Below are 56,251 nucleotides of genomic sequence, written 5' to 3'. Positions count from 1 at the left end.
TGCTCGCGGAGGGCGGCGCCGACCTGATCGCGCTCGGCCGGGGCTTCCTGGCCAACCCCGACTTCGTGGAGCGGCTGCGTACAAGTGCTCCGCTCAACCCGATCCGGCCGGAGTTCCTGATGTACGTACAGGGGGAGGAGGGCTACACCGACTACCCGGTCCTGGAGGCCGTGCCGGAGCCGGCCCTCAGTGCGGTGTGACCCCCCGTCCCCGACGGCACGCTAGGCCTGCCGGACCCCCGGCTGCCGGACCCCGGCAGCCGCCCGGCGGCCGATGGCATCCAGGGCCGCGTCCCAGGGGAACGGCCCCGGATCGTCGGTCCCCGGCGGCCCCGGCACGTAACCGGTCTCGCCGTGCAGCACCTCCACCCCCGCGCCGCGCAGCACCGCCAGGCTCTGCTCGAACTGCGGGTGCCGGGCCAGGGCTTCGTTCGCGCACGGCATCGTGACGGCCGGGATGCCCTTCCCGAGCGCCTCGGCGGCGACACCGACGACGAACCGGTCGGTGAGGCCGAGGGCCCACGCGTTGACCGAGTTGAAGGTGGCCGGGGCGAACAGCAGCGCGTCGGCGGCCGGCCACACGTCGGGATCGCCGGGGAACTTGTACTGCCAGCGGACGGGATGGCCGGTCAGCGCCGCCAGACCGTCGAGACTGCCGGCCAGCCAGTGCGCAGCCGTCGGCGTCAGGCCGAGACAGACGTCCCAGCCACGGGCCTGGGCGTCCTCGATCACCCGGGCCACGTCGAAGACGGGCGGGGCGGCGGAGCAGAACAAATACAGGGTTCGCGTCATATCAGCATGTGATCTTAGGGGGTTGACCTCAATAGGGGTTCAGGTTGCACCATGATCCACATGACCACCACATCGAACACGGCATCCGACGGCACGAACGCGACCCCGCTCGCCGACATCGAAGCGATCAAGCAGGTCGTCGCCGACGTCCAGGCGTCCCAGCGGGCCAAGGACCCCGAAGCCTTCCTCGCGCTCTTCCACCCCGACGCGCTGTGGACCACGGCTCACGGCAAGGTCCTCATCGGCCGGGACGCCATAGCCGACTTCACCCGCGCGGTGCTCCCGAACGCGTCCTGGGACGGCCAGGTCACCTACGAGGTCACCCACGTGCAGTTCCTGCGCCCCGACGTGGCCGCGGTCAAGGTCAGCCAGGTCTACCACCCGACGGAGGGCGAAGGCGACGAGGGCGTGCCGCTCTACGTGCTGACGAAGGACGGGAACGGCCCCTGGCTGCTCACGGCCTGCCAGAACACGGGCGTGCACAAGGGCTGAGCCCGACGGCTCGTCGGCCTGCCGGGGTGTCGGCTCGTCGGCTCGTCGGTTCGTCCGCTCGTCGGGTTCGTCGGGGTGGAGGACTCGCACGGGCTGTCTCCCCCGTACGGGGGAGACAGGTCGGTCCCCGCGGCCGACTCGCCCCTGCAGGCGGTTCGGGCAGTGTTTTCCCCGACGGGGCGCGGTGGATGCGTCGACGGCGAACGAGACCTCGGGGGAAGACATGGCGACCGTTACGACCGCACCCACGTACACCGCGTCGACCGCTACCGCGACCGCGACGAGCACCGGAACCGCGGCCGCGACCGCGACCGCGACCGCGACCGGGACCGGCACCAAGACCGGGACCAAGACCGGGACCGCGGCGGCGGTACGGCACCGGTGGCGCCAGGCCTGGCCGGGCTACGCGGCGGCCGGGGCGGCGCTGGCCTACGCGGCACCCCACTTCTGGTGGGGCGCCGGAATCGGTGCGACCTTCCCCGGAGACTTCGCCACCGCACCCCACGGCACCTGGGAGGCCGCGATCGGCTACTGGGTGATGGGTGCGGTCGCGGTCTTCGGTGCCGTCGTCGCGCTCGCCCTGGTCCGGCCCTGGGGCCGCCGGCTCACGCGCCGTACGCTCTGCGCCGTGTCCCTGACCGCCTCGGTCGGCATGACCCTCTGGGGCTTCACCTACTTCGCGCTGCAGTACCTGCTCGCCGCCGGCCGTGTCGTCTCCGCCCCCGACTTCGCCGCCAAGGACGCCCATCCGCAGGCCGCCTGGGGTCTCTTCTGGTACGGCCTCTTCGTCCTGTGGGGCCTCATGCTCGGCCTGGCCGCCCGCAACCGGCTGCGCAGGTCCGCCTGATCCAGCGGTCCGGGAGCCGGTGGTCATCCGCCCGAAGGGGTCCGCTGCCCGAGGAACCGTGCGGCGGCCAGTACGCCGGCCAGCACCAGCCCGGCGTTGACCAGGACCGCGGTCGTGATCCCGTCCATCACGTCCGCCCGCGACGCGGCGACCGCGCTCATGATCGGCGTGCCCAGGGTGATGCCCACCTGCTGGGTCATGGTCGCCAGGCCGGTGGCCAGGCCCTGTTCACGGTCGGGCAGTCCGGTCGTCGCCGTGACCATGAAGCCCACGATCACCAGCATGTTGCCGACACCGCCCGCGAACGTGGCGACCGGCAACAGCCACAGCGACGTCAGCGACGCCCCGTCCGTACCCAGCCCGACCAGGGCGAGAGTGGCAGCGGCCTGGAGCGTCCCGCCCGCGACCAGGGTCCGCCGGGTGGAGCCGGCGGCGATCACCCTCGGCGCCAGCACGCCGCCGAGGACCGTGCCCAGACCCAGCACGGAGAAGCTGAGCCCGGTGGCGAGCGGGGAACGGCCGAGGACCTCCTGCAGGTAGACGGTCATCAGGAAGACCAGGGAGGTCTCCGTCAGGAAGGCGATGAGCCCGATGGCGTTGCCCCAGGCCACGGTCCGCCGCCTCAGCACCGAGAGCGGTACCAGCGGCGAGGAGGCCCGGGACTCGACCGCACGGAAGACGGCCAGCAGGACCACACCGGCGCCGAGCCAGAGCAGGGCCGGAGCGTGGCCCCAGCCGTGTTCGCCCGCGAGCGTCATCCCGTAGACGAGGGCGAGCAGTCCCAGGGTCACGCTCACCGCGCCGGGCAGGTCCAGCCGCGGTCGGACGGGCGGGCGGGACTCGGTGATGACGGCGGGGGCGACGAGCAGTACGGCCAGGGCCACCGGGACGTTGACGAAGAACGCCCAGCGCCAGGACAGCAGGTCCGTCAGGAGCCCGCCCAGGACGGCTCCGGTGGTGAAACCGGCCGACATCAGCGCGCCGTTCAGGCCGAGCGCCTTCTGCCGCAGGGGGCCCTCCGGGAAGGAGGTCGTCAGCAGGGAGAGCCCGGCCGGGGTGACGGCGGCGGTGGCGAGGCCCTGCAGGACGCGGGCGGTCAGCAGCACTTCCGGGGTGGTGGCGAGACCGCCCGCGAGGGAGGACAGGCCGAGGACGGCGAGTCCGCCGAGGAAGAGGCGGCGGCGTCCGAAGAGGTCGGCGACGCGGCCGAAGAGGAGCGTGAAGCCGGCGGCGGCCAGGGCGAAGGACGTCGCGATCCACTGGATGCCGGAGAGGGAGAAGCCGAGCCCCTCGCCGATGACCGGCAGGGCGACGTTCAGGATGGAGAAGTCCACCGCCAGCATGAACTGCGCGACCAGCAGCACCACCAGGACCAGGCGCATCCGCCCGTCCAGGCGGGGCGGTGTGGGCGTGGTCCGTTCTTCCGTCATTGCCATGTCCGGCACCTTCCGTTCCGACGAACCGTTCCGATGAACGGTTCTTTCCGTATCGGTGAGCCGAGGGGCTCGGGAACGACAGTGGCCCGGTCCGGCGGGGTTACCCAGAAGCCTGTCGGTGCTGGTGATGCGGAAGGTGGCACTCGCAGGGCCACCCTCCGGCCCTCCGAACGGCGGTCAGCCGACGCACACTTGCACCCATGGCCCGCATCGACGAAGCAGCGTTCGACAGAGCAGCGCTCGGCAAGGCAGCGCTCGGCAAGGCAGCGCTCGGCAAGGCAGCGTCCGGCAGAGCAGCGTCCGGCAGAGCAGCATCCGACGGCGCAGCAGCCCCTGCCGCCCCCGGCCCGGGCTCATCCCCATCCCCATCCCCCGGCTCGACGACGGCGCTGGGGGCCTTCCTCCGCTCGCGCCGCGACCGGATCCGCCCGGAGGACGTGGGCCTGCCCGTCCACGGCACCCGGCGGCGGGTCCCCGGCCTGCGCCGTGAGGAGCTGGCCCTGCTGGCCGGCGTGAGCATCACCTACTACACCCACCTCGAACAGGGCCAGAGCAGCAACGCCTCCGACGCCGTACTCGACGCACTCGCACGGGCGTTACGGCTGACCCCCGACGAGCACGGCCACCTCCGCGACCTGGCCCGCCCGCAGCGCGCGCAGCGCGAGCGCGCCCCGCGGCCGGAGTACGTGCGGCCCGCGACCCGGCAGCTGCTCGTGGCCATGGACGGCGTACCGGCGGTGGTGCTGGACCGCCGCAACCACGTCCTGGCCTGGAACCCGCTCGGCCACGCGCTCCTCGCCGGGCACCTCGCAGCGGACGGCCCCGACCGGCCCGCCGACCGACCCAACCTCACCCGGATGCTGTTCCTCGACCCCCACACCCGCGAGCTGTACGCCGACTGGCGGACCGAGGCCCGGACCGCCCTGGCCGCGCTCCGGCTGGTGGCCGGCCGGCACCCGCAGGACCGGGCGCTGGCCGAGCTGATCGGTTCGCTGATGCTGCAGAGCCCGGAGTTCGCGGAGCTGTGGTCCAGGCAGCCGGTACGGGAGTGCACGGTCGGGGTGAAGACCATGCACCACCCGGTGGTCGGGCCGCTCTCGCTGGACTTCGAGACCCTGAACCTCGGCGACGGCACCGGCCACCGGATGCTGATGTACAGCGCGGCCCCGGACTCGCCCTCGGCGGCGGCCCTGACCCTCCTGGGCGTGACCGCGAGGCAGCCCGCAGGATGTGACGGATGAACGGAGACGTGAACGAGAGGGACGACGACCGGGCCGACGACCTCCTCGCGGAGCGGTTCGAGCAGCACCGCCCCCACCTCCGCGCGGTCGCCTACCGGATGCTCGGCTCGCTCGGCGAGGCCGAGGACGCCGTACAGGAGGCGTGGTTCAAACTCGGCCGTGCCGACGCCGACGAGGTCAGGAACCTGGGCGGCTGGCTGACCACCGTCGTCGGCCGGGTCTGCCTGGACATGCTGCGTTCGCGCGCATCCCGCCGCGAGGACCCGCTGGAATGGCCGGACGGGCAGGTGCGCATCCCCGATCCGGTGATCAGCCGCGCGGACACCGTCGATCCCGAACACGAGGTCCTGCTCGCCGACTCGGTCGGCATCGCCCTGCTGGTGGTCCTGGAGACGCTGACCCCGGCCGAGCGGCTGGCGTTCGTCCTGCACGACCTGTTCGCCGTGCCCTTCGAGGAGGTCGCCCCGGTGCTCGGCCGGACTCCGGCCGCCACCCGGCAGCTCGCCAGCCGCGCCCGGCGCCGCGTCCAGGCCACGCCCACCGCACCCGACCCGGACCTCGCGTTGCAACGGGAGGTGGTCAGCGCCTTCCTCAGCGCCGCGCGCGGCGGCGACTTCGACGCCCTGGTGTCCGTCCTGGACCCGGACGTGGTGGCCCGTGCCGACGGCGGCGCACTGCGGCCGGGACGCCTGATGCGCGGCGCCGACACCGTGGCCTCGCAGGCGATCACCTTCGCGGCCTTCGCGCAGACGGCGGTGCCGGTCCTGGTCAACGGAGCCGCCGGCTTCGTGGCGTTCGCGGACGGCAGGCCGGTCACCCTGATGGCCTTCACCGTCCAGGGCGGAAGGATCGTCGCCATCGACATCCTCAACGACCCGGACCGCCTGGCGGCCCTGAACCTCCAGGCGTAACCCCGCAACAACCCGACCACCCGACCACCCGACCACCCGACCACCCGACCACCCGACCACCCGACCACCCGACCACCCGACCACCCGACCACCCGGCCACCCGGCCACCCGGCCATCCGACCACCCGGCCATCCGGCCATCCGCTCACCCACCCACCCGAACATTGGACGCTCGCGTATGCAGTTGAGCTTTGGGGCTATGTTCCGTCTCACCGCCCCGAGCTTGACTGTAGCCATGAAGAACACGGAGCAGCACGCAGCCAACGCAGACAACGCAGCCAACGCCCAGACCGCCAAGGAGACGGACATGACCACGGACATGACCACGGAGACGACCACGGACCCGACCACGGACACGGCCACCCTGGTCATCGGCGGAACCGGCAAGACGGGACGCCGCGTCGCCGAGAAGCTCATCGCGCAGGGCCGCGACGTCCGTATCGGCTCCCGTCACACCATCCCCGCCTTCGACTGGCACGAGCCCGCCACCTGGGCCCCGGCCCTGGAGGGCGTCGACCGGGTGTACATCACCTACTACCCCGACCTGGCCTTCCCGGGCGCCGCCGACCAGATCGGCGCCTTCGCCGAGCTGGCCGTCGCCTCGGGCGCCCGGCGCCTGGTGCTCCTCTCCGGGCGGGGCGAGGAGGCCGCCGCGGCCGCCGAGGCCCGGCTGCAGGCGTCCGGCGCCGACTGGACCGTCGTCCGCGCCAGCTGGTTCAACCAGAACTTCGACGAGAGCTTCTTCCTGGAGCCCGTCCTCGCCGGCGAGATCGCCCTGCCGACGGCGGACGCGGTCGAGGCGTTCGTCGACGCCGACGACATCGCCGACGTGGTCGTGGCCGCGCTGACCGACGACCGCCACATCGGCAAGATCTACGAACTCTCCGGCCCGCGCCTGCTCAGCTTCGACGACGTCGCCGCGGAACTCTCCAAGGCCACCGGCCGCAAGATCGCGTACGTCTCCGTCACCAACGAGCAGTACCGTGCCGTACTGCGCGAGAACGGGCTCCCGGAGGAGTTCGCCGACCTGTTCACGATGATCCTCGACGGCCGCAACGCCCACCTCGTGCACGGCGTCGAGCAGGCCCTCGGCCGACCGCCGAAGGACTTCGCCGACTACGCCCGCGAGGCCGCCGCCACCGGCGTCTGGGACGTGGCCTGAAAGGACCTGCGCGGGGCGGCGGTCTCGGGCGACCGGGTCCGCCCCGTCACGGCCGTCCGCCATGCTGCGGGCATGGACGAGAACGCCTTCTGGGACCTGCTGGAAGACTGCCGCCCTGCCGGGCCCGACCCGGACGCCGACCTCCTCGCGGCGGCGCTGACGGTGGCCCTCTCCACGGGCCCGTTGCACCGGGTGGTCGCCTTCGCCGAGTGGCTGTCCTGGCTGCTGTACCGGCTCGACCGGCGCGAGTACGGCCGCGGCCTCCCGGGGGACGTGTTCCTCCACATCCGGTGCGCGGTGGTGGCGGCCGGCCGCGCGGCCTACGAGTCCGTACTGGCCGATCCGGCCGAGTTCGCCCCGTACGCCGAAGGCCCGGCCCGGGCCGAAGACCTCCTCTACGTCCCGGACCAGGCGTACGAACACCTCACCGGCGAACAGTGGCCCCGCGCCACCCGCTACTCCTACGAGTCCTTCACCAACCGCGAAGGCTGGTCGGGCGCCTGGCTCGGCGGCACCTGACGGATGCCGGGCGCCGCCGAACCCCGGGGATCACTTCGCCGGGCCGAAGCCCTTGACCGACGGGTGCGGGGTCGCGGTGCCGGTACCGGGGAACGTACGGAACTTCCCGGCGGAATCCACCGCCCACAGGTCCGGGATCCGGTCGCCGGTCAGGTCGCCGTCGGAGCCCACGCGCGGGTATGCGGCGGCCGGCACAGTGGTCAGGACCGTGCCCTTGGCGGGGTCGAGGAAGGCTGAGAAGTCGGGCGCCTCCGGCGTGCCCTTCACCGTGAACGCCCGGACCGAGCCGTCGGCCTGCGAACGCGCCCACAGGGTCGGGCGGTCGGTGCCCTGCGCGCGGCCGGGGGTCATCAGGTCGTAGCCGCCCCAGCGGGTGTTCGTGCCGGACAGCAGGATGGCACTGTCCAGCTGATGGATGCCTCCGGAGGGGGCGAGCCACAGGCGGCCGTTCTCGACGAAGAGCAGCGAGGTCTGCTGGAGCGCGCCGCCCGAGGCGGCATCACGGGACGGCGAACCGAAGGCCGCGATCCGGGTGACCTTGGACCAGTCGGAGCCATGGCCGAACTGCGCGCAGGAGATGGCCTTGAAGGCCGGGTCCACGCAGGCCGTCGGCTTGCCGACGAGGACTGCGTCCCCGCTGCTGAAGTACCCCGCGCCGTCGTTGAGGTGGGCGTAGAGGTTCTTGTTGCCGGGGGCGTGCGAGATCAGGTCGTCGATGTTCTTGTAGCCGAGGCTGCCGCGGTGGGTGTACTGCACCTTGGCCCAGCTGCCCGTTTCGCCCGGGGCTGCCGAGGCGGCGGCATTGGCCTTGGCCTTCGGGTCGGCACCCTGCTTGCGGAGGTGGCCGCCCGCGTCGGGCAGCAGCACGTCCGCCTTGCCGTCGCCGTCGATGTCGCCGTACGTGGGCGTGATCTGAGCGGGCGGCACGTAGAACGAGTAGACGATCGGCTGGGAGACGTTCCCGGCGTTGTCCCTGGTCTGGAGGTACAACGAGTGGGTGCCCCAGGTGCCTGGCTTGACCCTGATCTTCACCGAGCCGTTGGTCAGCCGGACGACGTGGGAGTCGGTCGCCGAGTCGGCGCACTTCCAGCCGACCGGGGGGACCTCGCCCGGAGTGGGGCCGCCCCAGCGGGCGCAGGCGATCCCTGACCCGAGGTCGGTGCCGCGGAGGGTGAACGTGCCCTCCTGGCCGGCCGTCTTGGTGGGCGTGCCACCGCTCCCGGACTCGGGGAAGTCGGTGGAGGAGATGGCGGCCGTGGGCGGGGTGCGGTCCACGCGGAAGTGGCACCACGGGGTGTAGGGGCTGGTGAGGGTCGAGTCCGTGGCACGGGCCCGCCAGGCGTACCGCTTGCCCTCGGCCAGCTGGTCCGGCTTGTAGGTGACGCGGACGTCACCGGAGGTGGCCGGGGCCGACGTGCGGTTCGTGCGCTTGCCCCCGGGCGTGGTGTCCCAGAGCTGGAACGTGGTCTTCAGTGGCTTCCCACCGGGCGATCCGACGGCCACGGTGGCGCGTACGTCGCCCATGCCGACCCAGCCGGGCGCGGTGTCCGGGCTGGTCCAGCAGGCGGAATAGCGGCCGTCGCCGGCGAAGCCGGGCGTGGGACTGGTCCGGGGCTTGGTGACCTTGGGTGTGGCGGGATCCGGCGCCGCGTACGCGGACGGAGCGGACAGCAGGCCGAAGCCGAGTGCGAGCACGCCGGCGGCTGCGGCGGCCGTCCGTACTGCTGTGGTGGATCTGGGCATGGCAGGAGCCATGTGAGAGGTCCCCCCTCTTCCGACAGAACTGGTCAGAGCACCACGGTGCGTGATGCGTGTGGCGTAATGTGCCAGAAATTGCGGGAGAGGGCAGCGGCAATCCAGGCCGAGGGGTCAGAGGCCGGATTCCGTCGCGGTGTCCAGGGCCGTGGTGAGGCGGTCCAGGCGGGACTGGAGGTCGCGGATCTCGGCGAGCCGGAAGCCGGTCGCGGTGGCGATGCGGCGGGGGACCTCGGCGGCGCGGGTGCGGAGGGCGGTGCCGGCATCCGTGAGGTGCGCGTGGACCGAGCGTTCGTCCTCGGTGCTGCGCTCGCGGCGGATCAGCCCGGTCGCCTCCAGGCGCTTGAGGAGGGGGGAGAGGGTCCCGGAGTCGAGCCGCAGGTGCCGGCCGAGCTCCTTGACCGGCATCTCGCCGTGCTCCCACAGGACCAGCATCACCAGGTACTGGGGGTAGGTGAGGCCGAGGTCCTTCAGGACGATCCGGTAGAGGCCGCCGAAGGCGCGGGTCGCCGCGTTCAGGGAGAAGCAGATCTGGCCGTCGAGGCGGAGGAAGTCCTGGTCGGCGGGGGTGCCGGTGGGGGTGGCTCCGGGGGCGGCGGTCGGCTGCTCGGTCATGGGGACCAGTGTAGCGCGGAGAGAGCTGCGGGCGATTGAGTTGTGCACAACTGAATTGTGTGCCATCTTTGTGGTCGTGCCGGTCCGGTCCCGAAAGCGGAACCGGACCGACCACGAACCCAGTGATCTCAGAGAGGAACCCTCCGATGGACGCGCTGTACACCGCTGTCGCCACCGCCAACGGCCGCGAAGGCCGTGCCGTCAGCTCCGACGGTCAGATCGACCTCGCGCTGGCGATGCCGCCGGCGCTCGGCGGCAGCGGCCAGGGCACCAACCCCGAGCAGCTGTTCTCCGCCGGATACGCCGCCTGCTTCGCCAGCGCGCTCGGCCTCGTCGGCCGTCAGGCCAAGGTCGACACCAGCGAGGTCTCCGTGACCGCCGAGACCTCCATCGGCAAGGAGGCGGACGGCGGCTTCGGCCTCGCCGTCACGCTGCGCGTCGAGCTGCCGGAGGAGCTGGCCGGGGAGACGGGCGCCCTGCTGGTGAAGAAGGCGCACGAGGTGTGCCCGTACTCCCGTGCCACCCGCGGCAACATCCCCGTCGAGCTCGTCGTCGAGTAAGCCGAGCTCGTCGTGGGGTAAGTCGAGCTCGTCGTCGGTAACGGGCCGACGGGCTCAACGGGGGAGGGGCGTCATCGTGGGGCGTCCGTACGGTCGGGGAGGCGGGGCAGGCGTACGCCGAACAGCTCGTGGTACGAGGCCAGCAGTTCTGCGTCGTCCTCGATGACCCGCACCGTACGTTCCCCGTCGGCCGTCGGCGTCGTGATGAGCCGGCGGCCGCTGATGGTGGCCCGCCCGCCCGACTCGGTGACCCGCGAGCAGAGCGGGGCGCGGGTGAAGGGGGAGTCGGGCGAGGTGCCGGTCCACCAGGCGGCGGCGGTGAACTCGTCCATGGCACGCGGCCGGGTGTCGATGCGGTAGACGGGCTTGCCGTCGTTGAGCACGACCAGGTCGCCGCCGGCGGGGTGGTCCGGGGCGTCCTCCGCCGTGCCCGTGCCGGAGCCCGCCGCCGTTCCCGCGCCCTCGCCGTCCTCCGCCGGGACGATGCGGAACACGCCGGCCGGGTCCCGCTGGTCGCCGCGCTCGTCGAAGGCGATCGGGTGGTGGAAGTGGTCGCCGAACCCGACATCGGCCAGCAGCCGCTGCCCGTCCGACGTCTCCACCAGGAGCGCGAGATGGCCGTACGGGATGCCGGCCGCGCCGTCCTCCATGTACACGCGGGCCGACAGGAAGCGCACGCGGTAGCCGAGCGCGCGCAGCAGGGCGCCGAAGGAACCGTTCAACTCGTAGCAGACACCGCCGCGTTCCCCGTCCAGCAGCTTGGCCAGCAGGTCCTTCTCGGCGAGGGAGATCTGCTGCCCGCCCAGGTGCAGGTCGAGGTTCTCGAACGGGATCGTGTGCAGGTGCCGGATGTGCAGGTCGCCGAGGGCGGCGGCCGTGGGTGCGGCCGGGCGCTCGGCTCCGATGCGGCGCAGGTAGGCGCCGAGGGTCGTCTCGTCCATGATCCTCAGTCTCGGTGGCCGGTACGCCCGTCCGCCATCCTCCGCTGGACCCAGGCTGATTCCCGGTGATCTCCGCCCGTCGGCTGATGTGATGTGCTTCGCGGGCCCGCATGGGGCGGGTCGCAGCATCGTGGGGTCGTGGGGGTCGGGGCCTTGTGGGTTCCGGGCCTCGCGGGTTTGTGGGCTTGTGGGCTCGCGGGCTTGTGGGCTCGCGGTCTCCTGGGTTCGTGGGTTCGCAGTTCGGGGCCCGATGGCCGCCCTGTCGCTACTTCTGCGCCGCCCGGCACGCCTGGGTCGCGAGGTCCCTGGTGGCCCCGGCCTTCTCGAGCGCGGCGTCGCAGCTGCTCTCGCCGCTGCCCGAGGGGCTGTTCTGACCCTGGTAGCACGCCTTCTGGACGGCGTCGGTGACCTGGACGTTCTGATTCGCGACCATCTGCACGCAGTCCTGGACGTCCGCGTGCGCGGCCGGAGCGGCGAAGACCGCGCCGCCGACGGCGAGGGCCAGGCCGGCGAGGATGCTGGGGATACGGGCCGACGAACGCATACGGACACACCTGCTCTCTCGGTCGGTCACGCGGTCCGGGACATGTGATGCGCGGTGCGCGGTGCGCAGGGCGTGATGCGCGGTGCGCCGGACCACGGGCGGGGGCGGCACGGAGCAGGCTGTCCGAGGGGCGACCGGCTCGGCGCATCGGTCACCCTCGCCCTTCCGACGCTAGAACACCCCACCCGCGCACGCACTTCAGGCCGGTCGGCCCATCCGCGGCGGCGGTCCGGCCCGTGACCTGCTAGGTTGACGGCTCTTTTGGCGTTCCGGGTCGGGTTGCCGGTGACTGCGAGGATTCCCGGATTCCCGGGATTCCGCGGATCTCGGGGATTCCGGGGAATCCGGTGTTTTCGGGTGGGGGAGTACGGGCTATGCGGCGTGGGGCGGTACGGGCGGCTGTGGGCGCGATCGGGGCGGCTGTCCTGGTGGCGGGACTGACGGCCTGCGGCACATCGCAGCCGGACGGGGCCAAGGCCGGCGGGGGAGCCCAGGACCCGAAGCCGGCCGCCACCGGCACGGCGAGCCCCACCGCGGGTACTGCGGGTGCAGCGGGTACCGGCGAGGGCGCCAAGGCCGCCGGATCCGTAGGCGGCGACGGCAGCGAGTGCCGCCTGCCCGTCTCCTTCGCCCTCGCCAAGGACTGGAAGCCGAAGCCGGTCAAGGTCGAGGCGGACGACCAGTTCGCCGCGCTCTTCAAGCAGGGCGGAATGACCCTCGCCTGCGAGATCGACGCCAAGCCCGCCGGCAACATCGGCTTCCTGCGCGTCTGGGTCGCCGACAAGCCCGCCGCGCCCGGGGACGCCCGCAAGGTGTTGGAGGGGTTCATGAGCGGCGAGAAGGCCAAGGGCGCGCCCGTCTACACCGACCTGAAGGCCGGCACCGGCGCTTCCGCGCTGCCCGCCGTACAGGCCGCGTACGAGACGGCTCCGCTCGACGAGGCCAAGAAGGAGAGCGCCTTCGCCGTGGTCACCCCGGCAGGCGCGGCCGTCGTCGTACACCTCGGCGGGCTGGACAGCGTCGAACACGACCAGATGCTCCCCGCCTACCGCCTGGCCCAGCAGTCCCTCAAGCCGAGCGACGCCCGGTAGGACGTCCCGTGGGCACGGGCCGGGAGGGATCCCGAGCCATCCGAGCCACCCGAGCCACCCGAGCCATCCGAGCCACCGCGCTCACTGGCGCGGCATACGGTGCGACTCCCGCCCGTACTTCTCGCCCGTGCCCGCGTCCTGGGTGAACCGGAACCACTTCCCGCCCTGCCGCGACACCCGGATCGTGCAGGGCCGGAAGCCGTCCCCCGCCGGGCGGAAGGCGATGTCCGCGCCGTTGGACCACGTCCAGCGGCCGGTCCCGGACACCCGGCGCTCCGGGCTGAGGCCGCTGCCCGGGGCGTCGCACGCGGGCGCGAGGCTGATGTTGTACGCGGTGAAGTCGCCGTTCGGCGCGAAGAGCAGCTCCCCGCCCTCTGCGCTGCCCCACCGGCCGCGCAGATCGGAGCGGTCGAAGCGGAGGCCGAACCCGGAGCGGAGGTCGTCGGACAGCACGTAGCCGCCGACCCCGCCGCCCGCGAGCACCACGGCGGCCGCCACGGCCCATCCCACGATCCTGCCGCGTCTGCTTCGACCGCCCTGCGTGCCTTGGCTGTCCTGCGCGGCCTGCTCGTCCTGTCCGGCCTGCTCGTCCCGTCCGTCCTGCTCGCCCTGCCGTGCCACTTCGCCCCCGGTCCCGTGTGTCCGCGCCGTCCGTGCCGTAGCCGCCGTACGCGCCGTACTCGCCGTCCGTGCACTCCGTGCCGTCCGTACGCCCCCGCCCGTAGGACCGGATTCCGGGCGACCCCGTTGCTCCGACCTCGAAGAATCACGGAATCTGATCGCGATTCAGCACGGCGAGGCCAATACTCGATTCACGCCGAGTACTTGTTTCACGCCAGACGGCGACTGACAGGACACCGACAGGACACCGACAGGTAGGGAGTCTGACCATGACGACCGCGACCGCACCCGCGACCGCTCCGGCCCCCGCCCCCGCCCCGCCGACCACGACCACCATCCGTACGAACGGCGTCGGCACCAGCAGCGTTGGCACCAACGGCATCGGCAGCAACGGCATCGGCACTGACGGCATCGGCACGGCCGCCATCCGCAGGACCGGCGCCCCCAACCCCGGCGTGCGCGAGCTGCTCGCCCAGGGCCGCCGCTCGTTCTCCTTCGAACTCCGCCCGTCCCGAAGCGAGGCGGGGGAGCGCGCGCTGTGGGACACCGTCCGCCGGATCGAGTCCCTCGCCCCCTCCTTCGTCTCCGTCAGCTACGGCGCCGGCGGATCCTCCCGCGCCCGCACCGTCGAACTCACCGAGCGGATAGCCTCCGACACCACCCTCCGCCCGGTCGCCCACCTCACCGCGAGCGGCCACTCCCTCGCCGAACTGCGCCACGTCATCGGCCGGTACGCGGACGCCGGCATCCGCGACGTCCTGGCGCTCCGCGGCGATCCGAAGGGCGACCCCCGGGGCGAGTGGACCGCCCACCCCGAAGGCCTCACCTACGCCCACGAACTGGTCTCGCTCGTCCGGAGCCTCGGCGACTTCACGGTGGGCGTGGCGGCCTTCCCCGAACGACACCCCGGTTCCGCCTCCTGGACCGAGGACATCCGGCACTTCGCCGACAAGTGCCGGGCCGGCGCCGACTACGCCGTCACCCAGATGTTCTTCCACGTGGAGGACTACCTGAGGTTCCGCGACCGGCTCGCCTCCGTCGGCTGTCTGACCCCGGTCATCCCGGCGATCATGCCCGCCACCGACCACGCCCGGATCGCCCGCTTCGCCGAGCTGAGCAACGCCCGCTTCCCGCAGCACCTCGCCGCCCGCCTGGAGGCCGCCCGCAACCACCCCCAGGTCGGCCACCGCATCGGCGTCGAGTACGCCACCGCCATGGCCGAGCGCCTCCTCGCCGAAGGCGCCCCGGGCCTGCACTACCTCAGCCTCAACCGCTCCACGGCCGGCGCCACCCTGGAGATCCACCGCAACCTGGGCGTACGCAGCTGAGGCGGGGGGCGGAGTGACGTAGGGGGTGGAGTGAGACAGGGGGCGGAGTGAGGCAGGGGGTGGAGTGAGGCAGGTCCGGGGGTGAGACGCACGCGCATGCACCCGACCGCCGGGACCATGGCCCTGCCCCACCCCCCTCGGCGACGATGACCGCATGGACACTCTCACCGGCCTGCTGGAGGGCCCCAAGGCACGCGGCGCGTTCCTCCTGAAGTCCGTCCTCAACCCGCCGTGGTCCCTGCGGATCGAGGACCGCGCCCCGCTCTCGGTCGTGACGATGGTGCACGGTGAGGCATGGCTGGTCCCCGACGGCGGGGCGGACCCGGTGCGGATCGCGCCCGGCGACGTGGCCGTCGTACGAGGACCCGACCCCTACACGGTCGCGGACGCCCCGGACACGCCCGTCCAGATCACGGTCGGCCCGGACCAGCGCTGCAGCACCGGCACCGGCGAGGACGTCACCGACACCATGGCGCTCGGCGTCCGCACCTGGGGAGACGGGCTCCAGGACGTCGGCGCCTCGGTCATGCTGAGCGGCACGTACCAGGCCCCGAGCGAAATCGGCCGCCGCCTCCTGGGCGCTCTGCCGCCGATCCTGGTCACCCCGGCCCAGGACACCACGTACGACGTCCTGATCCGCCTCCTCACGGAGGAGATGAGCAAGGACGAGCCCGGCCAGGAGATCGTCCTGGACCGGCTCCTCGACCTCCTCCTCATCGGCGTCCTGCGCGCCTGGCTGGCCGCCCCCGACTCCGGCGCCCCGGCCTGGTACCGCGCCCAGGGCGACCCGGTGGTCGGCCCGGCCCTGCGCATGCTCCACGAGAACCCGGCCCACGCCTGGACCGTCGAGGAACTCGCCCTCAAGTCCGGTGTCTCGCGCGCCTCCCTGGCCCGCCGCTTCACCGCCCTGGTCGGCGAACCCCCGATGGCCTACCTCACCGGCTGGCGTCTCGCCCTCGCCGCCGACCTCCTCCGCGAACCCGACGCCACGGTCGCCACCGTGGCCCACCGCGTCGGCTACAGCAGCGCCTTCGCCCTCTCCACGGCCTTCAAACGAGTCCGCGGCATGAGCCCCCAGGAGTACCGCACCTCCCTCTGACCCCCTGGTTCCATGCACCTCTGATCAGAGAAGGGACCCGGTCCGGAATTTGGAATTCCGGACCGGGTGCCCGATCACCGCGCCTGCGCGGCGTCAGCCGATGGACTTGAAGGTGTTCCAGCCGTCGGCGTCCGCGTCACCCACGGGGCCGGCGAGAGTGGATTCCTTCCCGGCGTACAGGTACTGCTTGCCGTCGTTGCGGACGGCCCAGATGTCCGGGATGCCGTCGCCGGTGGCGTCGGGTGTGCCGAGGAGCATCGGGACGGCGGCACGGTTCCAACCCGTGGTGGCGTAGGTGTGGTCCTTGCCCTCCGCCGCCGAGGCGGCATAGGCCAGTGAGTTCAGCTCGACCCCGCCGTTCGGGCCGGGCTTGCCCTTGCGGAGGGCGAGGCCGCGGTCGGGCATCGAGTCGTCGCGGAAGACCAGGTCGGGGACCTTGTCTCCGGAGACGTCCCGTACGCCGACCAGGTCCCGCTCGGCCCAGCCGGTGGCCAACTGCCTGGCCTCGGCGAAGGTGGCGCCGCTGTAGCCGGTGAAGGCCCAGAAGGTGTCGCCGGCCAGGGCGAAGGCATCGGGAAGTCCGTCCCCGGTGACGTCCTCGACGGCCACGATCTGGGTGAGGGCGGCGGGGTCGGGGGCGCCGGGGGGCAGCAGTACCTCGATCCGGCGCCCGACGTCGAAGCGGCCGAGGCCGTCGCCGGGGTACACGTACAGGTTGCCGTCGGGCATCCGGACCAGCAGGTCCGTGAGGCCGTCGCCCGGGAACCAGTCGGTGGAGTGGGCGATGAGCGCCTTCTTGCCGTCCACCTCCTTCCAGTGGCCCTTCGGGGCCGGCTTGCCGTCGGCGATACCGCCGGGGAGGGAACCGTCGGTGCCGCCCTTGCTGTCGCCGGCGTACGTGCGCAGGTTGCCGGAACCGTCGACGGCGAGGAGGTCGGGCATGCCGTCACCCGTGACGTCGCCGGGTTTGTCCAGGCCGGGCCTGGGGCTCACGTAGAAGAGGTACTTGGCGTACTGCTTCGTGGTGTTGCCGGCCTTGTCCACGGTGCGCAGGTAGAGGACGTTGGGTCCTGCCGAGGCCGGGTTGACGTACGCGGCCGCGACGTCCCCGTCGTAGGGCCACGCCTTCTGGTCGAAGGTGGTGCTGTTGAGGCTCCACTCGTAGTGGTCGATCTCCTCCGCCTTGGCTCCGTTGCCGAGGAACCTGATCCATCCCTTCTCGCCGTACGGCTTCTTGCTCCACTCGTTGCCGTCAGGGCCGGGGGCGGGGAAGTCCTCGGACCAGAAGGCCGGGGTCGGTGGGGCCAGATGGTCGACGGTGAACGTGCAGAAGCCATCGCTGCCGGCTGGCCCGCCGACGGACCACGCCTCTGACATGTCGACGGACCAGGCGGTCCACATGTAGGTCGCGCCGTGCGTGAACCTGTCCTGCGGCACGGTCGTCCAGGCCTGGCCCGTGAGGGGATCGGGTTTGACGCCGGTGTCGACGACCACCGAACCGTTGTCCGCGCGCCAGACCTTGATCTGGACCTTGGCGAGGTCCTTGACCCCGTCCCCGTCGGCTCCGGTGGCGTTGAAGGTCACGTCGCGCTTGGGGACGGCCGTGATGGGTGCCGTGGTCTTGCAGCCGCCGCCCGGATCGGTCCACATGGAAGCCAGCGAGGGCTCGATGGGCGGCTTGTTGTACTCGACGTCGATGTACGGGGCGGTCTCGCCGTTGGCCAGGAACTTCTTCCAGTAGGACTCGTCGGATTCGTTTGCGGCGCGCAGGCCGAGGGACAGCGTTGACCAGCTGTACTTCGCGGCGTTGACCGCGGCAGGTTTCATGTCGATCCCCACCCAGGCGTCAGGGCAGGTACCGGATTTGTATCCGTGCGTGCTCTCGGATTTGTTCAGCCATTGTGACCAGAAATTGCCGTTGTCGGTGTTCCTCCATGTGCTCGAACTCGACACCCACCCGGTCTGGTAAAGGTGGTAGGCGCGGGCGGCGCATCCCCATGAGTAGGTCTGCAATGCCCTGAACGTGGCCTTGGTGATGGTCGCGCCGTGCGCTCTGGTGTCAAACTCGAAGTTGAATGCGGACCGGGATGTTCCGCCGCTGTCCGCTTCGTATCCGACGCGCGCTTCGTTCGTACCGCCTGCGTTGAAGTTCTGCCCGTTGTAGAAGCTGGAGTCCGGTGCCGATTTGTAGAGGAGCGACCAACTGCGTTTGCGGCCCTTGAACTGCGGGTCGATGAAGACGGGGTAGGTCGTTTCCGGGCCGGTCAGGAGACGGGCATCGGGAGTGACGGAGAGGGTGTTGTCCGCGGCGAGAGAGGCCGTGGCCACCGTGGCGCGTGCGCCCTCCGCCCCGTTGATCCCGGGCAGCGACAGCCCCGCGTGCTGCTTGGCCACGTCGCTGAGCTCGGGTTCCGGATCGCCCTCGGTCCGGGCGATCTTTCCGCTGGAGTCCCACATGTAGGGGGTGGGCGTGCCGGCGATCTCCTCACCGGCGCTGTTGCGCGCGCTGACGGAGTCGGAGGTGTCGTCCAGGTGGAAGGTCAGGTCGGGGGAGCTGAGGCGGTAGTCGAGCCGGGCGAGGATCGGGTCCGCCGCGGCTTCCCTGGTGTGCACGATCAGCAGGTGGGAGTAGCCGTCGTCCTGTGCGGTCATCAGCAGGTCGATGCCGGGCCGGACGCCTTCGTAGAGGGCGCGGGGTCCGTCGATGACGGGCTGGGGCAGTGGGCCGGGCCATTGGACGACGAGCTGGTGCCCCTCGGGCGAGAAGGTGACCAGGTCGGACCACTGTGGCTCTGTCTCGGTGACGGCCTGGACACCGCCTGCCACGAACGTCCGGGCGGTGGTGAGGCCGGTGCGTGCCGCGTCACGTGAGGCGCGCTGTGTCTCGATACCGGCCTTGGCGCCCTTCGCGCTGCTGCTGCCGCTGCCACTTCCGAACCGGACCGGAGTGTTGACGGCCTTTGGCGCGTACCCGCCCTTGACCGGCTGGAGCGAGGTGTCGACGGGCTTCCACTCATCCCCGACCTTGGCCCGGACGGCACTGCTGTGCATCCGGGTCCGGAACTGCCCGTCGGGCAGCGCCCAGGTGGTGTTGGTGGCGGTCCGCTCGGCCGTGACCTCGACTTCCTTGCCCGTCTGCTTCGCCTGCAGACGGGCGGCTGCCGAGCCCAGCGGCTTGCCGGCATCGTCGGACGGGGTCCGCCGGGGGCTGCCCTGCCCCGTGAGGTGTAGACCGAGCGGGACCGCGAGAGCGGCCGCGGCGAGGCATGCGGAAATGGCCGTAATTCGCCTGCGTCGCCGCCCGTGCTTTACTGGCTGATATCTTTCGTCCGGCTGACGGGATTCGGATTCCTCGTCCACCGGTGGCTGTAAATCGACCACGGTTTTCCTCTCCCCCCTCGGGCGTGCGAAAACTGCCACCCTCGGTACTGGCGGTCATTCGGCCTATGGCCGGGAAGGGAAGGTTTGCTCCCCACGCGCCTTCCCTGCGCCAAAGCGCGAGCCGAGCATGAACCATCACGAGTGTTTCGTCACCCCTGTGAAACGCGGCCACTCAGGATCGGGTGTCCCTTTTGTCGTGAATGATCAATCATGCCACTTCGGTGAGTGATTGACGCCACACCGGTTCTGAGGGTGTGGATTTCTCGGTCCGGTCGCCCGCACAATCGGCGGGCTATTTGTCAATTTCCCTGCCGTCCGTGTCCGTTGGCGCGTCCGGCAGTGGCGTGGGGGGGTCCACAATGTCGCCGTTCACGGCGAACAATTTCCGCATGCCCGGGACCGGAAGAGCCCGAGCGGTCCGTGCCCGGTTAGCCGGCCGCACTGCAGCCGGGCTGTCGGTCCTGCTCATGGCGACGCTACTGCCGGTCCAGGCATGGGCGGCGCCACCCGGCGGGCGCACCGGCTTCGACCTGCCGAAGCTGCAGGCCGACGAGCCGGCGGCACCGGATGAGGAGAGGGCGGCCGCGATGGCCGGCTGGGTGGGCGGGCCCACGCCCTCCCCGGTCGAGTTCGATCCGTCCAAGGTGAGCCCGCCCGCGGGCGACTCCGAGCCCGTCACCCTGAAGCCGACCGACACGCAACTGGTCCAGGCGGGCGCACTGCCGGTGAAGATCGGAAAGACGGCCACGCCGACCGCCCCGGACACGCCCGTTCCCTCGGGCACCTGGTCGGTCGCGGTCAAGTCCCGCGCGGACACCGAAGCGGCGGGCGTGGACGGCGCGATCATCAAGGTCACGCCGCCCGCCCAGGGCTCCGCCCCCGTCGACGTGGAACTGAACTACGGGCAGTTCAAGGACCTCTTCGGTACCGAATGGTCCACCCGGCTGGAGTTCAGGCAGTTCCCCGCCTGCTTCTTCGACACTCCGGACCTGCCGGAGTGCGCCACCGCCACCCCCATTCCGTCCGCCAACAACCCGGACACCAAGACGGTTCGCGCCACCATCGACCCTGCGGGTGCTGCGGGTGCTGCCGGTGGCGCCGGTGCCGCCGCACAGGGCACGGCCGCGACGGCGAGCGCCGGCCCGGTGGTGATGGTGGCGTCCGACAGCACCAAGGGCCCCGCCAACTCGTACAAGGCATCGCCCCTCTCACCCTCCGGGACATGGACGGCGGGCGGCAGCGGCGGAGGCTTCTCCTGGACCTATCCGCTGACGGTTCCGGCCCCGCCGGCCGGCCCCGCACCGAAGATCGCCTTCTCGTACTCCTCCCAGGCGGTGGACGGCAAGACCTCGGTCACCAACGGCCAGGCCTCCTGGGTCGGCGACGGCTGGGACTACGCGCCGGGCTTCATCGAGCGCCGCTACCGTTCCTGCTCGGAAGACCGCGAGCCCCTGGTCAAGGATGGCCCCGCGCCGAACAACGACAACGCCACGGACAAGAAGAAGGGCGACCTGTGCTGGGCGGGCGACAACCTGGTGATGTCGCTGGGCGGCAGTACCACCGAGCTCGTCCCCGACGCCGCCAACCCCGGCACGTGGGTCCCCTCAGCAGATGACGGCTCGCGCGTCGAGCGCGTCACCGTCACCGACCCGGACGCCCCCCGCAACGAGGCCAAGGACGGCGAGTACTGGGTCGTCACCACGCGCGACGGCACCCGCTACCACTTCGGCCGGCACAACGTCGGCGCCCACGGGGACGGCTCCACCAAGCCGACCGTCACCAACTCGGTGTTCTACACCCCGGTCTTCGGCAACCACCCCGGCGAACCCTGCAACACCTCCACCTACGCCGCGTCCTCCTGCCGGCAGGGCTGGCGCTGGAACCTCGACTACGTCGAGGACGTCCACGGCAACGCCATGGTCATCGACTGGGCCCGCGAAGAGAACCGCTACGCCAGGAACGAGAAGTTCCAGGAGACCGCCAAGGACAAGGTCGGCTACATCCGTGGCGGCCACCCCACCCGGATCCTCTACGGCCTGCGGGCCGCCGACCTGGACGGCACACCTGCCGCGAAGGTCGAGTTCGGGGTCACGGAGCGCTGCGAGCAAGAGGTCCGGGCCAAGTGCGACCCGGCGAAGTTCGACTCCAAGAACTATGAGGACAAGCAGGTCTGGTGGGACACCCCTGCCACGCTGAACTGCAGGTTCACCGACAAGAACTGCTACGTCGGCTCCCCGAGCTTCTGGTCGCGCAAGCGCCTGGTGAACGTCAAGACCTTCGCCCAGCGCACCGAGGGCTCCACGGCCCTGTCCCAGGTCGACCAGTGGGACCTCAAGCAGTTCTTCCCCACGCAGAGCACGGACACCCATCCCCCGCTGTGGCTGAGCGCGATCACCCGCTACGGCTACGGCACCCTCAAGGACGAGGACGGCGACGTACGCACCGACCTGCCCGAGGTCTCCTTCCTGCCCAACGACGAAAAGACCCCCATGCCCAACCGGGTCCAGACCGGCAGCAAGGACGAAACACCGGGCTTCGGCCGACAGCGCGTGCAGACCATCCGCACCGAGACCGGCGGTGAGATATACGTCGACTATTCATCGCCCTGCGCGTTCGGCAGCAGGCCCGACCCGGTCAAGAACGACACCCGCTGCTACCCGGTCCACTGGTCCCCGGACCCCACCCTCGAAAACCCTCCGCTGGAGTACTTCAACAAGTACGTCGTCGACAGCGTCACAGAGCGGGACCGGGTCTCCCGCCAGCCCGGCGTCGTCACCAGGTACGTCTACGAGGGCGGCACGGCCTGGGCGAAGGACACCGACGAGTTCACCAAGCCCAGGCTGCGCACGTACAACCAATGGCGCGGCTACGCCAGTGTGCTGGTCCAGAAGGGCGCGACCGCACGCACCGGCGAGGCCGACGCCACCGTCCAGTCCCAGACCCGCACCCGCTACTTCCGCGGCATGTCCGGCGACGCAGGCCGCGCGAAGTTCCAGGTCAAGGACTCGACCGGCACCGAACTCGCCGAGGACCTGCTCCAGTACCAGGGCATGCCCGCAGAAACGATCACCTACGACCGGGCCCCCGACCCGCAGAAGGTGAAGGAGCTCGGGCGCGCCGAGGCGGAGAAGGACATCAAGGTCCTCTCACGGGAGGTGAACTGGCCGGAGAGCCACAACACCGGGTCACGCCCGCGCAAGGACAACACCACCCTGGAGGCCTACCGCACCCGGACCGTGCGGACGGACGCCGTCGAGACGGTGACCGGCGGCACCCGGACGGTCCGCACCCGGTCCACCTACGACGACGAAGAATACGGACTGCTCAAGACCGTCCAGAAGGAAGCGGTCACCCCTTCCGGGACGTCGGACCAGACCTGCGCGGCCACCGGCTACGTCCACAACGAGCGCACGTACCTGATCGGCCTGCCCCACGAGGTCCGTACGACCGCGGGCACCTGCGCCCAGCGGAGCACCGGCACCCTGCTGTCCGCCGTCCGCACCTCCTACGACGCCCTCAACGCCTTCGGGAAGGTCCCGACCAAGGGCCTGGCCCGGCAGGTCGACACCAACGACGCCGCCGGAACGGGCTGGATCACCACGGCCCGCTCCGAGTACGACGCGCTGGGCCGCGTGACCAAGATCTACGACGCGGCGGGCAACGCCACCTCGACCTCGTTCTCCCCGGCGACCGGCTCCGCCTTCACCACCACCGTCACCAACCCCCTCGGCCACACCACCACCACGAAGACCGACCCGGGCCGCGGCAGCGCCCTGGAGACCACGGACGCCAACGGCCACAAGGTCACCATGCAGTACGACCACCTCGGCCGCACGACCAAGGTCTGGACCCCGTCCCGGAAGCCGGCGAGCGACAAGCCGGCGTACACCTTCGGCTACCGGATCGCCGCCCAGGAGCCGCCGGCCGTCACCACCCGCGTGCTGCGCGACAACGGCACGTACGAGGTCTCGACCGCGATCCACGACGGCCTGCTGCGCCCCGTCCAGACCCAGAAGGAAGCCCTGGGCGGCGGCCGGATCATCACCGACACCTACTACAACCAGCACGGCGCCGTCCGCCGGACCGACAACGAGTACCACGCCGAGGGCGAGCCCACCGAGCAGATCTTCTACCCGAGGTCCGACTTCTCGGTCGCCAACTCGACCCAGACGGCCTACGACGGCGCGGGCCGCCCGGTCCGCGCCACCACCTTCCACAAGGGCGACAAGAAGTACTCCGGCACGACCCAGTACGGGGGCGACTGGACGCTCGCCCGCACCGGAATGTCCGCCGACGGGGTGACGCCCCTGAGCGGCAGCCGTGCGGTGAAGAGCTGGACGGACGTCCTTGGCCGCACGTCGAAGATCCAGCACTTCACGTCCACCGACCTCGCTACCGCGAACGACACCACGTACACCTACGACCTGCGCGGCAAGCTCACGCAGGTCTCCGACGCGGCAGGCAACGACTGGACGTACACCTACGACGGCCGCGGCCGGAAGAAGACGTCCGACGACCCGGACATGGGACGGGCCGAGTTCGTCTACAACGACCTGGACCAGGTCACCTGGACCCGTGACGCGACCGGGCGCGCCCAGCACCACAAGTACGACGTACTGGGCCGCAAGGTCGCCCTGCGCGACGACGCCTGGGACGGCAAGCTCGTCGCCGCCTGGACCTTCGACACGCTGCCGGGGGCGAAGGGCCAACCGGTCGCCTCCATCGCCTACGACGACAACGGCAAGGCGTTCACCAGCGAGGTCACCGGCTACGACGCCGAGTACCGGCCCACGGGCAGCAAACTGACCATCCCGGACACCGCGGACACCAAGGGCCTGGCCGGCACCTACGCCTACGGCACGACGTACACGCCCACCGGCAAGGTCCAGTCCACCACCGTCCCTGCCACCCCGGGCGGTCTCGCGGCCGAACGCCTGGTCACCCGCTACAACGCCGAGGGCGCACCCACCACCTTCTCCGGCCTGTCCTGGTACACGGCCGACACCGTCTACAGCCCCTACGGCGAAGTGCTGCGCACGGCTTCCGGCCCGGCTCCGGAACGCGTCTGGACGACGAACTTCTACGACGTCAGCACGGGCCGCGTGACGGAGTCCCTGGCCGACCGCGAAACCGGTCCCCAGCACCGGATCGCGGAACTGAAGTACGCCTACGACACGGTCGGCAACATCACCTCCGTCGCCGACAAGCAACCCGCCGGCACCGACCGCCAGTGCTACCGCTACGACCCGCTGGGCCAGCTGGTGGAGGCGTGGACCTCGGACAACGACAAGTGCCGGGCGGCGGCGGAGACGGAACTCACCGATGTCACGCCGGGCCCGGACGGTGACGGCTACTGGCAGCAGTACGAGTTCGACAGGATCGGCAACCGCACCAAGCTGATCGACAAGGACCTAACGAACGGCGCCCTGGACGACAAGTACACCTACGAGTACGGCGTCACGGTCACCAACAACGGCACCCAGCCCACCACCAAGACCCAGCCGCACGCCCTCACCAAGGTGACGGCGGAGACCAGAGACCCGGGCTCGACCATCACCTCGGTGTCCACCTACGGCTACGACAGTGCGGGCAACACCACGCGCCGCACGATCAACGGCGACACCCAGACCCTGACCTGGGACCGCCGCAACAAGCTGACCTCTGCGGACAGCCCGGGCATCGGAGCCTTCCCGGTGCTCGGTCTGGCGGGCAAGTGCCTGGACGTCCAGTCCGCGGCCACGGTCGACGGCACTCCGATCCAGCTCTACAGCTGCAACGACACCAAGGCGCAGCAGTGGCGCCTGAGCAAGCAGACCCTCCAGGCCTTCGGCAAGTGCGCCACCTCCACGGGCGGCGCGGTCACCCTGGCCACGTGCAACGGCGGCACGAACCAGAAGTTCGTCTACCGGGCCACCGACAAGACCCTTCACCACCCCGCCACGAACAAATGCGTGGAGGTCCCCGGCGCCAACTCGACCAACGGCACCGACCTCACCCTGGCCCCCTGCTCGGCCGGCGCCGCGCACCAGCAGTGGAGCTTCACCGACACCACCACGTACCTCTACGACGCCGACGGCAACCGCCTGATAGAGAACACCGGCGCCACCCGCACCCTGTACCTCGCCGACGCCGAGATCACGGTCGACTCGGCCGGCAAGGCCCTCGACGCCCAGCGCTACTACGCGAGCCCGGGCGGTCCGACCACGGTCCGCCACACCTTCGGCAAGACCATCGGCCACAACCTCAACCAGCTCCTGTCGGACCACCACAACACGGCCACCACCTCGATCGACCAGGACCCGGGCCAGGCCGTCTCCCGCCGCAAGTCCGACCCGTACGGCAACCCCCGCGGCACCCAGCCCACCGGCTGGCCCGGCAATCGCACGTTCCTGGGCGTCGGCATCGACGACACCACCACGGGCCTGACGCACATCGGCGCCCGCGAATACGACCCCACCACGGGCCGCTTCATCTCGGTCGACCCGATCATCGACAACACCGACCCGCTCCAGATGAACGGCTACACCTACGCCAACGGCAACCCGCTCACGAACTGGGACCCGACGGGCCTGCAACTAGCCGACATGGGCGGCTCCACCAGACCCGCCAGGGGCTTCGTGGACGAGATCACGGTGGACGATTCCGTATCCGATTCGGGCGGCGCCAGCGCCGGCAGCTCGAGCAAGAAGGGCAAGGGCTGCGGCTGGAACGCGTGGTGCCACGCCAAGAAGAAGGGCAAGGCCACCGGCCACTGGATCAACAAACACAAGGTCACGATCGTTTCGATCACCACTGAAGTCGTCGTCGGCGCCGGTTGCGTTGCCGGTGCCGGCGCTGCGGGCTTGGCAACGGGCGGCGCGGGGTTCGGCCTCGTGGTGGGCTGTGGCGCGGTCGCGGGTGCTGCCGGCGCGGCGGTCACCAACGCGATGACACCAGGTGCGGACCACAGTGTCATGGGCCTGCTCAAGGACGTGGGCATCGGGGCCGGAGTCGGCGCTGCAGGCGCGGCGCTGGGCTTCGGAGCCGGAAAGGTGATCGCCAAGACTGCCGCGAAGTTCCGCGGCGGGGGTGCAGCAGCCAGAGGCGGAAGTTGCACCGGAAACAGCTTCACTGTCGGAACGTCCGTCGCCCTGGCGAACGGCACCACCAAGGCCATCGAGGACATCAAGCCTGGTGACCTGGTCCTCGCCACTGACCCGGAGACGGGGCGGACAGTGCCCAAGGAGGTAACGGCGACCATCGCCGGCGAGGGCGTGAAGAAGCTCGTCGACATCATGGTCACGTCGGACAGTTCTGCCGGCGACGTCATCACCGCCACCGACGGCCACCCGTTCTGGATCCCCGAGCTGAACAAGTGGCTCGAAGCCAAGGACCTGCAGCCCGGCCAGTGGCTCCAGACCAGCTCAGGCACCTACGTCCAGATCTCCGCAATCCAACGCCGGACTTCCCTCCAGGAAACAGTCCACAACCTCACCGTCACCGACCTCCACACGTACTATGTGCTGGCTGGGGCCACGCCAGTCCTTGTCCACAACTGCACGGCGAGCACTCCGCAGGATGGTTCCGGGCTCTCGGACGAGGACCTTCTGACAGCGGCGCAAGGCGAAAGGGATCGCTTTGCCAGGGAAATCGGAGCAATGCCTACCAATAAGCGACCTGCGGTAGTCACGGCTGGGTACAACACGGAGACAAGGCAGTTTGCCGCCGCTGCCAACGCCTTTAATGGGGCATGTGCCGAGGCGTGCGTCGTGAGCGCGCTCGGGGGCGATCCGGGCAAGATAGTGTTCACTTCTGCGGTGCGCCCAAGGAAGGCTCCGACGGAACTCAAGCAGGTGAAAATCTGCTCCTCGTGTGAATCTAGGTACGGGCGTGGCGCATTCCCGGCAGCCGGGACGGTATTCAGTACTGATGTCCTTAGGCTCTTTGACTAAGCGGAGGGCTGGCATGAAGGTCGAGATCGACAGGCATGATTGGAGTTCGCTGCGGAGCCTTTGGGCTGAAGATTCACTGATCTTGCGCGGCGCGCTCATCGACCTGTGTGAAGCAGTATCCGACGATGACGTGGATCTGGCAGTTCAGCGGATCGAAGACGAGAGCGTGTCGCCGGGAACCCTGTCGGAGTCCTCCGCCGCAGCAGCTCGATGTCTTGTCCACGGGGTTTACAGCTTCAAAGGTCACACCCTGGTCAGAGCTCTGGAAGCGCTGGCTGTCATTGCCTCGGAAGGACATAAGCAACTTCAACCACAGGCGGGAGAGATCGCCCAGGAATGCTTGACGGGCATCCTCCTCGGATTTCCTGCTTATTGCGAGATCTTGGAGATGTCCAAGAATATCGACTGTAGGAGTTCGGCAATCGATCTCCTCCTGATTTGTGGATTGAATGATCCCGATGCGAGACCGGCGGCCAAGTTTGCACTCGAATCGGCAAGGAATTCCGACGACTTGGTCGAACTGAGTGACCTGATCTCCACTTCGCTCGCGGAGCTGGATCAGGTGTAGCTCAAAGGGTCAGGTTTGAGGCCCCGTCCGCTCCGGACAGGGCCTCAACTCGTTGGGGTAGCCAAGCCCCGCCAGGTACCGCCTTGTGGGGTCTCTTCGTGGGGTGACGGCAGTAGTTGACGGCAACGTCAACGGCCGAGAGCAGGCTGGCGGTTCCTCGCCGTCGAACCTGGCCGCCTCGGGACCTGTCGGGCCGCCGAGGGCCGTGTTGAGAGTGCCACGCGTCGCGCTGGAACCGGAGTCGGACGGTGAGCTGTTCAGAGTTTCTTTACTTGATCAAGGCGGCCCGCTGACGCGGGCCGCGCGCTCCGGCCCTGCGGGGCCGCCGCCCGCTCTTATCCCCGCCCCGCTTGCCGGCGGCCCCGCCGGTCCGGGCGCGCAACTGCCAGCAGCGGGGAGTTGTTCTGGGGCTCTGCCCCAGGCCCCGACGCCCCCCCCGGGGCCGCCAAGTCCGAGCGCAGCGCCACGGTGTGAGCCACCCGGCACGCCGACCCATCGGGCCACGCCACACCTCCCTCACTGCCGGGGTGGATCGACCGGCGCGGCACGCCGCTGGTGTTCCGCAGCCGGGGCAGAGCCGTCTACGACGTTCGCTGGTGCTGTTCGGCGTGCGAGCGTCCCGGGGTCGGTGAACCACCGGAAGGCGGTGTCTGCCGGGACTGCCGCGAGGAGTGGTGCCGGGAGCTGTCCCGGGCGCGGTCCCGGTGGGTCGGCCCCCGGGGATTCCCGGGGGCGGTCCGTGTCGCGCTGCTGCGGTAGATGCTCCGTGCGGTGCTCTGGAAGCCTGTTTTTCCCCAAGTTTTTGCCGACGAGGGCTGCTGGGACGGGCCGGGAGATGTCAGCATCCCCAGGCGGCAGGAACTCAGGGGGGCTGAGTGGCCCCAGAGGATCTGGACTGGGATGGGGGAGTTGTGGTGTCTGAGTTTGGTGTGGCGTCCAGGGGTGCCGATGCGGCGTTCGGGAGTGGTGGGGGCGGGAAGGTCGTCGGGTGGTTGGTCGGGGTGTCGACCGTGTTCGTGGGGTTGATGGCCGGGTTGTTCTTCGCCTACGACATCTCGGTGATGCCGGGGCTGGCGAAGACCGACGACCGGACGTACGTGGCTGCCATGCAGGAGTTCAACGCGGCCATCGACGGGAACGGGCTGTTCGTGCTCGTGTTCCTGCTTGCGCTGGTGCTGCCGGTGGTGGCTGCTGTTCTTGAGTTCCGGAAGGGCAGGCGGGCGACCGCGGTGTGGGTCGGTGTGGCTGCCCTGGCCTATCTGGTGGCGCTGGTCATCACGTTCGCCGTGAACATTCCGCTCAACAACGAGCTGGCCGACCTCGGGAACGCGGCGAAGGTGACCGACTTCTCCGTCGTGGAGCGGTTCAAGTCCACCTGGGTGACGACGAACATCCTCCGGACCGTGCTGTGCACCGCCGCCCTGGGGTGCCTTGTCCGGGCCTGCATGCTCCTCGGGCGGCGGTGACAGCGACCGGTTCGTTTGGGTGAGGGTTGCTGCCGGGGTCAGCAGGATTCCAGCAGCGCCCACGCCAGGAAGCCCAGGGACGCCGTGCAGAGGACCGCGCGCCAGGCGTTGGCGCGGACCCAGGGGCGTTCGAAGGACTGGCGGACGGTCGTGGCGGTGGCGTCGGACATGCGGTCCGGCGCCCCTGCCGCTTCCAGGGCGTTGTTCAGCGGGATGTTCACCCGGGCGGTGAGGATCATGGCGGCGGCGTACGTGACGAACGCGCCGATCAGCGGGACGAGAGCGGGCCGGCCGTCGGAGGGGACCGACAGGCCCAGGGCGATGCCCGTGAAGACGAGCGCGCCCAGGTAGCCGAGCAGGAACCAGCCGTTGAGGATGGCCACGTTGATGCGCTGCATGGTTTCGATCACCGTGCGGTCGGCGGCGCGCGCCAGACCGGGCATGACGGAGACCGAGAAGCCGTAGAACAGGCCGCTCATCCAGCCGGTGGTGATCGTCGCGGCGATGAGCAGTGCGAGTCTTGCCGTTTCCATCCGAGTCCCCCTGATGAGTCTGATGACCGCGGGCTGATGGACCGCGGGCTGCCCGCTGCCGGTCGCCGGCCGTGGGCCGCTGGCCGTGGGCCTCCGACCGTCGATTGTCGGCCAGGAGGTGAGGCGGTGCCGAGAGCGCGGCGATCTTATTCGAACGCCCCCTTTGTCACAGCCGTAACGGCACAATCGTGCAGTGAGCGTGACCGGACGGAGGCGGGGCGGCGCCGGATCTTCCCTGTTCCGTCACCGGCAATCCACCGGGGTTTGGCAGGATGCTGCCAATGCGTGGCAGTGAAATGCCATCGGACAGCGGTCCGTTGGGTTCCCCTGGCGCGATAACCTCCGCGTCGAACGTTTGTGATGAACGCGCGCGACGTGTACGTGCGTGTGCTGTGTATGTGCCTACGCGCACGCGCAAGCGTGTGCGTACGTACATACCTGCGTACTTGCGCACGTGTGTGCGGACGTTGCGTACGTGTGCGCGTGAGTCGCGCGTGTGTACGTGTGTACGTGTGTGGGACGTACCGGATCAACACCTCTGGGAAGGACCGCCTTGAAGGACACGAAGGACCCGCAGGCCCGGCTCGACGCGCTGCGCGCCGACACCGAGCGCCGCAACCCCGCCCAGCCCGAGTTCCACCAGGCCGTACGGGAAGTCCTCGACAGCCTCGCTCCCGTCTTCGCCGTGCGCCCCGAGCTCGCCGACCCCTCCCTCGGCCTCCTCGAGCGCATCGTCGAGCCCGAGCGGCAGATCCTGTTCCGCGTGCCCTGGCAGGACGACCACGGCCGGATCCACGTCAACCGCGGCTACCGCGTGGAGTTCAACAGCGCGCTCGGCCCGTACAAGGGCGGCCTGCGCTTCCACCCGTCCGTGGACATCGGCGTGGTGAAGTTCCTCGGCTTCGAGCAGATCTTCAAGAACGCCCTCACCGGCCTCGGCATCGGCGGCGGCAAGGGCGGCAGCGACTTCGACCCGCACGGCAAGTCGGACGCCGAGGTCATGCGCTTCTGCCAGTCCTTCATGACCGAGCTGTACCGGCACATCGGCGAGCACACCGACGTCCCCGCCGGCGACATCGGCGTCGGCGGCCGTGAGATCGGCTACCTCTTCGGCCAGTACCGCCGCATCACCAACCGCTGGGAGGCCGGCGTCCTCACCGGCAAGGGCCAGGGCTGGGGCGGTTCCGCGATCCGTCCCGAGGCCACCGGCTACGGCAGCGTGCTGTTCGCCGCCGAGATGCTCGCCGTGCGCGGCCTGGGCCTGAGCGGTCAGACGGCCGTCGTGTCCGGCTCCGGCAACGTCGCGATCTACACGATCGAGAAGCTGCAGCAGCTCGGTGCCAACCCGGTCACCGCCTCCGACTCGCAGGGCTACGTGGTCGACGAGAAGGGCATCGACCTCGCGCTGCTCCGCCAGATCAAGGAGGTCGAGCGCGGCCGGGTGTCCGAGTACGCCGCCCGCCGCGGCCCGTCCGCCAAGTACGTCGCGGGCGGCAGCGTGTGGGACGTCGCCGCGGACGTCGCTTTCCCCTCCGCCACGCAGAACGAACTCGGCGAGGAGGCCGCCCGTACGCTCATCCGCAACGGGGTCAAGGCGGTGTCGGAGGGCGCCAACATGCCCACCACCCCCGAGGCGGTCCGGCTGTTCCAGGAGGCCGGCGTCGCGTTCGGCCCGGGCAAGGCCGCGAACGCGGGCGGCGTCGCCGTCAGCGCGCTGGAGATGGCGCAGAACGCGTCCCGTTCGGCCTGGACCCCGGCGCGGGTCGAGGAGGAGCTGGCCGAGATCATGCGCTCGATCCACGCGGTGTCGTACGAGACGGCGGAGCGGTACGGGGCGCCCGGTGACTACGTCACCGGAGCCAACATCGCCGGCTTCGAGCGGGTCGCCGACGCGATGCTGGTGCAGGGGCTGATCTGACCCCGCCTGTGTTGTGGGTTGATTGCTGACTGGTGACCGCTGAGTGGTGAGTGATGATTGCCGACCGCTCAGTGGTGACCGCTGACTGCTGACCGCCGCGGGCCGATGGCTTACGCCTTACGGCCGGCGGCGGTCAGAGGTCGTGATGGTGGCCGCGAGCGCGATGGCCGCGGCCGCCGTCACACCGGCGGCCATGAAGGCCCGGTCCGACCGCCAGGACAGGACCGACCAGCGGGACTGGGCCGACAGTACGGAACCCAGGCTCAGCCAGGAGCCGGCCGAGAGGGCGGACAGCGCCGACCCCATCGAACCGAACGACAGGGTGCTGCCGACCGAACCCACGGACAGCACCGACCCGACGGACCCGATCGACAGCACGGAACCCACCGAGCCGATCGACAGGACGGAGTCCCGGGACCAGAGGGACAGGTACGAACGTGAACCTGTCGCACCTGTCATACCTGTCGCACCTGTCATACCTGTCGCCGTCGTGCCTGGCGACCACGTGCCGGTGTCCTTCTTCCACATGGGGTGATCGTAAGCCGCTGCTCCCCGTGTCGGGAGTGTCGGCGGCGGGGCGGTGCATGCAACGAGTCGGTCCGTGCGGCGGCGTAGGCTGATCGTGTCCGGTCATGTCCAGGCAGTGATCACAGGGGAGTTGCCGTGCTCGGGGACCTGCTCACCGCGCTCGATGGGACCTTCGGCGACCGACCCGACGCCCTGCGCGTGGCGGGCCGGCCCGCTTCGTACGAGGACCTGCTCGGCGCCGCGGGTGCCGTGGCCGCCGACATCGCGGGCGCGCCGGCCGTTGCCGTGAACGCGACCGCCTCCCTGGAGACCGTCGCCGCGGTGGTCGGGGGACTGCTCGCCGGGGTGCCCGTCGTACCGGTGCCGCCGGATGCCGGTACCGCCGAACGCGACCACATCCTGCGGGACTCGGGTGCGGTCGAGATCGCCGTGGACTGGTCGCGGCGGTCGGCTGCCCCCGTCCGCCTCGCCGGGGCGTCCGTGCCCTCGTCCCCGGAGCCCGGCGCTGCGCCGGCGCTGATCCTCTATACCTCCGGCACCACCGGCCCGCCCAAGGGCGTGGTGCTCACCGCCGCCGCCATCGCCGCCGACCTCGACGCCCTCGCCACCGCCTGGCAGTGGACCGCCGAGGACACCCTCGTGCACGGACTGCCGCTGTTCCACGTGCACGGGCTCGTGCTCGGTGTGCTCGGCGCGCTCCGCACCGGCAGCCGCCTCGTCCACACCGGGCGTCCGACCCCCGAGGCGTACGCCGCTGCCGGCGGAAGCCTCTACTTCGGGGTGCCGACCGTCTGGTCGCGGATCGCCGCGGACCCGGGCGAGGCAGCCGCACTCAGGTCCGCCCGGCTGCTCGTCTCCGGCAGCGCCGCGCTGCCCGCGCCCGTCTCCCGGGCCCTCGAAGGGCTCACCGGACACCGGCCGGTGGAGCGGTACGGCATGACGGAGACGCTGATCACGGTCAGCGGCCGGGCGGGCACCGTGCCCCGCCCCGGCACCGTGGGCACGCCGCTGCCGGGGATCCGTACGCGCATCGTCGTCGAGGCGGGGGCGGGGGCGGGGGCGGGATTGGGATCCGGGGCCGGAGCAGGCGGCGGGGACGGGGCCGAGATCGGCGAGCTCCAGCTGACCGGGCCGACCCTGTTCGCCGGCTATCTGAACAACCCGGAGGCCACGGCGGCCGCGTACACCGCCGACGGCTGGTTCCGTACGGGGGACATCGCGGCCATCGACCCCGAGGACGGGGTCCACCGGATCGTCGGCCGTGCGTCCGTCGACCTCATCAAGTCCGGCGGCTACCGGATCGGAGCGGGCGAGGTCGAGAACGCCCTGCTGGACCACCCGCGGGTGCGGGAGGCCGCGGTGGTCGGCGTGCCCGATGCCGACCTCGGGCAGCGGATCGTGGCGTTCGTCGTGGCGGAGGGCGTCACCGGGAACGAGCTCACCGACTTCGTCGCCGACCGGCTGGCCGTGCACAAGCGGCCGCGCGAGGTCCGCTTCCTGGCCGAGCTGCCCCGCAACGCCATGGGGAAGCCGCAGAAGAAGCTGCTGCTCGGGGGAGGGTGAGCCGGCGGGCCCGTGGCCGTAGCCGTGGCGGCGGGCGTGGCCCCGGGTCCGAGTTTTGGATCAGGCTCAAGCTCAAGTGCAGGGTGAGGATCGGGCCGTGGCTCAGGCCAGGGTCTGGGTCAGTTCGCTGCGCTCGGGGGTGTGGACCACCCGGCCCAGGGCTCCGTTCACGATCGGGAGGTACGGGGCCACGTGCCCGCACTCGACGTCCGCGATGATCGGTACGCCGAGCCCGCCCAGGGCGTCCATGACGGCCTCGTCCTGGGTGAGGGAGGGGGAGTCGGGGGCCGGGGTGCGGCCCACGAGCACGGCGTTGGCGGTGTCGAAGAAGCCGGCCAGGCGCATGCCGTGGAGGTCGCGGCAGATGCGCAGGGCGCTGTCCTCGCACGCTTCGACGTACACGATCAGGCCCTCGGGGGCGTGGCGGCGGGCGAAGGCGGTCATGTCGGCGTAGGGGGAGCCCGTGACGTTGCACAGCGTTTCGATGCAGCCGCCTATGAGGCGGCCTTCGGCCACGACGTCGCCGGTGGTGTCGAGGCGGCGCCAGGGGGCGGCCGTGTCCAGGCTCAGGTCGGTGATGCCGGGGAAGGCGGCCCAGTCGTCCCAGCCGGTGCTCCGGTGCCGGCCCGGCGGGACCTGCGTGACACGGCTGCCCGGCTCCAGCGCCACCAGATCGAGCCAGGAGGCCAGTCCGTCGGGGGTTCGGTACGGGGTGTCCATGAGGTTGTTGCCATGTACCGTCGCCCAGCCGGTCAGCAGGGTGAGCGGAGTCATCAGCGTCGACATGTCCGAGTACCCGACCACCCAGGTCGGCTCCGCGTCCCGCAGCCGGTCCCAGTCCAGCAGCGGCAGCAGGTCGATCGCGGTCTCGCCGCCCCACGGGGGGACCACGGCGCGGATGGAGGGGTCGGTCAGCATCCGCATCAGCTCGTCGGCCCGCTCGGCGGCGGACGCGCTGACGTGGCCGGCGTCGCCGTCCATGCACCGGCCGATCTCGACCTCGTAGCCGCGCGCCTCGACCGTCTTGACGGCGAAGTCGAGGCGGCCGCGGAGGGACTCGGCAACTCCGCTGGAGGGGGAGGTGACACCGATACGGTCACCTGGGCGCAGGGGGCGCGGGTAACGGATGGTCATTCGGACACTCTCACACACGACCTTGCGGAAGGCGTATGGCGTTTTCCACAGTTGGCACCATGAGTGCTTCCACGCCTTCACCCACGTCGTCCCACACTCCTGCGCGCACCCCCGCCGAACTGCTTCGGGCCTTCGCCCGGGCCCGCGCCTCCCTTGACGGGAGGGAGGTCACCTATCACTGGACCGGCGACGTCTACTCCTGGGGGCCGGGGGAGCCCTACCAGCGGATCTTCGGATTCGAAGGGGTCAACGTGGCCCGGCTGGTGGAGGTGTCGGAGGGTGATGGTGGTGGCTTTCAGTTGCTCTCCCGGGAGGCGGCCTTCTATCTGGATCCCGGCACCCGGGAGATCCTTGAGACGTGGCAGGGCCACGAGGTCGTGCACATCTGGAACGACCCGGCGAACCTGCGGCTGCGGCCTTTCCCCGTCCCCGTGACCGACCTCGGGGATCGGGTCTGCTTCAGCGTGGAGATTCCCCTTTCCTATCCGTCGCCGCTTCCGGTCGCGGACTTCCCCGCGCATTCCGCGGACGACACGTACCGGGCCCTGGAGTTGTTCCAGTTCTTCGCGCCTGCCGATGTCCTCACCACCGACGAGGCCGGTGTGCCGGCCGACGTGTCCTGGGTCCGGATGTCCCCCTGGTTGCCGTGGATGGAGCAGGGGCAGCGGCCCGGAGGGCTCGTGTTCCACTGCCGCGGGCGCAAGCTGCCCTCGTACGCCGACGTACCCGAGCGGACCCGGGCGTACATCGCGGGGCACCACCCGGAGTTCGCGCACGCGCCGGAGGCGTGGAGCGAGCCCAACGAGACGAGCTGGACGTACTTCAGGAAGCTTGCGGGGGGCTGAGGCTGGGCTGGGTGGGCCTGGGGCTGGGCTTGGCGCCGGCCTTCGTTGGATCTGGTAAAGGTCTGACGATGAATCAGCATATTGCTGGTAGCGGATGATCGCGCTGTTTAACATAAAGGACACTCTCTTTTTATTTGTCTTGCCGAATAGGCGGGGGAAACGTCTCATGGCAGAACCGAAGCAGGACAGGGCGCGACGCACCCGGCAAGTGCTCCTGCGGGCCGCGGCCGAGGTGTTCGACGAGAACGGCTTCTGTGGCGCCAGCATCAACAAGATCCGTGAACGGGCCGGGGTCACGGCGGGCGCCGTGTACTTCCATTTCCAGTCCAAGGAGGGCCTCGCCCGCGCGGTCATCCTGGAGCACGCGGGCGACCTGCGGTTCCCGCCCGGGCCGGGCGGCCTCGGGCACCTGCTCGACATGACCCGCTACCTCGCCGAGGAGATGCAGGTCAACGTGCTGCTCCGGGCCGGGGTCAAGCTCGCGGTGGAGCAGGGGGAGTCCGGGCTGCGCGAGTTCACGATCTACGAGTGGTGGATCGACCGGTTCGTGCAGGAGCTCACCGTCGCGCGCGAGATGGGGCAGCTGCTGCCGGACGTCGACGAGGTGGAGTTCGCGCGGGTGCTGATGGCTGCGTACACGGGGACGCAGGTCATGTGCCGGATCTCCGAGCAGCACGCGGACCTGCCCGCCCGGATCGCCGTGATGTGGCGCTACCTGCTGCCGGCCGTTGCGACGCCGGAGGCGTGTGCGGCTCTGGCGTCGTCTTGGTCTGCCTCTGCCTCTGCCTCTGCCTCTGCCTCTGCTTCTGCTTCTGCGCCGCCCTGCCCGGTGGGCGTCCAAATTGATTGACAGTGCGGAGGTCGGTTGGGTGTTCTTCTTCCGTGACTGATCTCCGTAATGAACTGCATCAACTGCGTTTTGAACGGGTTCACGGCGAAGCCGAGACCCTTCTCCAGGACTGGCAGCACGTCCACAACCTGATCATCCCGGCGGACCCGCTCCCGCTGGACGCCGTACGGGAACGCTCCGGGCGCAACCACCTGGAGGTCGCCTACCTCGGCGACGTCCTCGTCGGCTGCTCCACTGTTCGCCCGCCCACCGACGACCCGACGGTCGCCACGGTGATCGCCCGGGTGCTCCCGGAGTACCGCGGCCGCGGGCTCGGCGCGCTCCTGCACGAGAGCAACATGGCCAAGGCCCGCGAGCTCGGGGCCACGACCGTGGAGACCGTGGTGCTCGGTTCGAACCCGGAGGGGCTGCGTTTCGCGGATGCCCACGGTTTCACGGTGGTCGAGGAGTACCTCCTTGAGCCGGGTGACACGGTGCCCTGGTTCACGCTGAGCCGCGCGCTCGACAGCGACGTACAGCGGTGAGCGGTTCCTCGGAGATGAAGGCTGCGGGCGGGGGTGGCGGCGCGGGGGCCGGCGCGGGGGCCGGTGCGGGAGCCGGCTCTGCCGAAGGATTCGGTGCCGACCGGCGGGCCCTGGCGGCGGCCGCCGTCACCGTGGTGATGTGGGCGTCCGCGTTCGTGTCCATCCGGTCCGCCGCGGACCACTTCCACCCGGGCGCGCTCGCCCTCGGACGGCTCCTCACCGCCTCGATCGCCCTTGGCGTCGTACTGCTGATCAAGCGGGTGCCGGTGCCGCCGCGCGCGGCCTGGCCGGGCATCCTGGCCTCCGGCGTGCTCTGGTTCGGGCTGTACATGGTCGTCCTGAACTGGGGCGAGCAGCAGGTGGACGCGGGCACCGCGGCCATGGTCGTGAACATCGGCCCCATCGTGATCGCGCTGTTGAGCGGCTGGCTGCTCAAGGAGGGCTTCCCGCCGGGTTTGATGGCGGGCATGGGCGTGTCGTTCGTCGGCGCGGCCGTGGTGGGGATGTCGACGTCCGAGGGCGGATCGTCCTCGGTGGCGGGTGTGCTGCTCTGTCTGCTCGCCGCACTCGCCTACGGCGCCGGGGTGGTCTCGCAGAAGCCGGCGCTGCGGCACGGGACACCGCTGCAGGTGACCACGTACGGCTGCTTCGTGGGTACGGCGTTCACCCTGCCCTTCGCCGGACAGTTGGTTTCGGAGTTGCCCGAGGCGCCGGCCTCGGCCGTCCTGAACATGGTCTACCTGGGCCTGGGGCCCACCGCGCTGGCCTTCACCACCTGGTCGTACGCGCTGTCGCGCACCACCGCGGGGAAGATGGGCGCGACGACGTACGCGGTGCCGGCGGTGGTGGTGCTCATTGCGTGGACCACCCTCGGGGAGGTCCCGGGCCGGCTCACCCTGCTCGGCGGCGCCATCTGCCTGGCGGGTGTGGCGGTGTCGCGCCGACGGCCGGCGGGGGTGCGGGGGCGGGCGTAGGGGTTGGGCCGGCCCCCCGGAACGGAATGGAGGGACCTTCGGTCCTGCTGCTCTGGCGTTGGCCCGACTTGTAGGTTCGTCGGGTGGATACGGAACTCTTCTTGCGGTCGTGGACTGCGTTGCGTGCGTCGGTGGCGGGGCTTGCGGATGAGGATTTCGGGCGGCCGTCGGGGTGCCGGGGGTGGCTCGTACGGGATCTGGTGTGCCATCTGGTGATCGACGCCCAGGATGTGCTGATCACCCTGGTGACTCCGGAAGCGGGGGAACCCACGCGTGACGCGGTGACGTACTGGGAGGTCGGCGGGGCGGTGCCGACGGGTGAGGATCCGCTCGATGCGCTGACCGTGCGGATGGCTGCTGCGTACGGGGAACCGGGGCTGCTCAAGTTCCACCTGGACGACGTCGGGGCCGCTGCGGGGCGCGCGGCCGGGCTCGTCGATCCGGAGCTGCGGGTCGGCACGCGTGGGGAAGTGCTGCGTGCGGGCGATTATCTTTCCGCCTACGTCCTGGAGTGGACGCTGCACCATCTTGATCTGGTCGCCCGTCTGCCGCACGTGCCGGGGCCGTCGGCGGAGGCGCTCGGGCGGTCGAGGGAGATGCTGGAGGGGATCACCGGGGTTCGTTTTCCGGCTTCCTTCTCCGATCGGGATGCACTGCTCGTCGGTACCGGGCGGCGTGTGCCGAGTGCGGTGGAGCGGGCCGGACTGGGGGAGTTGGCCGGGAGGCTGCCGTTCGTGATCGGGTGAGTGGGTGGGGAATGGCCGGTCAGGTTTGGGTGGTGGGTGGGGGGAGGTGGGACAGGCGGCCTTCGGTGGTGATGCGGCGGGTTGTTGCGCGGTCCGGGTAGCAGCGCATGAACATGTCGGTGAAGTGCCGTCCGTAGTGGAGGGACTCGTTGGCGTCGGGTGTCAGGGGCTGCACCCGGGCGTCGAAGGACGGCTCGTGGAAGTAGGCGAGGGTGAAGCGTTCGCGGTCTGCCAGGCGCACCTTGTGGGGTGTCGAGAGCAGGGTGCCGTTGGTCAGGAACTGGAGGATGTCGCCCGGGAAGACCGTGACCACCCCGGGTACGGGGGTCACGTAGCGCCAGCCCGGTTCGTGTTCGGCCAGGCCGGCCGAGCTTTCGCCGGGGCGCCAGTTGCGGGGGCGGTGCTCGCCTTCCAGCGGTGGCCGTACGTAGAGGCCGCCGACTTCGTCCTGGGCCGCGATGACCAGCAGGCCGTAGTCGGTGTGGGAGCCGATGCCGCGTTCGACGGTGGTGGTGCGGGCCGGGAAGCGCAGGACGCGCATGTGGTGCCAGCCCTCCCGGGTGTACCGGGTCAGGTGATCCGGCTCCAGGTCCAGTCCGAGGGCGATGAGCCGGAGGATCTGTTCGCCCAGGGTTCCGACCGCTTCGAGGTACGCCTGCATCGCTGTCCGGAAGGACTCGTCCGGCCAGGGGACCGGGCCGTGGCACGGCAGGGCTGCCCGTACGCGGGGGTGGTGGCGGGGTAGGTCCGGGGTGATGGTGAAGATCTCCGGCTGGTCGCGCAGGCCGGCGGTGAGCTCCTCGCCGGACTCGATGTACCCGCTGTAGGAGAGGTCGTTCACGCACGTCGTCTTGTGGGCGAGGGGGCGGCTGAAGAACGTGCGGGCCGCGTGCAGTGCGTGTTCGGTGCGTTCCTGGAGGACGGCGTCGCGTTCCACCTGGAGGATGCCGTCGTGCTGCCACGCGTCGATCATTGCCCGGCCCAGCTGTCGCTGGTGGTCGGAGGTGGTGTCGGCCATGCGGAACGTCCGGAACGTGGACATGTTCGTGCCTCCTTCGGGCGGGAGCTCGTGTCGGGTTGCACGGGTTGGGGGACGGGAGGTTCGAAGCGATCAGGGGGTGGGGCGCATGATGGGGGTGTGGTGGATGTCCGGGTGGGCGTTGCGGGGTGTCCGGACGTTGCGCCCACGCGGCGGACGGCGGTGGCCTGGGTGCCGCCGGCCGGGCTGTGGCCCGCCATCCAGAGCATTCGCGAGGTGTACGACCCGCAGGTCCGGCGGTGGCCGCCGCATGTGAACCTGGTGTTCGGGTTCGTGCCCGAGGAGGACTTCGAGCGGGCGCTGCCGCTGCTTGCGGAGGCTGCCGCCGGGTGTGCGCCGTTCGACGTCCGGCTGGGTGGGGTGCGCAGTTTCCGGCACCGGGCGTACTCCACCGTGTGGCTGGACCCCGCGGCGGACGGGCCGGCGCCCTGGGTGGGGCTGCAGGGTGCGCTGGTGGCGCCTTTCCCGCGGTGTGCGGGGCGGTTCACGCCGCACCTGTCCCTCGGGCGGACCGTTCGGGATCCGCATGGCCTGGCCGCGGAATGTGCCGCCCGGCTGGGGAGCGTGTCGGCGCGGGTCGAGGAGGTCGTGCTGCTCTCGCGGCGGGGGGAGGGGCCGATGCGGATCCGTGCCTCGGTCGGGTTGGGCGCCGGCTGATGTTCACGTGGTGAATCGCTCGATGAGGCCGTGGGGCGAAGGGGTTTAGGGTCCGCGTATGACGATCAACACGGAGCCGCGGCATCCCCTGCTCGGCCATCTTCTCGACGCCGCCGACGGACGCTTTCCCGAGATCGACGGCGGCGTGACCGTCCTGCCACCCTTCGACGGCGGGCTGGAGTGTTCCTTCGCCTTCACCGGGCACGCCTTCGTGGCCACCCGCCTGCCCGCCGAAGAGGTGCTCGCCCAGGGTCCCGACGGGTTCGGCCTCGCACACGCCCCCGCGTTCCTGCTGCATCTCGCCGGGCCCGGCGGCTGGGTCGGGGTCACCGACGCCAGCCTCGTGGCGCGGGGCTCCGGCCGACCGGGCGCGGCTCCCGTACTGGGCGAACGCGACGATGTCGATGACCACCCCCGGGTCCGGCACGCCCGCGCCATGCGGGCCGGCGTACGGGTGCACGGCGACGAGCGCGGTTTCGTGACGGTCGGGCGCGGGCTCGCCGGGCGTCACGAGATAGGCATCGCCCTCGACGAGGCCGCCGGCCAGAAGGCCGGCCGCGGCGTCGGGCGGTCCCTGCTGCTGGACGCCCTGACTCTGGTCCCCGAGGGCGAACCGGTCTTCGCCGCCGTTTCGCCGGGGAACTCCCGCTCCCTGCGCGCCTTCCTGGCCGTCGGCTTCACCCCGATCGGCAGCGAGGTCCTCATCCGCCCCGCGGGGAACTGATCAGGGCGTCCGCAGCAACATGACGTCGTGGAGGTCGGCCTCGTCCCACGGGCGGGCGTCGCCGATCTTCCGGTAGCCCCAGGAGCGGTACGCGGTCACGGCGGCCCCGTTCTCCGGGTGGACGTTGAGCAGGACCCGCTCGGCGTCGGTTCCGGCGAGCAGGGTGGTGTGGAGTCGGCGGGCGATGCCGCGGCCGCGCCAGGGGGCGCGTACGGCGAGTTCCATCAGGCCGAACGTCCGGTGGCCGTCCTCGCGGCGCATGTCCGCCGGCACCGGCGTGGTCAGCCGGTCCCACCAGTCGGTGTGGGCGTCCAGGCGGAACCCGTACGTCATGCCGACCGGCTCACCGTCCTCGCCGCGGGCGAGGGCGGCGAGGAAGGTGGGCCTGCGGGTCTGCGTGCCGAAGCGGCGGAAGGCGGCCGCGACGGTCTCCTCGGTCTCGAAGTAGGGCGGCCCGGCGAACACCTCGGCGTAGACGAGCCGGAACGCTTCCTCGTCGGCTGCTGCTGCCGGCCCGTCGAGCCGGACGACGGCCACTTCCTCTGTTCCGCTCATGCGGGTCCCCTCCCGTGGTCTTTGCGGACCAGCCTGTCATCCGGCTGCCGTGGACCGTGGCCGGGAGGGGGCGGCGCCGCGCGGCGGGGGAGCAGGAGGGGGGTCGCGAGGAGGAGGACCCCGGCCAGGCCGAGGGCCGTGCGGGCGCCGAGCAGGGTGCCCAGTACGCCCCAGACGGCCGTCAGGAGCGCGGTCGCGGCCCTGGTCGACACCGCCCAGGCCGTCAGGGTGCGGACGGTCCGGTCGGTGGCGGTGCGTTCGAGGCGGCAGGTGGCGTGGACCGGGTTGAAGACCGCGCAGCAGAGGATGAGCCCGAACTCGACGCCCATCACCAGCAGCAGCCCTCCGGTGCCCGGCCCCACGAAGGCCAGGCCGACGGGCCACAGGGCGCGCAGCGTTCCGGCGGTGACCAGGACCCGGTGCTGCCCGAACCGGGTGACGAGGGGCCGGGCCAACCGTGAACCGATCAGCCCGCCGATCGAGGGCAGGGCGAAGGCGAGGCCGTACTGCCACGGCGTGAACCCGAGACCACCGAGCATCAGGACGGTCAGGAGCGGGGTCGAGGCCATCACCAGGCCGTTGAACAGGGTGGTGTTGAAGAACAGCGCACGGAGCGTCCGGTCGGCGAGGACGTACCGCCAGCCGTCCGGCAGGTCCCGGGGCCGTATGCGTGCGCCCTCCCGGCGCTCCGGTTCCGCTTCCTCGCCGCGCCCGCCCATCGCGCGGATGCCCGCGGCCGAGAGGGCGTGGCTGACGGCGTCGGCCAGGACCGTCGCCACCGGGCCGAGCAGCCCGATCGCGGCGCCGCCCAGCGGCGGTCCGATGATCGTGGTCGTCCAGGCCGTGGACTCCAACCTGGCGTTGGCCAGCAGCAGGTCCTCGGCCGGCAGCAACGTCTTCAGGTACGCCCCGGAAGCCGCGCGGAAGGTGATGTCGGCCGCCGCGACGACGACCGAGACCAGCAGCAGCTGGAGGAAGGTGAGCGCGCCGAGCACGAACGCGGCGGGGACCGTCAGCAGCGCCGCGCACCGCACCAGGTCCATCGCGATGAGCACCGGCCGCTTGCGGCGGAACTCCACCCACGGGCCGAGCGGCACCGCCACGAGCGCGCCCACCGCGGCCCCCACCGAGGCGAGCGCGGCGACCTCGGCCGGTCCGGCGTGCAGCACCCGGACGGCGATCAGCGGGAAGGCGCCGAAGGCGAGCCACGTGCCGAGCGCGCTGGTCCCGTACGCGGCCCACAGCCAAGCGAACGGCCGCCCCATGCCCATGCCCCATGCCCCCCGCCACTCTCACCCGCACAACCGATTCGCGATCGGAGGCATCAAAGCGAGCCGGGAGGCCTCGGCGCAAACAACCGGTGGGCGCACCGGCCACAACCAGTGGTTGTGGGTCTAGGGTGGTGGCATGGATCTCGAAGCCGTGCGGACCTTCGTCACCGCCGCCGATGCGGGGCGGTTCCAGGAGGCCGCCGTGGAGCTCGCGGTCACCCAGCAGGCCGTCTCCAAGCGCATCGCCGCGCTGGAGCGCGACCTCGGCGTACGGCTCTTCACCCGCACCCCGCGCGGTGCCGAGCTCACCATCGACGGGCAGGCGTTCCTGCCCCACGCGCGCGACCTGCTGCGCGTCGCCGAGCGCGCGGTGGCGTCCGTACGCCCCGGCCGCCGTCCGCTGCGCGTCGACGTGATCGCCTCGCGCGTCGCGCCGTCGGGCCTGATGCGCGGCTTCCACCGGGCCCACCCCGAGACCGCCCTCGACGTGGTGATGCTGTTCGACATCGAGGGGGCCGTGGCCGCCCTCCGGTCCGGTGCGATCGACGCGTCCTTCCGCGCCGTCGGTGCGCCCGGCGCGCCCGGCCGGGCGCTGCCCGAGGACATCGAGTCCGTACGGGTGCTCGACGAGCCGCTCCAGCTGCTCACCGGCCCCGCCCACGCGCTGGCGGGCGCCCGTTCGGTGCCCCTCGCCGAGCTCGCCGGGCACCGGATCTGGATGCCCGGCCTCGTCCCGGGTACCGAATGGGCCGCCTACTACGACGACCTCGTCGCCGAATTCGGCCTCACCATCGAGGCCACCGGGCCCAACTTCGGCTCCGACGCACTCCTGGACACCATCGCCGACACCCCGGCCCTGGCGACCTTCATGGGCGAGCAGACCCGCCTGGTCTGGCCCGCCGGCCACGGCCTGCGCCGGATCCCGGTGACCGACCCGACGCCCGTCTACCCGCACTCGCTCCTCTGGCACCGCGACAACCCCCAACCGGCGCTGGCCACCCTCCGCGCCCACCTCGCGGCCGCACCGGCCGGCCTCGACGCCGCCGGCACCTGGACGCCGCGCTGGGTGGCTCGGCGCTGAGTGGTTCGGTGTCGAGTGGTTCGGCGTCGAGTGGTTCGGCGCTGGGTGGCTCGGCGCTGGGCCGTTCTCGTGGCGGACGCGGACGCGGGCGGGACACGAACGCGGCGACGGGCCTTTTCCGGCCCGGACGGTTCCACCATGGCTCCCGTCGGCTTCCGCCGGCTCCAGTCGGCTCCGACGGCACAGGAGGATGAGGAACACGTGGCCCAGCTGCTGAGAGTCCAGAACTTCAACGTTTCGAGCGACGGCATCGGCGCCGGTGAGGACCAGAGCCTCGAGCACCCCTTCGGGCACGTCGACCCCGGGAAGCTGTTCGCCTGGGCGGGAGCCACGGCGAGCTGGCCCAACCGCACCGAACCCGGGGGCAGCCGGGGCCTCGACGACTACTTCACGCGCGACTTCACACACAACATCGGCGCCGAGATCATGGGCCGCAACAAGTTCGGGCCCCAGCGGGGTCCCTGGAAGGACCACGAGTGGCGCGGGTGGTGGGGTGACGAGCCGCCGTTCCACACCCCGGTGTTCGTGATGACCCACCACGCGCGGCCGTCGTTCTCGCTCTCGGACACGACGTTCCACTTCGTCGAGGGCGACCCGGCGACGGTCCTGGGGCTGGCGCGGGAGGCGGCGCGGGGCAAGGACGTACGCCTGGGAGGCGGGGTCACCACCGTCCGCGAGTTCCTCGACGCCGACCTCGTCGACACCCTGCACGTGGCGGTCTCACCCGTGCGACTCGGAACCGGACTGCGCCTGTGGGACTCCCCCGACGAACTGCTGGACCGCTTCCACCTGGACGTCGTCCCCAGCCCGAGCGGGGTGACGCACCACCTCTTCTGGCGCAGGTGAGCCGCCGCCCGGCCGGCGGGGGGAGAGAGGCGTACGACAGCCACGCCTGCCGCACCGGCCTCAGCAGCGGGGCAGGGAGCCGCTCTCCTTGGTGAGCTTGGTGCCGGAGGCCCAGCCTTCGGTGCTCGTCCCCTCGATGCGGGCGTAGACCCACTTGTTGCCGTAGGCGTTGGTGATGTAGCAGTGGTAATAGAGCTTCACACCGGTCTTGACCACGGTCACGTACTGGCATTCCGCGTACGGCCCGGTGTAGAGGTGCGACGTCTCGGCCAGCTGGCCGTAGCCGTCGGCGCGGTTCGAGTGGCCCCAGCCGGTGCAGGCCGTCGACACCGGGGTGGGCTCCTTCACCGTCGGGCTCGGGCTGGTCTTCGTCGCCGGGGAGGCCGGGGCCGTCGGGCTCTTGGACGGCTTGTCGCCCTCGGCGCCGGGCTTCTTCGCGGGGCTCTTCGAGGCCGATGCCTTCGGGGTCGCGCCGGGAGAACCGGCGGGTGCCGGGCTGTTGCCCCCGCTCGGCCGGGAGCTGCCCGTGGCGGAGCCGACGCCGGGCGCGGCCGCCTGTGTGCCCTTGTCGGTCGGGCCGTCCTGCCCGGACGTCAGGGCGTAGGTGATGCCGCCGCCCGCGGCGAGGAGCACGGCGGCGGCCGCTGCCGCGACCACGGCGCTCCTGCCGCCGCGGCGCCGGATACGACGGTCTGCCGTCCGGCTCGTCTCGGGAGAGGGGGCCGAGAGCGGGGCGTGGCCCGCGACGGGCACGCCGGGCTGCGGGAACGCCGGAGCTGCCGGGTGGGGCTGCGGCTGCGGGTGGCCGACGTACGGAGGCTGGGGCTGCGGCAGAGGCTGCGGGGGCGCCTGCGGGGCCGGCTGGGCAGTCGGCTGGGCAGTCGGCTGGGCAGTCGGTTGGGCAGTCGGTTGGGGGAACAGCGGGGGACCGAACCCGGGGGCCGGTGTCGGCGGACCGAACCCGGGGGCCGGCATGGCGGCGGGCGCGGGGGACGCGGGGGCGGAGGGCGTGGGAGCGGGCACAGGCGCGGGGGCGCCCGAGGCGACGCGCTCCAGCATGTCGCGCGCCTGTTCCGCGGTGGGTCGGTGCTCCGGCTCCTTCGCCATCAGAGCCCGGAGCACCGGCGTGAGCGCTCCCGCCCGGCGGGGCTCCGGCAGCGGCTCGGTGACGATCGCCGACAGGGTGGACCACGCGGAATCGCGACGGAACGGCGAGGTGCCCTCCACGGCCGCGTAGAGCGTCATGCCGAGGGACCAGATGTCCGACGCGGGACCGGGCTCCCTGCCCTGCGCGCGCTCCGGAGGCAGGTAGTCGACCGAGCCGACGATGTCCCCGCTGCGGGTCAGTCTGGCCATGGGGTCATCGTCGGAGGCTTCCATGGTGGCGATGCCGAAATCGGTGAGCACCACCCTGCCGCCCCGCTCGATCAGCACGTTCGCCGGCTTGACGTCCCGGTGCAGTACGCCGACCCGGTGCGCGGCGTCGAGCGCGTCCGTCAACGCGGCACCGATGGCCGCGGCTTCGTGCGGCTCCAGGGTGCCGCGCTCGGCCAGCACCTTGTCGAGCGAGGGCCCTTCGACGAGCTCCATGACGATGACCGGCAGGCCCTGCTCCTCGGTCACGTCGTGCACGGTGACCACGCCGCCGTGCCGTATTCGGGCTGCGGCCTGCGCCTCCCGCTGCATCCGGGTCCGCAGATCGGCCAGTTCGGCCGCGGAGGCGTCGGTGAAGGCACGCAGCACCTTGACGGCGACCTCGCGGTTCAGGAGCTCGTCCACCGCCCGGGCGACCACGCCCATGCCCCCGCGCCCGAGTACGGACGTCACCCGGTAACGCCCGCCGAGCACCTTGCCCGTCAGCTCCCCGCCCTGCGCTTCCCCCGCGGTCACCACACGCCCCGTTCCGTCGCTCTTCTTGATCCGTCAACCCGAGTGATCAAGCGTAGAGGCAGGGAGGTGAGGAGAATGCGGCGGCCGTGCGGGGGACATGTGCCTTGCTCCCGGGGCGGTAACGCCCCGGCGGGTGGGCTGGGGGCCGTTTCGCCGGGGGCGGTCGGGCCGTGCGGGGTCAGGGGAGGGGCTTGTCGTAGGTGTTGTCGCGGTCGGAGTCGTAGATCTCCTTGCCCTGGGCGTCGTAGCCCTTGATGCGGGGGGCCTTGGTGACGGGGCTGTTCAGGACTCCCGTCGCCGCGTACCAGCCGTGGTCCAGGGCCGCCTCGACGGTGGCGTTGCCGTACGTGGCGGTCACCCGGGCGACCCGTGTGTCGACGGTGCCGATGCTGCCCCAGCGGTACGGCAGCTTCCAGGGGCCTTCGGCGCTCAGCCGCTGGAGGTACAGCTTGCCGCCGTTGATGTCCGGGGCGACCGCTCCCCCCGTCGGGTGCTCGTCCCGGCCGATCGAGGTGCTGATGCCGCTCGGCTCGCCGTTCTTCATGCTGCAGATCAGCCGGGCGGGCGTGGGGGCGTCCCTGACCGCGACGATGTAGTGGCCGTCGCCCGGGGAGTTGTCGTTGCCGGTGCTCCGCTGGGCCAGGAGGATCCGGTAGTCGCCGGACTTGCCCAGGTCCCCGCCCGGCCTGTCCAAGGCGTGCTTGCGGTCCCAGGCCAGGCACTGCTCCAGACCGGTGGCCGCGTCCGTCATGGTGAGGCCGTCGGCCAGCTGGCCGGGGGTGGCCGGAGCGGTCGGGCCGGTCGGCTTGGAAGGGTGCGGCGACGGGGGAGCGGGGCTCTTCGTCGGTGCGGACGCGGTCTGTGTCCCCTGCGACGCGCCGCCGTCGTTCGCGTTGAGGGCGATGGCCGTGGCCGGTACGACGGCCAGCACGGCCAGGGCCGCACCCGCGACGGCGAGCCGGCGCCGGAGGAGCTGCTGCCGGCCCTGCCGGACGATCTCCGGATACGGCACCGCCGCCGGTCGTACTGCCTCCGCGTCCTCCGCCAGCAGACCGCGCAGCCCGTGTTCGAAGGCGGAGGAGTCGTCGCCCGCCGAAGAGCCGGGCCGGTCGTTGTCGAACCGCTCGTTCACAGCACTACCCCTTCGTTCGCCGCCATCGTGAGTGTGGTGGAAGGACCGCGCATGACCGGGCCGCCGGCCGCGGTCCGCCGGGCGGGGGCGTCCGCCCGGTCGCCCAGGCCGGGGTGGGCCCGCAGTTTCGCCAGGGCCTTGGACGCCTGGCTCTTCACGGTCCCGACGGAACACCCCATGACGTCCGCCACCTCGGCCTCGGAGAGGTCCTCCCAGTACCGCATGACCACCACCGCCCGCTGCCGTGCGGGCAGCTGGGCGAGCGCCGCCATCAGGACGTTCCGCTCGTCGGCCCACTGCACGGCGGTGTCGCGCACCGACGTGTCCGGCACGGTGGCCGTCAGCCGCTCGGTGACCCGGCGCTTGCGGAACCGGTCGCTGTTGCAGTTCACCAGCATCCGCCGGACGTACGCCTCCGGATTGTCACTGCGCGAGACGCGCCGCCACGACCGGTACGCCTTGGCGAGCGCGGACTGCGTCACGTCCTCCGCGTCGTGCGGATCACCGGTCAGCAGATACGCGGTCCGCACCAGATGGTTCCAGCGCGCTGCCACGAACGCCTGGAACTGAGCTTCTTGCTCGGCTTGCATCGCAACCCCCTTCGCCCCCTTGACCACCTCCCGGCCGGATCGGGTTGCCCGCCTTCGGAACGAAGTTCGAAGAATTTTCGCCCGGGCTGTCACACCTTCCCCTCGCCCCGGTTCAGAGCAGTGAACGGGCCGGGGCGCAGCGCACCGGCCCCGGGGAAAACGAAGAGACCGAGGAGCGAGCACCATGTCCACTGCCTACGTCATCGTCACCGTCCTGGCCGCCCTGATGGCGGGGTACTCGGGGGCGTCGATCTTCTTCAAGGCGAAGTACACCGTGGAGCCGCTGGCCGCGTACGGGGTGCCGAAGGGCCTGTGGAACTTCCTCGGCGCGGCGAAGACGGCCGGAGCGGTCGGCCTGCTGGTGGGCCTGGCCGTGCCGGTGATCGGGATGCTGGCCGGGATCGGGCTGGTGCTGTACTTCACCGGTGCGGTCATCACCGTGGCGCGGGCGAAGGCGTACGGGCACATCGTCTTCCCCGTGATCTACGGCGCTCCGGCCGCGGCCGCCCTCATCCTGGCCGGCTGATGCCCGGACACCGGGTGCGGGTCCGGGCATCGGCCTGGGGGCGTCGGCTGTCGGCATCGGCGTCGGCGTCGGCGTCGGCGTCGGTGCCGGCGTCAGCGTCAGCGTCGGTGCCGGCGTCGGTGTCCGGCTCAGCCCAGGGCCTCGGCCAGCAGTTCCGCCGTCTTCGCCACCAGCTCGTTGTCCCGGGGAGCGGCCTGCTCGGTCTTCGTGGTGAAGACCGACAGCACCAGCGGCGGCCGCCCCGGCGGCCAGGCGATACCGGCGTCGTTGTTCGTCCCGTACGACCCGGCGCCGGTCTTGTCGGCGACGGCCCACTCCTTGGGCAGCCCCTTCCGGAGCCGCTCCCCGCTGGTCGTGGTGGCCAGCATCCACCCGGTCAGCAGCTCCCGGTGGCGGGGGGCGAGCACGTCACCGAGCACGAGCCGCGCGTACGTCCGCCCGATCGCGCGGGGGCTGGTGGTGTCGGTCACCCGCGTGGGCTCGGCCGAGTTCAGCTCCGGCTCCCAGCGGTCCAGCCGTGTCGTACGGTCCCCCAGGACGGAACGGCAGAAACGGGTGACCGCCGACGGCCCGCCCAGCTCGCGGAGCAGCAGGTTCGCGGCCGCGTTGTCGCTCCGGGAGATCGCCGCGGAGCACAGTTCCGCCACGGTCAGCCCCCGCGCGATGTTCTCCTCCTTCTCGGTGATCTCGCCCCCGTCGGCCTTGGTGACCTCGTCGCGGGTGTAGAAGACGCGCCTGGCGAGGAATTCCCCGTCCCGGTCCAGTTCCCGTAGCACGGCCGCCACGGCGACCGTCTTGAACACCGAGCACATCGGGAAGAGTTCGTCGGCACGGTGCGCCACGGTCCGCCCGGTGGCCAGGTCCCGTGCGTAGACCCCGAGGCGCGCGCCGTGCTCCCGTTCGAGCTCCCGTAAGCGCCGGACCACCGCAGGCAGTCCCGCTGCCGACCCGGGAGCCGGCCCGGGAGCCCCTGTTGCCCCCGCGGCCTGCGCCCCTACGGCCGGCAGGGTCACGGCCATCGCCGTTCCCGCTCCCAGCGCCAACACTGCACGACGACTCTTCACGTCGGTGTCTCCTCTCTTCGCCGCTGCCCGCCCGGACGGATGAACGGACGGTACGGTCATATGGCCGCGAAGACGCCGAACGTGATCATCTCGGTTCCCCGCCGGTCGCCGCCGGAACGTACGCCAGCCCGTGCGCCCCCGCCTCCCCGCCACGCCGTACCGGCAGGGTGGTGACCGTACGCAGCGAGGGCAGGTGCACCACCGTGACCGTGGACGACAGGACGTTGGCGACGTAGGCCAGCGAGCCGTCGGGGGAGGAGGTGACGGTCAGCGGGAAGCGGCCCACCTCGACCCGGCCCAGCGGTTCCAGCCCGGCGCCGTGGACGTTGAGGACGCCGTTCGTCTGGGTGCCGAGGGCGCCAGGCCCGCCGTCCGGCCGCGCCGCCATGCGAAGTTCGCCGGAGAGCACCAGGCCCTGACTGGTGGTGTGCACCGGGAAGGTGATGCCGTCGGCCGGCAGCGTACGGACGACCCTCCCGGTCGCGGTGTCGATCACGGCCACGCCCACGTCCGCCGCGTTGCCCGCGTCGGCGGCCGGCGGCGCGAAATCGCCCTTCGGGGTGGCCACGAACACGTACCGGCCGTCGGGCGAGATGTCGATCCCCTCACCCCCGCCCACCGGGATGCGGTCCAGCAGCCGGCCCGTCTCCAGGTCCACGACCGAGACGTACGGCGCCTCCTTGTTGGACGTGTACGCGTGCCGTCCGTCGGGCGTGACGGTGAACCAGTGGGGCCCCGGAGCCGCGACGGAGATCCGGCGCACCACCTTCCGGGAGCCGGGATCGACGGCGAGCAGGGCGCCCTGGGCGGAGTCCGTCGCCTCGACGCTGACGTAGAGGAGGTCCCGTACGGGATCCAGGACGAGCCCGTGCGGCCCGTGGTCGGGGGCGAGGTCGATGACGTCGACCACGCGCCGGGCGTCCGGGTCGATCACGGCGATCTCGTGGGCGCGCCCGGTGTTGGCGTGGTAGTAGCCGGAACGGTACGTGATCGAGCAGTAGAGCAGTCGGCGCCGGGGATCGAAGCACAGCTCGTGGGGCTCGGCGGGCACCTCGACCGTGCCCAGTTCGCGGTACGAGCCGACGGAGAAGAAGGTCACGTGGGGTCCGCTCTGGCTCACCACGGCCAGCAGGTCTTCGGTGTTCTCGTTGTTCTGCATGTGCAGCACTCTGTGACGCCGCAAGAGATGACTCCAGTGCAACCTCGGCAAGGTGTTGTTGCGTCAGCATCAATCGGGCTGGTCGGCGCGGACAGGACGCCGGCCCGAGGTGAGGGGGCTCACATGGCCGAGGACGGAACGGCGGCCGAGCGCGCCCGTGCCCGTGCCCGTGCGCACGGGCAGGTGCCGGACCTGGTGTCGCTCGACATGAACCTGCTGGTCGCGCTGGACGCGCTGCTGGAGGAGGAGAGCGTGACCGGCGCCGCCGAGCGGATGCGCGTGACCCCGCCCGCGATGAGCCGCACCCTGGGCCGGCTGCGGCGGGCGCTCGGCGATCCCGTGCTCGTACGGGCCGGGCGGCGGCTCGTGCCGACCCCGCGCGCCCTGGAACTGCGCCCCCGCGTGCATGCCGTCGTACGGCAGGCCCGGGAGCTGTTCGCCGAATCCGCCCCGGTGGATCCGGCCACGCTGACGCGGCAGTTCAACATCCAGGCGAGCGACCCGATCCTCACCGGGCTCGCGCCCGCGCTGATCGCCGCCGTGGCCGGGCAGGCGCCCGGTGTCGGCCTGAGGTTCCTGCCGGAGACGCTGGAGGGCGGCCCGGCGCTGCGCGAGGGCGGGGTCGACCTGGAGATCGGCGTCCTCGACCACACCGACCCGGAGACGCGCGTCGAACCGCTGGCCGAGATCCGGATGGTCGCGGCCGTCCGCCGGGGTCACCCGCTGGCCGGGGGGCGGCGGGTCACGGCCCGTGACTTCGCCCGTGCCGACCACATCAGCGTCTCCCGGCAGGGCAGGTTCCACGGTCCGGTCGACACCCGCCTCGCCGAACTCGGCCTCCGCCGCCGCGTCGCCGCAGCCGTCCCCGGTTATGCCGCCGCGCTGTTCCTGTGCCGGGACACGGACCTCGTCTGCCTGACGCCCGCCGGCTTCGGCGAACACTGTCCGGAGGCGCTGGGCCTGCACACCTTCGAGATCCCGCTGGACCTCCCGCCGCTCACCATCGGCATGGCCTGGCACCCCCGCAACGACGCCGACCCCGCGCACGCCTGGCTCCGCGACCGCGTACGCAGCTGCCGGAGGCCGTCGGCGCCGCCAGGGGAGCAGCGACCGGTGCCGCCGTCCCCTGCCGGGCCGGTGCCGGAGCCCTCGCACTAGATGTCATCCCGGGGAGCCGTCACGACTCTTTTCGGGCTTTTTTGGTGGCTCCGGAACCTTGATGCCACTTCGCGACGAAGCGGGGCGAAAATCAGTCATAGTCCCGTGATGCGATGCCGCCGCGTGAAGGAACTGCGTAGGTTCTGGGCTCGGTTCGGGATGTCCTGTGACGCCCGGCCGCAGAGTTCGCCCACTGGAACCGGAGGGGAAATCGCATGGCTGACATCGACCTCGGCGTGGCGTCCGACTGGGACGAGGGGGACACCCACGGCCGCGTCAAGCTGCGGCAGAACCAGGTCTACCCGGGCTCGCCGAAGAAGGACGTCCTCATCAGCTCCCCGGTGAGCATCGAGCTGTCCGTGAACACGAACCACTCCTCCTCGCAGGAGGCGGACAAGATCTACTTCACGACCCACCACGGTTCCACGAAGAAGATCATCGCGGTGCTCGACTCCGACGGCAACCTGCGCATCGCCGGCCGTCTGATCACCGAGCAGAAGGACCTCGGCTACTAAACGGTTCCCTTCGGATTCACCTCGCCGACCCGATGAAGACGGCGGCGATGTGGAGTCCGGCGAGGCAGACGGTGGCGGTCTTGTCGCAGCGGGTGGCGAGGCCGCGCCACTGTTTGAGCCTGACCCTAGGGTCCGAACCAGAGGGCTGCGAAGCCGTGGTGGTGTTCCGCGGTGACGAAGTCCTCCCAGGTGATCACCCCGTCCTGGTCCGCGTCGATCACGCCGAACGAGGCCGCCGCCATCTCCGCGGGGACACTGCGCAGGCTCCGCCACACCGTGTACTCGTGGAGGTCCATCCGCCCGTCGCCGTCCCGGTCCGCCACGGTGAACTGCGCGTGCAGCACGGCCATGACCTCCGGCGCCCCCGAGGGGGCGTCCGGCCCCTGTTCCGTCCCGGAACCCGTCCCGGAACCCGTCCCGGATCCCGCGCCGGCCTTGGCTTCGGCCAGTGCGGTGAACCACTCCCGGTACTCCTCCCGTCCGATCCTCCCGTCGTGATCGCGGTCGACCATCTCGGCCTGCCGTTCCCACAGCGCCAGGCTCGCCTCGATCAGTGCGCGCCCCTTCGGTGAGCTCGGGCCCATGCCGTACGACTGGAGCAGTCGCTCCGCGTTCGCCCGGTAGTCGTCGGCGACCACCACTCCATCGCCGTCCGCGTCCAGACGGTCGAAGATCTCGTCGGCCACAGCCACCTTCTCGGCACCCATGCCGCGAGGTTAGGCGCCGCTCCTCATCCGCCCCCTGATTCCGGCACCCGGGGGCGTGTCCTGCGGCAGGGCCGCCCGGTCCGCGCTCCCGCCTATGCGACGTCGTCCCAGGCCATGGAGCTCATCCGCCAGCCGGCCGGGGTGAGGACGAACTGGGTCGTCTTGTGTCCCGTCCCCTCGAACCACTCGCCGTCGCGGCGCCCCGACTTGCCGTACTCGCTGAAGCGGTGCGCGATCGACCCGCATATCTCCGTCCGCTCGGAGACCTCCCACTCGGAGAACTCGGTCAGCGTCCCGTCCGAGAGGATCCTCTCGCGCGGCTCGATGAACCCGTCAAGGTCGTAGACCACGGGCTTGCCCCCGAGGTTGCTGATGATCATTCCCTCCGGAATGAAGACCTCGCGTACGGCCGCCACGTTCGCCCGGCCGCCGCCGGTGTTGGTGAACGCGCCGAGAAACGTGCGCATGAGCTGATCGAGCTCGGCTTTGACATCGGACATCGGTGCCCGCCCCTCTCCTGGGTGAAGTCGATGGACCTGCCTCGGGACTGATCGTCGATCACGCCGGTCCGGATCGGCAAGGCCCGCCCTCCGTGCTGTGGAGAAACGTTCGCGACATCAACTTGCACAGTGTTCAGCTCACCACTTGCACACCGTTCAAGTCGTGCGCTAACTTCACCTTGTACTTAGTGCAAGTGAAGCGCCGGAGCCGGCGCGCGCCCTCAGGAGGAACCGACCGTGAACGCCTTCATCGCCGCCATGCAGCTGTCCGTCGCCGTCGCCTTCCTCAGCATCCCGGTCGTCCGGGCCCGCTACGGCGCCACCGCGACCGCCGCCGCCCACGCCGAGCTGAGCCGCCAGGGCGTGCGCACGACCGTCCTCGAGGAGAACGGGATGCGGTTCGACGCCGGCGGGCACGAGACCTGGGCGCCCGTGGGGATCGCCGCCGTGCTTGCCGCCACCGCCGCCCTCAACCTCACCGGCAGCTCCTGGACCGGAGTGCTGAACTGGATCGTCATGGGCCTCGTCCTGGCCATCAACTGCCTGATCCTCTACAGCAACCTGACCGCGACCGGCTCCGTCCGGGCCGCCTTCGCCCGCAAGGGCGACCCCGCGCTGGCCCGGATCGACGTCGCCGCCCTGCTGAAGGCGGCCGAGTCCGGCTTCCCCCGCTGGGTGTGGTTCCTGCAGAACGCCCGCCACGTCATCGTCTTCGGCGCCGCGGCCCTCGCCCTGGCCGCCGCCGTCGCCGCGTGAACCGCCGCCCCGGGCCGCTCGCGGCGGGACCGCCTCAGGCGGAGCTCCGGCTTCCGTTGAGGCAATTCCGAAGTTCGGTCGCTTCAGTCCCTGCGACTCCCTCGAAAGTGCTCTGACCTGCACGTCTGCGGCAGCGACCGAAGCGACCGAAGCGACTCGGACCGGCCGCGGCAGCGACCGAAGCGACCGAAGCGACCGAACATCGGGGAGACCGGCCCGCGCCGCGGTCGACCCCCCAGCCGCCGGCCCTCAGCGCCGAAGGCGTGGACCACGCCCGGCGGCACCGCGACGAGACCGCCGCGCCCGACCGTCACGATCTCCTCGTCCAGCAGGATCTCCAACGCGCCGTCGAGTACGTGGAACACCTCCCAGAAACGTTCGTGCAGGTGGGGCCTGGCATTGGCCGCTCCGGCGGCGATCCGGCTGCCGGAGACGCTCAGCGCACCGCCCAGCGCGTCGCTGTCGGCAAGCAGGCGCATCGGGTTCGTTCCGTCGAGCACCTCCGCATCGGCGGCATGCACGACGACGGGGCGGGCTGTGCGTGCAGGTGCGGGCGTGGGTGTGGGCATGTCGGCTTCCGTTCCGGGGGTTGCGGGTGCTGGTACGCCGTACCAGCACACCTCGGGAACAAGCACCGTCCAAGAAGCACTTCACTGTCACGGTGATCATCGATCGTGATGGGTCGTGGAGGTGGGCATAGGCATGGATATGGAGATCAAGAAGATCTCCTCCTGGGCCGCCATTTTGTTTGCACCCACACTCGTGGGAACCATCTACGGCATGAACTTCGAGACCATGCCAGAACTGCACTGGGCGGCGGGCTACCCCTTCGCAATCCTCCTGATGGCGGTGGTGTGTACGAGCCTGTACGTCATCTTCAAGAAGCGGGACTGGCTCTAGCGATCCACCGAACGAGCTTGATCGACTTAGCGCAAGCGAACTGCGGACCGTGCCCTCAGAGGCCCCGTGGGGAGAATCTGGGGAGAATACGCGGCAGGAGATCGACCAGACGCAGCTCCGCCGCCTACCAGGGGGCGGCGCCCGGCGCAGTCGTCACCAACCGCGCTCCGCCGGAACTCGCCATTCGGCACGCCCTGCATTTCCGCAGCGGACACACGACCGAAAAGCCTCGACGCAGGCCAGCGGGCCGTCCAGTCTGCCAGGCGTT

At 71.0% G+C, this 56,251-nt stretch carries 51 protein-coding genes and 1 pseudogene (1 of these 52 cut by a window edge); 30 read left to right on the top strand and 22 right to left on the bottom strand.

The annotated features are described in order from the left end of the window. Nucleotides 1-200, top strand: the final stretch of a protein-coding gene (locus AB0O36_RS28705; RefSeq protein WP_365115205.1) for an alkene reductase. Its footprint begins 1,021 nt before the window's first position; 200 of the gene's 1,221 nt are visible here — the last part of the coding sequence; the start codon falls outside the window, past its left edge; it ends in the stop codon at nt 198-200. 21 nt (nt 201-221) lie between these two features. On the opposite strand, the gene AB0O36_RS28700 is transcribed toward AB0O36_RS28705, so the two are convergent. After that, nucleotides 222-791, bottom strand: coding sequence for a flavoprotein (locus AB0O36_RS28700; protein ID WP_365115203.1), 570 nt, complete (start codon nt 789-791; stop codon nt 222-224). 60 nt (nt 792-851) lie between these two features. Between AB0O36_RS28700 and AB0O36_RS28695 the strand changes: the two genes are divergently transcribed. Together AB0O36_RS28695 and AB0O36_RS28690 are read left to right on the top strand one after the other, a co-directional pair. Then, entirely contained in the window at nt 852-1,283 is a 432-nt protein-coding gene (locus AB0O36_RS28695; protein ID WP_365115202.1) for an SgcJ/EcaC family oxidoreductase, read from the top strand. A gap of 223 nt (nt 1,284-1,506) precedes the next feature. Continuing rightward, nucleotides 1,507-2,130, top strand: coding sequence for a DUF3995 domain-containing protein (locus AB0O36_RS28690; RefSeq protein ID WP_365115200.1), 624 nt, complete (start codon nt 1,507-1,509; stop codon nt 2,128-2,130). Between the two features lie 23 nt (nt 2,131-2,153). Here the strand turns inward: AB0O36_RS28690 and AB0O36_RS28685 are convergent, their stop codons facing one another. Next, nucleotides 2,154-3,566, bottom strand: a complete 1,413-nt coding sequence (locus AB0O36_RS28685; RefSeq protein WP_365115199.1) for an MFS transporter — start codon at nt 3,564-3,566, stop codon at nt 2,154-2,156. 200 nt (nt 3,567-3,766) lie between these two features. Here AB0O36_RS28685 and AB0O36_RS28680 point away from each other — a divergent pair, with 200 nt between their 5' ends. The 4 genes from AB0O36_RS28680 to AB0O36_RS28665 all read left to right on the top strand — a co-directional run bounded on the left by AB0O36_RS28680 (nt 3,767) and on the right by AB0O36_RS28665 (nt 7,398). After that, nucleotides 3,767-4,807 carry a helix-turn-helix transcriptional regulator gene (locus tag AB0O36_RS28680; RefSeq protein WP_365115197.1) on the top strand — a complete coding sequence of 347 codons (1,041 nt, stop codon included), beginning with the start codon at nt 3,767-3,769 and terminating at the stop codon, nt 4,805-4,807. Next, nucleotides 4,804-5,718, top strand: coding sequence for a sigma-70 family RNA polymerase sigma factor (locus AB0O36_RS28675; RefSeq protein WP_365115196.1), 915 nt, complete (start codon nt 4,804-4,806; stop codon nt 5,716-5,718). Before AB0O36_RS28680 ends, AB0O36_RS28675 begins: the two co-directional genes overlap by 4 nt. A 318-nt stretch (nt 5,719-6,036) precedes the next feature. Continuing rightward, nucleotides 6,037-6,879: an NAD(P)H-binding protein gene (locus AB0O36_RS28670; RefSeq protein WP_365115257.1), complete on the top strand. Its 843-nt coding sequence runs from the start codon at nt 6,037-6,039 to the stop codon at nt 6,877-6,879. 72 nt (nt 6,880-6,951) lie between these two features. Next, a complete protein-coding gene (locus tag AB0O36_RS28665) occupies nt 6,952-7,398 on the top strand; it encodes a DUF4240 domain-containing protein (protein ID WP_365115194.1) in 447 nt (148 codons plus the stop codon). A 30-nt stretch (nt 7,399-7,428) separates the two neighbouring features. Here AB0O36_RS28665 and AB0O36_RS28660 read toward each other — a convergent pair whose 3' ends face one another. Together AB0O36_RS28660 and AB0O36_RS28655 are read right to left on the bottom strand one after the other, a co-directional pair. After that, complete coding sequence (locus AB0O36_RS28660) at nt 7,429-9,141, bottom strand: hypothetical protein (protein ID WP_365115192.1); 1,713 nt, start codon at nt 9,139-9,141, stop codon at nt 7,429-7,431. Between the two features lie 126 nt (nt 9,142-9,267). Then, the gene (locus AB0O36_RS28655) at nt 9,268-9,768 is read right to left on the bottom strand and encodes a MarR family transcriptional regulator (protein WP_365115191.1); all 501 of its coding nucleotides are present in this window, start codon (nt 9,766-9,768) and stop codon (nt 9,268-9,270) included. Nucleotides 9,769-9,914: 146 nt separating this feature from the next. On the opposite strand from AB0O36_RS28655, the gene AB0O36_RS28650 reads away from it, so the two are divergent. Further along, entirely contained in the window at nt 9,915-10,328 is a 414-nt protein-coding gene (locus tag AB0O36_RS28650; protein WP_365115190.1) for an organic hydroperoxide resistance protein, read from the top strand. Between the two features lie 71 nt (nt 10,329-10,399). Here the strand turns inward: AB0O36_RS28650 and AB0O36_RS28645 are convergent, their stop codons facing one another. Together AB0O36_RS28645 and AB0O36_RS28640 are read right to left on the bottom strand one after the other, a co-directional pair. After that, the gene (locus tag AB0O36_RS28645; RefSeq protein ID WP_365115188.1) at nt 10,400-11,269 is read right to left on the bottom strand and encodes an arylamine N-acetyltransferase; all 870 of its coding nucleotides are present in this window, start codon (nt 11,267-11,269) and stop codon (nt 10,400-10,402) included. A 265-nt stretch (nt 11,270-11,534) separates the two neighbouring features. Beyond that, nucleotides 11,535-11,813, bottom strand: a complete 279-nt coding sequence (locus AB0O36_RS28640) for a hypothetical protein (protein WP_365115186.1) — start codon at nt 11,811-11,813, stop codon at nt 11,535-11,537. A gap of 374 nt (nt 11,814-12,187) precedes the next feature. Here AB0O36_RS28640 and AB0O36_RS28635 point away from each other — a divergent pair, with 374 nt between their 5' ends. After that, complete coding sequence (locus AB0O36_RS28635; protein ID WP_365115184.1) at nt 12,188-12,904, top strand: lipoprotein; 717 nt, start codon at nt 12,188-12,190, stop codon at nt 12,902-12,904. An 81-nt stretch (nt 12,905-12,985) separates the two neighbouring features. Here the strand turns inward: AB0O36_RS28635 and AB0O36_RS28630 are convergent, their stop codons facing one another. Next, the gene (locus tag AB0O36_RS28630) at nt 12,986-13,525 is read right to left on the bottom strand and encodes a hypothetical protein (protein ID WP_365115182.1); all 540 of its coding nucleotides are present in this window, start codon (nt 13,523-13,525) and stop codon (nt 12,986-12,988) included. Between the two features lie 269 nt (nt 13,526-13,794). On the opposite strand from AB0O36_RS28630, the gene metF reads away from it, so the two are divergent. Both metF and AB0O36_RS28620 read left to right on the top strand, forming a co-directional pair. Further along, nucleotides 13,795-14,853 (top strand): methylenetetrahydrofolate reductase [NAD(P)H], encoded by a 1,059-nt coding sequence (metF, locus tag AB0O36_RS28625; protein ID WP_365115181.1) that lies wholly within the window; start codon nt 13,795-13,797, stop codon nt 14,851-14,853. Nucleotides 14,854-15,007: 154 nt separating this feature from the next. After that, complete coding sequence (locus AB0O36_RS28620) at nt 15,008-15,952, top strand: AraC family transcriptional regulator (RefSeq protein WP_365115179.1); 945 nt, start codon at nt 15,008-15,010, stop codon at nt 15,950-15,952. Nucleotides 15,953-16,045: 93 nt separating this feature from the next. On the opposite strand, the gene AB0O36_RS28615 is transcribed toward AB0O36_RS28620, so the two are convergent. After that, complete coding sequence (locus tag AB0O36_RS28615) at nt 16,046-19,312, bottom strand: DNRLRE domain-containing protein (RefSeq protein WP_365115178.1); 3,267 nt, start codon at nt 19,310-19,312, stop codon at nt 16,046-16,048. Between the two features lie 488 nt (nt 19,313-19,800). Between AB0O36_RS28615 and AB0O36_RS28610 the strand changes: the two genes are divergently transcribed. From AB0O36_RS28610 to AB0O36_RS28600, 3 genes are all read left to right on the top strand, one after another. Beyond that, complete coding sequence (locus AB0O36_RS28610) at nt 19,801-27,264, top strand: ricin-type beta-trefoil lectin domain protein (RefSeq protein ID WP_365115176.1); 7,464 nt, start codon at nt 19,801-19,803, stop codon at nt 27,262-27,264. Nucleotides 27,265-27,277: 13 nt separating this feature from the next. Next, nucleotides 27,278-27,832, top strand: a complete 555-nt coding sequence (locus AB0O36_RS28605) for a hypothetical protein (RefSeq protein WP_365115175.1) — start codon at nt 27,278-27,280, stop codon at nt 27,830-27,832. 1,010 nt (nt 27,833-28,842) lie between these two features. Next, nucleotides 28,843-29,298, top strand: coding sequence for a DUF1772 domain-containing protein (locus AB0O36_RS28600; RefSeq protein ID WP_365115174.1), 456 nt, complete (start codon nt 28,843-28,845; stop codon nt 29,296-29,298). A 38-nt stretch (nt 29,299-29,336) separates the two neighbouring features. Here the strand turns inward: AB0O36_RS28600 and AB0O36_RS28595 are convergent, their stop codons facing one another. Then, nucleotides 29,337-29,831 carry an anthrone oxygenase family protein gene (locus tag AB0O36_RS28595; RefSeq protein WP_365115173.1) on the bottom strand — a complete coding sequence of 165 codons (495 nt, stop codon included), beginning with the start codon at nt 29,829-29,831 and terminating at the stop codon, nt 29,337-29,339. A 553-nt stretch (nt 29,832-30,384) separates the two neighbouring features. Here AB0O36_RS28595 and gdhA point away from each other — a divergent pair. Next, nucleotides 30,385-31,749, top strand: a complete 1,365-nt coding sequence (gene gdhA / locus AB0O36_RS28590) for an NADP-specific glutamate dehydrogenase (protein WP_365115172.1) — start codon at nt 30,385-30,387, stop codon at nt 31,747-31,749. A gap of 117 nt (nt 31,750-31,866) precedes the next feature. Here gdhA and AB0O36_RS28585 read toward each other — a convergent pair whose 3' ends face one another. Then, a complete protein-coding gene (locus AB0O36_RS28585; protein ID WP_365115170.1) occupies nt 31,867-32,208 on the bottom strand; it encodes a hypothetical protein in 342 nt (113 codons plus the stop codon). 204 nt (nt 32,209-32,412) lie between these two features. Between AB0O36_RS28585 and AB0O36_RS28580 the strand changes: the two genes are divergently transcribed. Beyond that, the gene (locus tag AB0O36_RS28580) at nt 32,413-33,840 is read left to right on the top strand and encodes an AMP-binding protein (RefSeq protein WP_365115169.1); all 1,428 of its coding nucleotides are present in this window, start codon (nt 32,413-32,415) and stop codon (nt 33,838-33,840) included. A gap of 102 nt (nt 33,841-33,942) precedes the next feature. Here the strand turns inward: AB0O36_RS28580 and AB0O36_RS28575 are convergent, their stop codons facing one another. Further along, nucleotides 33,943-34,974, bottom strand: a complete 1,032-nt coding sequence (locus AB0O36_RS28575; RefSeq protein ID WP_365115168.1) for a S66 peptidase family protein — start codon at nt 34,972-34,974, stop codon at nt 33,943-33,945. Between the two features lie 59 nt (nt 34,975-35,033). Here AB0O36_RS28575 and AB0O36_RS28570 point away from each other — a divergent pair, with 59 nt between their 5' ends. The 5 genes from AB0O36_RS28570 (at nt 35,034) to AB0O36_RS28550 (ending at nt 38,913) form a co-directional block, all read left to right on the top strand. Further along, nucleotides 35,034-35,819 carry a DUF1838 family protein gene (locus AB0O36_RS28570; RefSeq protein ID WP_365115166.1) on the top strand — a complete coding sequence of 262 codons (786 nt, stop codon included), beginning with the start codon at nt 35,034-35,036 and terminating at the stop codon, nt 35,817-35,819. 166 nt (nt 35,820-35,985) lie between these two features. Then, complete coding sequence (locus AB0O36_RS28565; protein ID WP_365115164.1) at nt 35,986-36,669, top strand: ScbR family autoregulator-binding transcription factor; 684 nt, start codon at nt 35,986-35,988, stop codon at nt 36,667-36,669. Between the two features lie 53 nt (nt 36,670-36,722). After that, nucleotides 36,723-37,193 (top strand): GNAT family N-acetyltransferase, encoded by a 471-nt coding sequence (locus AB0O36_RS28560; protein WP_365115256.1) that lies wholly within the window; start codon nt 36,723-36,725, stop codon nt 37,191-37,193. A 110-nt stretch (nt 37,194-37,303) separates the two neighbouring features. Beyond that, nucleotides 37,304-38,167, top strand: a complete 864-nt coding sequence (locus AB0O36_RS28555; RefSeq protein ID WP_365115255.1) for a DMT family transporter — start codon at nt 37,304-37,306, stop codon at nt 38,165-38,167. An 83-nt stretch (nt 38,168-38,250) separates the two neighbouring features. Continuing rightward, nucleotides 38,251-38,913, top strand: a complete 663-nt coding sequence (locus tag AB0O36_RS28550) for a maleylpyruvate isomerase N-terminal domain-containing protein (RefSeq protein WP_365115163.1) — start codon at nt 38,251-38,253, stop codon at nt 38,911-38,913. Nucleotides 38,914-38,932: 19 nt separating this feature from the next. On the opposite strand, the gene AB0O36_RS28545 is transcribed toward AB0O36_RS28550, so the two are convergent. Beyond that, nucleotides 38,933-39,955, bottom strand: a complete 1,023-nt coding sequence (locus tag AB0O36_RS28545; protein ID WP_365115161.1) for a 2-oxoglutarate and iron-dependent oxygenase domain-containing protein — start codon at nt 39,953-39,955, stop codon at nt 38,933-38,935. 96 nt (nt 39,956-40,051) lie between these two features. On the opposite strand from AB0O36_RS28545, the gene AB0O36_RS28540 reads away from it, so the two are divergent. Together AB0O36_RS28540 and AB0O36_RS28535 are read left to right on the top strand one after the other, a co-directional pair. Beyond that, the gene (locus AB0O36_RS28540) at nt 40,052-40,609 is read left to right on the top strand and encodes a 2'-5' RNA ligase family protein (RefSeq protein ID WP_365115159.1); all 558 of its coding nucleotides are present in this window, start codon (nt 40,052-40,054) and stop codon (nt 40,607-40,609) included. A gap of 58 nt (nt 40,610-40,667) precedes the next feature. Then, the gene (locus tag AB0O36_RS28535; protein WP_365115158.1) at nt 40,668-41,333 is read left to right on the top strand and encodes a hypothetical protein; all 666 of its coding nucleotides are present in this window, start codon (nt 40,668-40,670) and stop codon (nt 41,331-41,333) included. On the opposite strand, the gene AB0O36_RS28530 is transcribed toward AB0O36_RS28535, so the two are convergent. Next, the gene (locus AB0O36_RS28530; protein ID WP_365115156.1) at nt 41,334-41,888 is read right to left on the bottom strand and encodes a GNAT family N-acetyltransferase; all 555 of its coding nucleotides are present in this window, start codon (nt 41,886-41,888) and stop codon (nt 41,334-41,336) included. It lies immediately after the preceding gene. Then, nucleotides 41,885-43,159, bottom strand: a complete 1,275-nt coding sequence (locus AB0O36_RS28525; RefSeq protein WP_365115155.1) for an MFS transporter — start codon at nt 43,157-43,159, stop codon at nt 41,885-41,887. The genes AB0O36_RS28530 and AB0O36_RS28525 overlap by 4 nt, the downstream gene beginning before the upstream one ends. A gap of 136 nt (nt 43,160-43,295) precedes the next feature. Here AB0O36_RS28525 and AB0O36_RS28520 point away from each other — a divergent pair, with 136 nt between their 5' ends. Together AB0O36_RS28520 and AB0O36_RS28515 are read left to right on the top strand one after the other, a co-directional pair. Beyond that, nucleotides 43,296-44,240, top strand: a complete 945-nt coding sequence (locus tag AB0O36_RS28520; RefSeq protein WP_365115154.1) for a LysR family transcriptional regulator — start codon at nt 43,296-43,298, stop codon at nt 44,238-44,240. A gap of 201 nt (nt 44,241-44,441) precedes the next feature. Continuing rightward, nucleotides 44,442-45,086 carry a dihydrofolate reductase family protein gene (locus tag AB0O36_RS28515; protein ID WP_365115254.1) on the top strand — a complete coding sequence of 215 codons (645 nt, stop codon included), beginning with the start codon at nt 44,442-44,444 and terminating at the stop codon, nt 45,084-45,086. 60 nt (nt 45,087-45,146) lie between these two features. On the opposite strand, the gene AB0O36_RS28510 is transcribed toward AB0O36_RS28515, so the two are convergent. From AB0O36_RS28510 to AB0O36_RS28500, 3 genes are all read right to left on the bottom strand, one after another. Then, on the bottom strand, nt 45,147-46,976 hold the full coding sequence (locus AB0O36_RS28510) for a protein kinase (protein ID WP_365115153.1): 1,830 nt from the start codon (nt 46,974-46,976) through the stop codon (nt 45,147-45,149). A 178-nt stretch (nt 46,977-47,154) separates the two neighbouring features. Then, entirely contained in the window at nt 47,155-48,108 is a 954-nt protein-coding gene (locus AB0O36_RS28505; RefSeq protein ID WP_365115151.1) for a hypothetical protein, read from the bottom strand. Beyond that, nucleotides 48,105-48,698 carry a SigE family RNA polymerase sigma factor gene (locus AB0O36_RS28500; protein ID WP_365115150.1) on the bottom strand — a complete coding sequence of 198 codons (594 nt, stop codon included), beginning with the start codon at nt 48,696-48,698 and terminating at the stop codon, nt 48,105-48,107. Before AB0O36_RS28500 ends, AB0O36_RS28505 begins: the two co-directional genes overlap by 4 nt. A 184-nt stretch (nt 48,699-48,882) precedes the next feature. Between AB0O36_RS28500 and AB0O36_RS28495 the strand changes: the two genes are divergently transcribed. Further along, nucleotides 48,883-49,224 (top strand): DoxX family protein, encoded by a 342-nt coding sequence (locus AB0O36_RS28495; RefSeq protein ID WP_365115148.1) that lies wholly within the window; start codon nt 48,883-48,885, stop codon nt 49,222-49,224. A gap of 128 nt (nt 49,225-49,352) precedes the next feature. On the opposite strand, the gene bla is transcribed toward AB0O36_RS28495, so the two are convergent. Both bla and AB0O36_RS28485 read right to left on the bottom strand, forming a co-directional pair. Beyond that, complete coding sequence (gene bla, locus AB0O36_RS28490; protein WP_365115252.1) at nt 49,353-50,243, bottom strand: class A beta-lactamase; 891 nt, start codon at nt 50,241-50,243, stop codon at nt 49,353-49,355. Nucleotides 50,244-50,373: 130 nt separating this feature from the next. Beyond that, nucleotides 50,374-51,447 carry a YncE family protein gene (locus AB0O36_RS28485; protein WP_365115146.1) on the bottom strand — a complete coding sequence of 358 codons (1,074 nt, stop codon included), beginning with the start codon at nt 51,445-51,447 and terminating at the stop codon, nt 50,374-50,376. Nucleotides 51,448-51,570: 123 nt separating this feature from the next. Here AB0O36_RS28485 and AB0O36_RS28480 point away from each other — a divergent pair, with 123 nt between their 5' ends. Both AB0O36_RS28480 and AB0O36_RS28475 read left to right on the top strand, forming a co-directional pair. Beyond that, nucleotides 51,571-52,605, top strand: a complete 1,035-nt coding sequence (locus AB0O36_RS28480) for a LysR family transcriptional regulator (RefSeq protein ID WP_365115145.1) — start codon at nt 51,571-51,573, stop codon at nt 52,603-52,605. Nucleotides 52,606-52,820: 215 nt separating this feature from the next. Beyond that, nucleotides 52,821-53,120, top strand: coding sequence for a DUF6342 family protein (locus AB0O36_RS28475; RefSeq protein WP_365115143.1), 300 nt, complete (start codon nt 52,821-52,823; stop codon nt 53,118-53,120). A 125-nt stretch (nt 53,121-53,245) separates the two neighbouring features. Here the strand turns inward: AB0O36_RS28475 and AB0O36_RS28470 are convergent, their stop codons facing one another. Together AB0O36_RS28470 and AB0O36_RS28465 are read right to left on the bottom strand one after the other, a co-directional pair. Then, nucleotides 53,246-53,827, bottom strand: a complete 582-nt coding sequence (locus AB0O36_RS28470; RefSeq protein WP_365115142.1) for an EF-hand domain-containing protein — start codon at nt 53,825-53,827, stop codon at nt 53,246-53,248. Between the two features lie 92 nt (nt 53,828-53,919). Continuing rightward, entirely contained in the window at nt 53,920-54,327 is a 408-nt protein-coding gene (locus tag AB0O36_RS28465; RefSeq protein ID WP_365115141.1) for a DUF4440 domain-containing protein, read from the bottom strand. A gap of 237 nt (nt 54,328-54,564) precedes the next feature. Between AB0O36_RS28465 and AB0O36_RS28460 the strand changes: the two genes are divergently transcribed. Then, nucleotides 54,565-55,083: a hypothetical protein gene (locus AB0O36_RS28460; RefSeq protein ID WP_365115139.1), complete on the top strand. Its 519-nt coding sequence runs from the start codon at nt 54,565-54,567 to the stop codon at nt 55,081-55,083. Between the two features lie 83 nt (nt 55,084-55,166). Here the strand turns inward: AB0O36_RS28460 and AB0O36_RS28455 are convergent, their stop codons facing one another. Continuing rightward, nucleotides 55,167-55,652, bottom strand: a complete 486-nt coding sequence (locus AB0O36_RS28455; protein ID WP_365115138.1) for a cupin domain-containing protein — start codon at nt 55,650-55,652, stop codon at nt 55,167-55,169. 142 nt (nt 55,653-55,794) lie between these two features. Here AB0O36_RS28455 and AB0O36_RS28450 point away from each other — a divergent pair. After that, nucleotides 55,795-55,983, top strand: a pseudogene (locus AB0O36_RS28450) (CorA family divalent cation transporter); the annotation flags it as partial. Between the last annotated feature and the right edge of the window lie 268 nt (nt 55,984-56,251).

Origin of the sequence: Streptomyces sp. NPDC089799 (assembly GCF_040684755.1) — a bacterium.
GTDB lineage: Bacteria > Actinomycetota > Actinomycetes > Streptomycetales > Streptomycetaceae > Streptomyces.
The sequence above is the reverse complement of the archived record's forward strand: the minus strand, read 5'-3'. Positions and strand labels throughout refer to the sequence as shown.

Coding starts and splice junctions, on each gene's coding strand:
- AB0O36_RS28700 (WP_365115203.1), bottom strand. CDS start 791: ATGACGCGAACCCTGTATTTGTTCTGCTCCGCCGCCCCGCCCGTCTTC.
- AB0O36_RS28695 (WP_365115202.1), top strand. CDS start 852: ATGACCACCACATCGAACACGGCATCCGACGGCACGAACGCGACCCCG.
- AB0O36_RS28690 (WP_365115200.1), top strand. CDS start 1,507: ATGGCGACCGTTACGACCGCACCCACGTACACCGCGTCGACCGCTACC.
- AB0O36_RS28685 (WP_365115199.1), bottom strand. CDS start 3,566: ATGGCAATGACGGAAGAACGGACCACGCCCACACCGCCCCGCCTGGAC.
- AB0O36_RS28680 (WP_365115197.1), top strand. CDS start 3,767: ATGGCCCGCATCGACGAAGCAGCGTTCGACAGAGCAGCGCTCGGCAAG.
- AB0O36_RS28675 (WP_365115196.1), top strand. CDS start 4,804: ATGAACGGAGACGTGAACGAGAGGGACGACGACCGGGCCGACGACCTC.
- AB0O36_RS28670 (WP_365115257.1), top strand. CDS start 6,037: ATGACCACGGAGACGACCACGGACCCGACCACGGACACGGCCACCCTG.
- AB0O36_RS28665 (WP_365115194.1), top strand. CDS start 6,952: ATGGACGAGAACGCCTTCTGGGACCTGCTGGAAGACTGCCGCCCTGCC.
- AB0O36_RS28660 (WP_365115192.1), bottom strand. CDS start 9,141: ATGCCCAGATCCACCACAGCAGTACGGACGGCCGCCGCAGCCGCCGGC.
- AB0O36_RS28655 (WP_365115191.1), bottom strand. CDS start 9,768: ATGACCGAGCAGCCGACCGCCGCCCCCGGAGCCACCCCCACCGGCACC.
- AB0O36_RS28650 (WP_365115190.1), top strand. CDS start 9,915: ATGGACGCGCTGTACACCGCTGTCGCCACCGCCAACGGCCGCGAAGGC.
- AB0O36_RS28645 (WP_365115188.1), bottom strand. CDS start 11,269: ATGGACGAGACGACCCTCGGCGCCTACCTGCGCCGCATCGGAGCCGAG.
- AB0O36_RS28640 (WP_365115186.1), bottom strand. CDS start 11,813: ATGCGTTCGTCGGCCCGTATCCCCAGCATCCTCGCCGGCCTGGCCCTC.
- AB0O36_RS28635 (WP_365115184.1), top strand. CDS start 12,188: ATGCGGCGTGGGGCGGTACGGGCGGCTGTGGGCGCGATCGGGGCGGCT.
- metF (WP_365115181.1), top strand. CDS start 13,795: ATGACGACCGCGACCGCACCCGCGACCGCTCCGGCCCCCGCCCCCGCC.
- AB0O36_RS28620 (WP_365115179.1), top strand. CDS start 15,008: ATGGACACTCTCACCGGCCTGCTGGAGGGCCCCAAGGCACGCGGCGCG.
- AB0O36_RS28610 (WP_365115176.1), top strand. CDS start 19,801: ATGGCGACGCTACTGCCGGTCCAGGCATGGGCGGCGCCACCCGGCGGG.
- AB0O36_RS28605 (WP_365115175.1), top strand. CDS start 27,278: ATGAAGGTCGAGATCGACAGGCATGATTGGAGTTCGCTGCGGAGCCTT.
- AB0O36_RS28595 (WP_365115173.1), bottom strand. CDS start 29,831: ATGGAAACGGCAAGACTCGCACTGCTCATCGCCGCGACGATCACCACC.
- AB0O36_RS28585 (WP_365115170.1), bottom strand. CDS start 32,208: ATGACAGGTGCGACAGGTTCACGTTCGTACCTGTCCCTCTGGTCCCGG.
- AB0O36_RS28575 (WP_365115168.1), bottom strand. CDS start 34,974: ATGACCATCCGTTACCCGCGCCCCCTGCGCCCAGGTGACCGTATCGGT.
- AB0O36_RS28570 (WP_365115166.1), top strand. CDS start 35,034: ATGAGTGCTTCCACGCCTTCACCCACGTCGTCCCACACTCCTGCGCGC.
- AB0O36_RS28565 (WP_365115164.1), top strand. CDS start 35,986: ATGGCAGAACCGAAGCAGGACAGGGCGCGACGCACCCGGCAAGTGCTC.
- AB0O36_RS28545 (WP_365115161.1), bottom strand. CDS start 39,955: ATGTCCACGTTCCGGACGTTCCGCATGGCCGACACCACCTCCGACCAC.
- AB0O36_RS28535 (WP_365115158.1), top strand. CDS start 40,668: ATGACGATCAACACGGAGCCGCGGCATCCCCTGCTCGGCCATCTTCTC.
- AB0O36_RS28530 (WP_365115156.1), bottom strand. CDS start 41,888: ATGAGCGGAACAGAGGAAGTGGCCGTCGTCCGGCTCGACGGGCCGGCA.
- AB0O36_RS28525 (WP_365115155.1), bottom strand. CDS start 43,159: ATGGGCATGGGGCGGCCGTTCGCTTGGCTGTGGGCCGCGTACGGGACC.
- AB0O36_RS28520 (WP_365115154.1), top strand. CDS start 43,296: ATGGATCTCGAAGCCGTGCGGACCTTCGTCACCGCCGCCGATGCGGGG.
- AB0O36_RS28500 (WP_365115150.1), bottom strand. CDS start 48,698: ATGCAAGCCGAGCAAGAAGCTCAGTTCCAGGCGTTCGTGGCAGCGCGC.
- AB0O36_RS28495 (WP_365115148.1), top strand. CDS start 48,883: ATGTCCACTGCCTACGTCATCGTCACCGTCCTGGCCGCCCTGATGGCG.
- bla (WP_365115252.1), bottom strand. CDS start 50,243: ATGGCCGTGACCCTGCCGGCCGTAGGGGCGCAGGCCGCGGGGGCAACA.
- AB0O36_RS28485 (WP_365115146.1), bottom strand. CDS start 51,447: ATGCAGAACAACGAGAACACCGAAGACCTGCTGGCCGTGGTGAGCCAG.
- AB0O36_RS28480 (WP_365115145.1), top strand. CDS start 51,571: ATGGCCGAGGACGGAACGGCGGCCGAGCGCGCCCGTGCCCGTGCCCGT.
- AB0O36_RS28475 (WP_365115143.1), top strand. CDS start 52,821: ATGGCTGACATCGACCTCGGCGTGGCGTCCGACTGGGACGAGGGGGAC.
- AB0O36_RS28470 (WP_365115142.1), bottom strand. CDS start 53,827: ATGGGTGCCGAGAAGGTGGCTGTGGCCGACGAGATCTTCGACCGTCTG.
- AB0O36_RS28465 (WP_365115141.1), bottom strand. CDS start 54,327: ATGTCCGATGTCAAAGCCGAGCTCGATCAGCTCATGCGCACGTTTCTC.
- AB0O36_RS28455 (WP_365115138.1), bottom strand. CDS start 55,652: ATGCCCACACCCACGCCCGCACCTGCACGCACAGCCCGCCCCGTCGTC.